The organism is Burkholderia sp. AU4i, from assembly GCF_000466765.1.
GTDB lineage: Bacteria > Pseudomonadota > Gammaproteobacteria > Burkholderiales > Burkholderiaceae > Burkholderia > Burkholderia cepacia.
The window spans coordinates 1-55,689 of sequence record NZ_ASSI01000150.1 but is presented as its reverse complement, the minus strand read 5'-3'; the positions used below and the strand labels follow the sequence as shown (position 1 = coordinate 55,689).

Here is a 55,689-nt window from a genome sequence, read left to right as displayed (position 1 = left end):
CGATGCCGTACAGGAACAGCACGAGCCCCGGCGACAGCAGCGCGAGGCCGACCCAGTCGAGCGTGCGCCGTGGCGCGTCGTTACGGTCGGCGGGCAGGAACCGCGCGGCCAGCGCGAGCGCCAGCACGCCGACGGGCAGGTTCACGAGAAACAGCCAGCGCCACGACGCATGTTGCAGGATCGCGCCGGCCACGACCGGGCCGAGGATCGGCGCGAGCAGCACGGGCACGGCCGCGTAGCCGATCACGCGCGCCATCTGCTGGCCGGCGACACGCGCGATCATCATCTGCGCCATCGGCGCGAGCAGCCCGCCGCTGACCCCTTGCAGCACGCGGAAGGCGATCAGCGACGGCGCGGACCACGCGAGCCCGCACAGGGCCGACGTGAGCGTGAACGCCGAGAAGCACCACAGATACAGCGCCTTCGCGCCGATGCGGTCGACGAGCCAGCCGCTCAGCGGCAACACCAGCGTCAGCGCGAGCAGGTAGCCGCTCGTCACCCACTGGATCGTCGACAGGCTCGCATGCAGGTCGGTCGCGAGGCTCGACAGCGACACGTTGACGATCGTCGCATCGAGCTGAGACAGCAGCGAGCCGAGCGTCGCGACCGTGCTGACTTTCCAGATCGACGGATCGAGCCGGCCGGCCGCGTGGCCCGGCGCCGGCTGGATGCGTGGGTCGCTCACGCGCCGCGCCGATCGAGCAGCGCGACGATGTCCTGCGTCGTGCCCGTTTCGCCGAGGCGCGGGAACAGCCGCTCGACGCTGTTGACGTGAGCGTCCGCCTTGAGGTCGGTCATCGCGTCGATGGCGAGCGTCACGTTGTAGCCGAGCTCGTGCGCCTGTCGCGCGGTCGATTCGACGCCGATGCTCGTCGCGACGCCCGCCAGCACGATCTGCGTGACGCCGGCTGCCTTCAGGTGCGCGTCGAGACCGGTGCCGGTGAAGGCGCCCCAGGTCCGCTTCGTCACGACGTGGTCGCTCGGCTGGCGGTTCAGTTCGGGTACGAGTTCGGTCCAGTCGGCGGGGAGCTGCGCCACGGGCGGCGATTGCTCGGTGCGGCCCGGTGCGCCGCCCGCGACGTTGACCAGCACGACCGGCAGGCCGCGGCTGCGGAAGGCGTCGAGCAGTTCGCGGGCGTGGGCGATCACCGGCTCGACCGGGTGCGCGGTGGGGAGGGCGACGATGCCTTTCTGCAGGTCGATGACGACGAGTGCCGTGTTCGTGTCGAGACGGGTTGCGCTCATGATGGGGGCTCCGTGGAAGGGACGAGGAAAGCCGTGCGCGCGAATGCCGCGGGGCGCGCGGGCCGGGTTCACTGCTCGCCGATGCGGCGGATCAGCGGGATTGCGGCGGCGAGCGTGTCGATGTCTGCGGGGTCGAGCTGCTCGATCGCGGCGCCGAGCCACTTGTGCTTGGCGGCGTTGCGCTTGAGCCGCGCGTCGAGGCCGGCCGCGGTCAGCCGGAACAGGATCTGGCGGCCGTCGGTCGGATGCGGTTCGCGCTCGACGAGACCGTCTTCCTCAAGACTCGCGAGAATCGCCTTCATCGATTGAGGCTTCATCGCTTCGGCGCGCGCGAGATCGGCGGTCGTCATGGGCCCGTGCCGCTGGAGTCGCGCGAGCGCGCTCGTCTGGGACATGCCGAGCCCGTCGGATTCGATCGCGGAGCGGAGCCGGCGGATCAGCTGGCCGACCGCGAGGGTCAGGTCGGCAGCGACGATATCGGCGGAAACGCCGGATTTGCGTGGAGGGTTCATGCGGCGGATCATAGAACACGACAGTTAAACTTGCAAGTTTAACTGTCGAATTGACCGCCGGATCGAGGTACGGCCGGGTGTTCGGTTACGCGCCGCGGAGCGGGACCGGTACGACCTCGTTGTATCTCGGGGTCGCGTTTTCGTGCAGCAGGTCGCCGAGGTATTGCGCGAGTTCGTCGGCGGCGAGCGCGGACGGAATGTGCAGGTTGGCCGCGCGTCGCTTGCCTTCGGTGCCGAGATCGAACACGGCCCAGCGGCCGTCCTTGCGCACGACGGCGAGTAGACGGCCGAAGGCGTTGAAGCGGTATTCGTCCTGCATGGCTGCGCTCCCGTAGGTGAATGCGCCGGCCGCCCGCGCGCTCACTGGATCGAGCAGGACAGCCAGCGATGGATCTTGATGGCATCGCTCGAGACGCCCGCACGCGTCGGTGCGCCGAGCAGCACGACCGTTTCGCGGCGGCCCTTCACACGCATGCGCATCACGACGCCGTGCCCCGACTCGTTGATGAAGCCGGTTTTCTGCAGCCGGATCGGCAGGCGGCGGTAGCGGACGAGCGGGTCGGAATTCACGTACACCAGCTCGCCGTCGCCCGGGCGCACGGTGGTCGACGTATCCGTCGAGAAATAGCGGATCAGCGGGTCCTGCGCCGCCGCGCCGACGAGCTTCGCGAGATCCTCGGCCGTCGACACGTTGTGCGGCGACAGGCCGGTCGGCTCGCGGAAGTGCGTATGGCGCATGCCGAGCCGGCGCGCTTCGCGATTCATCGCGTTGACGAACGCGGCGCGCCCGCCCGGATAGTCGCGGCTCAGCGCAGCGGCCGCGCGGTTTTCCGACGACATCAGCGCGATATGGAACATCTCGCGGCGCGACAGTTCCGAGCCCACCTGCAGGCGCGACCCGGTGAACTTGATCGTGTCGCGGTCGCGCGCGGTGACGCGCAGCACGCCGTTCAGCGGACGGTCGGCGTCACGCGCGACGACGGCCGTCATCAGCTTCGAGATCGACGCGATCGGCCGCACCGTGCGTGCGTTGCGCGCCAGCAGCGGCGTGCCGGAGTCGACGTCGAGCACGTAGGCCGCACGTGAATGCAGGGTATTGACCGCGCGCGGGGAGTAGCCGCAGCTTGCCATCAGGCGCGGTTTCGCAGCGGCCGGGCGCGGGCGGACGGCGTTCGTGCGCTTCGCGCGGCGATGCGGGGCCGGGGCGGCGTGACGCTTGATCGTCTGATGCTTCGCACTCGGGCGACGATGCTTGACCGCCTTGTGCTTGCGGTGGGGTTTCTTCTTGACGGCTTTCTTGTGCGGGTGCGCGTGGGCCTGCGCGGTGCGATGCGGCTGCACGCGCTGCGCGGACACGTTCGCGGCGAACGCGAGCAGCAGGAACGAGAGGGCGAGGATCAGCGTGGTCCGGGCGCGAGGCACGCGCGCGATGAGGCCGGTCAAGCGAAAGTCTCCTTTCCACGCGCGAGGTGGCGGCGCGGAATGCATGGGCGGTCAGCGGGTGCGGGAAATTATAAGGTCGTTCGCGAGATGATGACGATAGCGGTTGGCCGTCCGCGCGCTGTTTTGCCGGCTGCCGCCGCGGTGTGCCGCGTTTTGCGTCGATATGTCGCGCCGGCGTGACAAACGATGGTACGGCCGGCAAGATGGCGAGCTCATCGTCAGGAGAACCCATGTCACGCCAACCGCACGCGCTGCCCGTGCTGCCGCTTGCATCGATCGACAGCCTGTCCGCGACAGGTGAACTCGTTGCCTTCAACGTCGGCGCGGACGATGCGTTGTACATGGCATTTGCACTGGAACCGCTCGATGACCGCACACGCTCCGACGGCGCTTCGTTCGCGATCACGACACCCTCGGATGCGCAGCGCTATCGCTTGATTGTGTGGCGGGACGGCGAAACACTGCTCGATCTCGTCGTCGACAACGAACCGTTCGATATTCACGAGATCCAGCCGGTGGGAGACGATCTGCTGGTGGTCTGCTGTCGATCCTCTTATCGCGGGCCGGACGATTTCGACCTGAACGGCCGCCTCTATCGCCGCGACGGCACGCGTTGCGGAGAAATACTGCTGGGCGACGGCATCCAGTCCGTGCAGGTCACGGGCACGGGAGAGATCTGGACGTCCTATTTCGACGAAGGTGTCTTCGGCAATTTCGGCTGGGAGGCGCCGGTCGGGGCGCCCGGACTGGTCGCCTGGAGCCGGCGCGGCGAGCTGCTGCATGCGTTCTCGCCGCCCGACGGGCTGGGCCCGATCGACGACTGTTATGCGCTCAACGTTCAAGGGGACCACGACGTCTGGCTGTATTACTACAGCGAATTCGCGCTCGTCCACTTGCGCGACCGGCAGCCTGTTGCGTCATGGCGTGTTCCGGTCAAGGGCAGTCACGCGTTCGCGGTGATGGAAGACCAAGCGCAGCACGGTGAATGCGTGGCGCTGTTGTGCGGGGCATACGGCGATCGCGACGTATTGCAGCTCGTGCGTCTGGGCACCGATGGCCAGGTACGGGTGGTACGCGCGTATCGCATGCTGAATGGTGGCTCGGCGCCGGTGGGCGTGGCACGCGCGGTCGGCCGTGGTCGTGCGCTGTACGTTGTCGGCACGGACGGCAATGTGTATCGGATCGACATGACGGGGCTTTGCGCGGCCGATACCGCTTAACGCGGCCAGTTCCGCCGCGACACGACCGCGAAACTGATCGCGATCGACCCCGTTACCACGCGCGGCGGCGCGTCGTCGAGCGCATCGCCGAAGCGAAAACGGCGGCTGCGTCCGTCGCTGCGTTCGGCACGACGTTTCGGCGCACGCGTATCGGCCGCGGCGGTGCGTTCGTTCGCGACGGCCGTATCGCACGGCTGGTCGGCCACGCAGTCGGCGGCATGATCGAGGGGCATGACAGTCGGTTCCGGGAAGGGCATGCCCGTATTGAACGTCATTGCATTCGATCGGTAAAATGAATGTTTCAATCGTTACGATTCCTTTTAAGAATGGAATTGAAACTGCTGCGTACGTTTCTGACCGTCACCGAGCTGTGCCATTTCAGCCGCGCGGCCGATGCGCTGCACATGAGCCAGCCGGCACTGAGCAAGCAGATCGGCGCGCTGGAGGCGAGCCTCGGCGGCAAGCTGTTCGAGCGCGGGCGGCATGGCGCGGAACTGACGCCGTTCGGCGAGCGTTTCCTGCCCGACGCGCAGGCGCTCGTGCGCGATGCCGACGAGATCCTCGCGCGCGCACGGGAGGCGACCAGCGGGCAGCGCGGGCATCTGCGGCTCGGCATTTGCCTGTCGGTGCTGACGATCGTGCCGAAGCGGGTCGCGGAGTTTCGTCGCCGCAATCCGGGCATTGCGGTCACGTTGAGCGACCTGTCGTCGTCCGAGCAGACACGCCGGCTGCGCGCGGGCAAGCTCGATGCCGGGTTTCTGCGCCTGCCGTCCGACGAAGGTTTGTCGTCGTTCAAGGTGATCGACGAGGGGCTCGCGCTGGCGGTGCCGCCGCATCTCGGCTTCAAGCGCGTGCCGGCCGATCTCGACGTGCTCAACGAGATCGGCTTCATCGCGCTGCAGCGTGCGCGGGGCCCGGGGCTCGCCGCGCAGATCGATCGATGGTGCGTCGAGCGCCGCTTCGTGCCGCACGTGACGCAGCAGGCCGAGGACGTGCAGTCGGTGCTGACGTCGGTCGCGGCCGGTGTCGGCGTCGCATTCATCCCGTCGCGCGCGCAGTACCTGCTGCGCGATGCGACAGTGCTGCCGCTCGATGGCCGGGATGCAAAGTGGCGCGTCGGGCTTGCGTGGCGGTCGGATCGCGACGATCCCGTGACCACGCGCTTCGTGTCGTTCATGCGTGCCGCGATCAAGGACGCCTGACGGACGAAGCGATATAGTCTCCGCAATCGGCGCTGAATGCGCGAATGAATACCTGTCTGCTACGGACCGAATCGATGACCTCAGAATCCGACGAATCCCCGCTCGATCCCGCACTCGTCGCGACGCTCGCAACGCTGAACGACGCCGCGAGCGATCCGGCCGGCAAGACCTGGTCGCTGCCGAAGATCGCGAAACGCGCGCAATTGCCGATGAGCACGCTGCGCCGCGTGCTGACGCAGCTCGACGCCGCGGGCCTGAGTGCGACGACGCTGAACGAAGACGGCACCGGCAGCGCCGCGCTGACCGATGAAGGGCGCGCCGTGTGCGCGCAACTGTTCGGTGCGAACGACGCGCAATGAAAAACGGGCCGCTGGAAGCGGCCCGTCGTCTGGCGGTTCGGTATGCGGCTCGATGCCGCACACCTGCGTGTCACCAGCGCGCCGTCACGCCGCCCATCACCGAATGACGATAGGTCTGGTCGTTCAGCCCGCGCCGGTAGCCGATGTCGAGATCGAGCCACGGCTTCGGCGAATAGATCGCGCCCGCGATCGCGAATGCGGGATTCGCGCCGGCGCCGCGCTCCGTGTTGCGCGACGTGCCGATGTCGGCCACGATCTGCAGCTTGTCGGTCGCCTTGTAGATCGCCGCGCCCGACACGGCCCAGATCGACGTCAGGTCGCCCTGGCGATTCGGCTGGTAAGTGAGGCCCGCATTCGCAAGCAGCGAGAAGCGAGCGATGTCGGCCTGCGCGAGCAGCGTCGCGCCGGTGCCGACGCGGCCGGTGCCGAGCCCGCGGCCGTCGTTGCCGGTCGGCATCGTCACCTTCGGTTTCAGCGCGAGCGACAGCGGCCCGCGTTCGACGAAGCGCCATTTCATGCCGATCTCGACATCGCCGATTCCCGCGCCGTTCTCGTCGGTCCGTGTTTGCAGATGCGTATAAGGCGCGTTGACGTAGAGGTCGACGTGTTCGCCGAACCCGCGCGTGAGCGTCGCGTTCCATAGCTGGTGGCGGCCGTTGTCGTCCTGCTTCGAGGTTTCCTCGCCGTTGAACTCGAACTGCCAGTTCGCGTTGCCCTGCGTGCCCGTATCGTCGCTGACGAGCGGGTGAGCCGGATAGGCGTCGAACGGTGCGAGGAGTGCGCTCGCGGCGGCGAGCGGAAGGATTCTTTTCATCACATTACCGATAGAGCGTCGTGAAAGGCCGGCCCGCGCGCGTTGCGCGGGCCGGTACATCGTCATCCGAACGGAATCAGAACCACTGCTTGTAGCGGCGCACGTAGATCGTCTTGACGATCTGCGCGAGCAGGATATAGCCGACCATCGTCGCGGCGAGCCACAGCCAGAAGGTGCCCGGCAGGTGCATGAAGCCGAGCGACTCCGCGAACGGCGAGAACGGCAGCCAGCAGCCGATCGCGATCGCGGTGAACGTCGACAGCAGCACCGGCAGCGCGGCCGTGCTCTGCAGGAACGGGATCTTCTGCGTGCGCAGCAGGTGCACGACGAGCGTCTGCGACACGAGGCTCTCGATGAACCAGCCGGAGTTCATCACGATCTGGCCGCCCGAACCGCCGTTCAGGTGATACATCGCACCCGCGCCGAATACCGTCCACATCAGGATGTACGTCGTGATGTCGAACACCGACGACGTCGGCCCGACCCACAGCATGAAGCGGCTGATGTTGCCGGCTTCCCACTTGCGCGGCTTCTTCAGGAACTCGGGGTCCATCTTGTCCCACGGCAGCAGCATCTGCGACGTGTCGTAGATCAGGTTCAGCACGAGCAGCTGCGTCGCGAGCATCGGCTCCCACGGCAGGAACGCGCTGGCGACGAGCACCGAGAACACGTTGCCGAAGTTCGAGCTCGCGGTCATGTTCAGGTACTTCAGGATGTTGCCGAACGTCTCGCGGCCCTTGATCACGCCTTCCTCGAGCACCATCAGGCTCTTTTCGAGCAGGATGATGTCGGCGGTTTCCTTCGCGATGTCGGCGCCGCTGTCGACCGAGATGCCGACGTCGGCGTCGCGCAGCGCGGGGGCGTCGTTGATGCCGTCGCCGAGGAAGCCGACCGTGTGGCCGTTCGCCTGCAGCGCCTTGACGATGCGAGCCTTCTGCAGCGGCGTCAGTTTCGCGAACACCGTCGTGCGTTCGACGACCTGCGCGAGCGTCGCGTCGTCGAGCGCTTCGATCTCCGTGCCGAGGATCGGCTTGCCGGGTTCGAGGCCGACCTGGCGGCATACCTTCATCGTGACGATCGGGTTGTCGCCCGTCAGCACCTTCACCGCGACACCGTTTTCGCGCAGCGCGGCGAGTGCCGGCGCAGCCGATTCCTTCGGCGGGTCGAGGAAGGTCAGGAAGCCGCGCACGACGAGGTCGTGTTCGTCGGCGGTGCGGTACTGCTCGCGCTCGTCGCCGCGCGGGATCGTGCGCGTCGCGAGCACGAGCACGCGGAAGCCGTCCTCGTTGTATGCGCTGGCCTGTTCGAGCAGCCGCTTGCGCGCGACGAAGTCGAGCGGACGCACGCCGTCTTCATCCTGCACGTGCGTGGAGACGGCCAGCATCTCCTCGACCGCGCCCTTGCAGATCAGCAGGTGCGTGCCGCGCGTATCCTCGACGACGACCGACAGGCGGCGCCGGACGAAGTCGAACGGCAGTTCGTCGATCTTCTTGTAGCCCTGCGGCTTCACGCGCTCGCCGATCTCGTCGGCACGTGCGACGACCGCGATGTCGATCAGGTTCTTCTGGCCGCTCTGGTGGAAGCTGTTCAGCCAGCCGAGCCGCAGGATGTCCTCGTTCTTGTGGCCCGACAGGTCGAGGTGATGCTCGAGGATGATCTTGTCCTGCGTGAGCGTGCCGGTTTTGTCGGTGCACAGCACGTCCATCGCGCCGAAGTTCTGCACCGAGTTCAGGCGTTTCACGACGACCTTGCGGCGCGCCATCGCGACCGCGCCGCGCGCGAGGTTCGCGCTGACGATCATCGGCAGCATCTCGGGCGTGAGGCCCACGGCCACCGCGAGCGCGAACGTGAGCGCGCTCAGCCAGTCGCCCTTGGTCAGCCCGTTGATCATGAACACGATCGGCACCATCACGAACATGAACTTGATCAGCAGCCAGCTCACGCTTGCGACGCCGCGGTCGAAGCTCGTCTCGATGCGCTTGTGGCTCACGACGTTGCGCGCGAGCGAGCCGAAGTACGTATCTTCGCCGGTCGCGACGACGACGGCCGTCGCCGTGCCGCTGACGACGTTGGTGCCCATGAAGCAGACGTTCTCGAGGTCGAGCAGCGATGCCGATGCATCGTTCGCCGCACCGTCCGCGGGCGAGCTCGCGGATTTGCCGGCCACCGCGCCGAGCGTGTCGTATTTCTCGACGGGCAGCGCTTCGCCGGTCAGCACGGCCTGGCTGATGAACAGGTCGCGCGATACGAGCAGGCGCACGTCCGCCGGGATCATGTCGCCGGCCGACAGGTGCACGATGTCGCCGGTCACGACTTCGCGCATCGGCACTTCGCGGCGCGCCGGCTCGGACGTGTCGGTCACGGAACGCTGCACGGTGGCCGTCGTGCGGACCATCGCCTTCAGCTTCTCGGCCGCGCGCAGCGAGCGGAATTCCTGCACGAAGCGCAGCAGCGCGCTGATCGTGACCATCGTCAGCAGGATCGTCATGCCGACGTAGTCGCGATCGTCGGGTGCGGCGAACCAGACGTCGGTGAAGAAGCTGATGGCGGCCAGTACCAGCAGCACGTAGACGAACGGGTTGTGGAAGGAAAGCAGCAGCTGGCGCGTCCAGTGCGGCGGCTTGTAGTGCGCGATTTCGTTCGGGCCGTAGTGCTGCAGTCGGTCGGCGGCCTGGTCGTAGGTGAGGCCGCGCGTGCTGGTATGCAGCGTCTTCAGCGTGTCTTCGAGCGGACGGGCCGCTTCCTGCGCGACGCGCATGATGCGCGGTTCGTTCTGCTGGCCGGCGCCGGTCTTGATGAAGCCGCGCTGTTTCTTCTGCGAGGTGTTGTGTCGTGTCGTCATGAGTCGCTCCTTGCGCACGAGGCGGCGGGCGGGGAGCGACCGTGACGTTATCGACGCACGAGCGCTCCCCGCCGCGTCGCGTCAGGCGCGATCGGCTGTGGATCGGTGATGGATGGAACGCTCGCCGGCGCGTGCGGTGCAGCCGGAGGGGCGATGCGCAGCGTCGCACCGGCGAGCGGTAATCGACTACTGTCGTCTGAGTTCATCTGCACTCCTGTCGGTTGCGGATAGGTGGCACGGGCGATCGGCAGCCGCGCACGCACGAGGGCGCGCGGCCGGACGGCACGCGAACGGAGGGCGCACGCGGCTGGCGCCGCGCGCGACACGAACGCACACGCGCGAGGGCGCGTCGCGTGCATTCGACAACATCGAAAATTCGGCGGGAGATCCGGCCCGTGGTCAGGCTGGAAAGACGCCGCATCCTGCTTCCCGGGATGCGGCAGAAGACGAGGCTCTGCGCGTTTTCCTCAGGCAGCAGTCAAGTTGGTCAAGCACCAACTACAACTCGCATCGGTGTTCACAGAACACTCCATGTAATTTGACGGGAGCGATGGTAATGGCTCGCTGTGCGAAGCGTCAACCCTTTTGTCAGGTGTTATTTCGAGATGCGTAATCGGGGTGACGTGTGCGCGGCGCGGCCCCGGATTGCCGCGAATGAAACGGCCGCGCGCATGCGTGATCGGCATGCGCGCGGCCGCGTGGAAGCAGGGGCGGGTTACTGGCCCGCTGCCGCGATGGCGGCCCCTGCGTCGACAATGCCCGAGCCAGCCGGCATCGCGGTGCACGACGTGCCGGCCGCGAGCTTGGTCGTGCGCGCGCCGCCTTGCAGCTTCTGCTGGATCTGCGCGGGAGTGAGGTTGCCGTTCACCGACAGCATCAGCGCGGCGACGCCCGACACCTGCGGCGTCGCGAGGCTGGTGCCGTTCGCGAGGCCGTAGGTGTCCGAGCCCGGCGTCGTGGTGCCGGTGTTCGACGTCGACAGGATGTTGACGCCCGGCGCGCTCAGCGAGACATCGGCGCCGAAGTTGCTGAACGACGCGCGGCGGCCCGTCGCGTCGGTGGCGCCGACGCTGATCACGCCGCGGCAGTTCGCGGGCTGGTCGAGCCCGGTCGACAGGCCGTCGTTGCCGGCCGCGACGACGACGGTCACGCCCTTCGCGGTCACGTCGTCGATCGCCTGCTGGAACGTCGTGCTGCATGCGCCGACGCCGCCGAGGCTCAGGTTGATGACCTTCGCGGGGCGCGGGTTCGTCGGCACGCCGTTCACCGGGATGCCGGCTGCCCAGCGCATCCCGTCGGCGATGTCGCTCGTCACGCCGCCGCACTTGCCGAGCACGCGCACCGGCAGGATCTGGCCGAGCCACGACACGCCGGCGATGCCGGTGCCGTTGTTGGCGGTCGCGCCGATCACGCCCATCACGCGCGTGCCGTGCCAGCTGCTGTCGCTCGGCTGGCTCGCGCAGTGATAGTACGGGCCGTTTGCGTTGTCGAGTTCCTGTTGCGTGACCCAGTCGCCCGGATCGGTCGCGTCAGGGTTGCGCGTCAGGCCGTTGTTGCTGGTGTTGACGTTGCTGATGAAGCTGTAGCCGGACAGCAGGTTGCCCATGAGGTCGGCATGCGGCCGGTAGCCGGTGTCGAGCACGGCCGTAACGACGGTCGGCGAACCCTTGGTCACGTTCCAGGCGGGCGGCAGGTCGATGCCGGCGGTCAGGTCGGACAGGTACCACTGCTGGTTGTAGAGCGGATCGCTCGGCGTGTCGCGGATCTGCATCGGGTGATCCGGTTCCGCGTAGTCGACGTCCGAATCGGCCGCGAATGCCTGCGCGAGCGCGGCTGCGTCGGTGGCGGCCATGCGCTGGCCGAGCGACAGCACGGCCGCGCCGTTCGAGATCGTCCGTTCGACCTGCACGTTCACCGGGGCTTGCCCGACCGTGCTCGCATAGGCACGTGCACTGCCGGCGACCGGTGCCGTCCAGCGCGTCATCGAGCGCTGGATGACCGCGTCGAGCCGCGTCCCGTTGTCGATGGCCGCCATCGCACGCGTGGCCGTCAGCGTCTTCAGCTTGACGATCAGGTGATCGATCGGCGCTTCTGCCGGTGCGGCCTGCGCCGCCATCTGCACGGCGGCCTGCTGCGTCGCGCATGCATTGCTGCCGGCCGAGGCGGGCGGGGTCGTCGGTGTGCCGGGAGCGGGCGTCGGGGTGGGGGCAGGTGCCGGTGCCGCGTTGGAAGAAGACGGGTTGCTGCCGTCGCCGCCGCCTCCGCCGCCGCAACCGGCGAGGGGCAGGAGGGCGGCGGCAGACAGCATGCCGGCGAGCATGCGCGCATGTGCGGAGCGCGCCAGCGCAAGATTGAAACGCTTGGTTCTCATGTTGAAACTCGATCCTCGTAGATAACCGTCGTGCCGGCGGTGGCGCTGGTCCGGCTGACCCGGACCTTGTCGTTTTTGTCTGGCGGCCGCGGCAAGCTTGCTGCGACGCGCCATGCACTGGGTAACGGCTGGCGCGGCGGCTTCTTGAGTGCGTTTCACGAGAAAAACCGGGGCTGGCGCAAACGATTACGTTGCCGCGTCGCAGCATGAACACGTGTTTGGAACGTGTGGCACAGAAGGCGGGGCGAGCCCGCGTGCGGCCGGTCGGGCGAAATGTGCGGCACGGGCCGGTTTGCGCGGCACGGCAAACGTCTTTCAATGCGCGGCCACGGTGGAAGGTTGCTTACGCTTTCCCTGATGCGACGCGAATTTTGTCGGGCGTAGGATCGCGATTCGATCAACGTTTCGTCAGGAGAAAAGCATGGATCGCCGCTTAGGCTGGCTGGCCGTCGCGCTGTCCTGTGCGCTGGCGGGTACCGCGCACGCGCAGGCCCTCACCGGCACGCTGAAGAAGATCAAGGACACGGGCGTCGTGTCGCTCGGCATTCGCGAATCGTCGGTGCCGTTCTCGTATTCGGACAACCAGCAGAAGAACATCGGCTATTCGCGCGACATCGCATCGCGCATCGTCGACCAGCTGAAGACGGAATTGAACCTGCCGAATCTCTCGGTGAAGGAGATCCCGATCACGTCGCAGAACCGGATTCCGCTGCTGCAGAACGGGACGATCGATTTCGAATGCGGATCGACGACGAACACGCTCGAACGGCAGAAGCAGGCCGCGTTCTCGAACAGCATCTTTCTTTATGGGATTCGCTTCAGCACGCGCAAGGATTCGGGCGTGAAGGATTTCGCGGACCTGGCCGGCAAGACGGTCGCGACGACGGCCGGCACGTCGGACGAGCGCCTGCTGCGCAAGCTCAACGAAGAGAAGGCGATGAACATGACGATCATCAGCGCCAAGGATCACGCCGAAGCGTTCATGAACGTCACGACCGGGCGCGCGGTGGCGTTCGTGATGGACGAGCCGTTGCTGTACGGCGAGATCGCGAAGGACCGCAACCCGGGCGCGTACACGGTGGCGGGCACGCCGCTGGTTCACGAGAATTACGCGTGCATGATGCGCAGGGACGATCCGGCGTTCAAGCGCGTGGTCGACGGCGTGATCGCGAAGATGCAGACGTCGGGCGCGGCCGAGAAGCTCTACGACCAATGGTTCATGCAGCCGATCCCGCCGAAGGGCGTGAGCCTCAACTATCCGCTGTCGGCGGAGATGAAGCAGCTGTTCAGGAATCCGACGGATCAGGCGCAGTATTGATCGCCGCGTCATGGTGGTATCGCACCACAAATGAAAAACCGCCGGCACATGCCGGCGGTTTCGCTTTGCAGCCCGGTCGCTCGTGCGCCGGAAGTGCGCGTCAGGCCTTGATTTCAGGCCCGCGCGCGGCCGGCCGTGCCGGCGCTGCCGGGGCAGGTGCGATCGAACGCGCCGAAGGCTGCGCCGGCACGATCACGACGACCGGTTCCGGCATCGCCCACGCCGGTATCGCGAACCCGACGGGCTGCGGCATCGGCATCGCGAACGCGTTGGCGAGCGCGATGTGCTGTAGCGCCATCATCTGCTGCTGCATCGCGACCATCTGCGCCTGCGCCGCCTGCATCCGGTACTGCGCGGCCTGTATTTGCCGCAACGCCGCCGCGGGCGGCATGCCGCCCGACGACGACGTCTGCATCTCGAAGCTCGCGCCGCCTTGCGGGCTGTGCCAGCTCCACGTGCTGACCTTCATCGGGCCGACCGCGGTCTGGACGACGCGCGTTTCGGCTTTCACGGGCACGGCCTGCCCGTCGACATTGACGAACATCGGTTGGGCAGCGGCCGCCGCGCCGTCCTGCCCGGCCAGGGCGAACAGAGGCACCAGCGCCAGCGCGCCCGCCGCCATATACGAACGGAATCGCATCTTCGTATCTCCATCAAACGAGACTGATCGAGTCAACAATGACGTGCGGCTCACGGAGTGAGCCATCCGAGACAATGCGGCCCTCGGCTTAAATCAATATTAAAACCGCGTCCGGCTGGGCCGGCTAACGCATTTCAGGGCTAGCCGCAATCGGCATTCAACCTCGTCCACGCCAGGGGAATCCGGCGGCACGACGCGACAACGGGCACAATACGGCATTCGCCACGACCGCACGCATGTTCGACTTTCGAACATTGACGGTGCGGCACTGCCGCCCCGATCTCTTTCCCAGTCGTCATGAACGCCACGCCCATTCCCGCGCGCGAGTCGAACTCGCCGCGTTTCCTGTTGTTCCTGATCTGCCTGTTCGCGTCCGCCGGCCAGCTCGCGATCGACATCTACGTGCCCGCGCTGCCCGACATGGCACGTTCGTTCGCGACCACGCCGCAGGCGATCCAGTCGAGCGTGTCCGGCTACATGGCCGCCTATGCGCTCGGCCAGCTCATCTTCGGGCCGGTCGCCGACGCATACGGGCGCAAGCGCGTGCTGGCGTTCGGGCTCGTGATCTACACGATCGGCTGCCTGCTGTCGCTCGGCGCGCAGAACCTGGAGACGTTCGTGCTGGCGCGCTGCCTGCAGGGCTTCGGGATCGCGACCACCAACCTGCTCGCGAAGGCGATCATCACCGATTCGTTCTCCGGCCAGGCGCTGATGCACGCGTTCACGTACATGTCGATCGCGTGGGGGCTCGCGCCGATCATCGCGCCGGTGATCGGCGCGCACCTGCAGGAATGGTTCGGCTGGCGCGCCTGCCTCGTGTTCCTGCTGGTGTACTCGCTGGTGATGTGGGCGCTGCTGTGGCGATACCGCGAAACCTTGCCGAAGCCGGTGCATCTCGAGCCGCGCACGCTGATGACGAACGCGGGCAAGGTGCTGGCGAGCCCGGTGTTCCAGAGCTGCTTCCTCGCCCAGGGGCTGTGCTACAGCATCCTGCTGGTGTTCAACATCGTCGGGCCGTTCATGGTGCAGACCACGCTGCACAAGCCGCCGACCTTCTTCGGTTATCTCGCGCTCGGCATCGGGCTCATGTATTTCCTCGGCGGGCTGTCGAACCGCATTCACGGGCGCGGGCTGCCGAGTGCCGAGCAACGGCTGCGTATCGGCGCGCGCGTGATGGCGGGGGCGTCGGTCGCGATGCTGGTGCTGGCGCTGACCGTCGGGCTGCGCGTATGGACGCTCGCGACGCCGGTGCTCGTGATGGGTTTCTGCGCGGGCGCGATGTACCCGACGCTGATGGCCAAGGGCAATTCGCTGTTTCCGCATATCGCCGGCCTCACGAGCGCGATCCTCGGATGCGCGCTGCTGCTCGTGTCGTCCGCGATGATGGGGCTGGCCGGTTTCGTGTCGATCCATGTCCTGACGCCGCTCGCGGTCTTCTTCGTCGCGCTGTCCTGCATCGTCGTGTGGATGGTCACCAAGCTGCTGCGGTACCTGTCGCAGCAGCAGGCCCAGGCCGCGCCCGTCGCGTGCGGGCGTGGGGAGGCCGCGTAAATGCCGCCTGTCGACTGCCCCATGAACCCGATCCTGCTGAACCGCGTCGCCCGAACCGACGCCGCCGACCTGATCGCCGCCAATCGCGCGAGCCGGAACCATCATCTGCCGTGGGTCGACTCGTTCACCGACCAGGTGGGATTCGACCAGTGGTTCGGGCGCTGCCTGACGGGGCCGAACGTCGGCTTCGTCGCGCGCGAGCGCACGTCCGGGGCGGTGGTCGGCGTGGTGAACCTCAACGAGATCGTCGGCGGCGTGTTCCAGAGCGCGTATCTCGGGTACTACGGGATGGTGGCGTTCAGCCGCAAGGGGCTGATGACCGACGCCATGCGCGCGGCGATCGGTGTCGCGTTCGGCGAACTCGGGCTGCATCGGCTCGAAGCGAACATCCAGCCGGGCAACCATGCGTCGATTGCGCTGGTTCGGCGGCTCGGCTTCACGAAAGAGGGGTTTTCTCCGCGTTATCTGCGCATCGACGGCGCATGGCGCGACCACGAACGGTGGGCGCTGCTGGCCGACGACGCGCCCGAAGCGCGCGCCTGACGCGCGATACCGGGCAGTAACGGGCGACCTTCTTCCCGCCGCCGGCCGCTTGTCAAAGCGGATGCGCCGCGCCGGCCTGCGTGAGCAGCGTAACCGCGGCCGGATCCGGCATCCCGTTCGTATCGATCGCGCCGGCTTTCGCGAGCGCGACGAGATCGCTGTCGACACCCGGTTGCCCGACCGTGAACGACGTGGTCAGGAACGCCGGCGCCGTGAGCGTGACCGAATAGCGCTGCTGCAGGCTCGTCACCACGGCCGATTGCGCGGCCTGTACGGTGTTCGGGCTGTTCATCGCCTGCTGGTAGCGCGGATTGCCCTGGAAATTGCCGATCAATGCGGCGGTGTTCGTGCCGAGCTGGGCGGCGAGATAGACCAGCATCAGCTCGGTCTCGGGCGTCGTATTGAACGTACCGCCCGCGTACGCGAGCGAATGCAGGCTCGTGCCGCCCGACGTCACGGTGACGACGCACGGCAGCGCGGCATTGACCGTCACGCGGTAGTTGCCGCCGCCGTCCGTCAGCGTCGTCGCCGAGCCCGTCACGCAACTGACCGTCACCTGCGCGCTCGCGAGCGCGTCGCCCGTCGCGGCCGTGCCCGACAGCGCGACGGTTTGCGTGTTGTTGTTGTTGAAGCAGACATCGACGCCGAAGCAGGCATCGCCGTTGCACGCCTGAAGCGCTGCGAGGGTGGCGACGCAGAGCGTGCCCAGCGCGGGGCGGATGAAACGCCTGGGGTGCAGGTTCATGGTCGCTGGCCTTGAGGAGAGTGGGGCAACCGGTAGGCGCCGACAGTGCGGCGCCGTTCACATTCTATGTCCCGAAGCGGGGCGCTGCTTGCCCGTTTCGTTCGCCTGGCCGGCCTGCGGCTGGACGTGGCCTGGCGACGAGCGCGTCGTGCAGCGGCACGTTGAAATGACGAGATCCGGAAGTCGGCCGGAAACCTTTCAGTTGCTTTCGCAATTGGTTATGCTGCGGGACGATTAAAAACGACGAGAGAACGTGCCGTTCCCGATGGAGGCGGCGCGCCGTTTCCGACATGAATTCGAAACGACAGACGGGCCGGCCGTGCGCGCCGGGCGGCGAAGGCGATCCGGCATCGCGGGCAGGCACGGCCCGAACCGGCATTCGGCACACACGCCGCACCAAGGGCGTGACCGGCAGGTCCGGCTTCCGGAAGGCCACTGCGTTGCTCGCGGGCGCGATCCTGCTGTTCGGCGGCACGGCCATCGCGGCGCCGGCCGAAGAAGGCGGCGTTGCCGTCGCGGCGTCCATGGCCGCCACGTTTTCCACCCCGGCCCGGTCGGCCTGCACACACGTGGCCGCCGCGGCAGCCTATCCGGTCGCCCCGAAGCCGGAAGCCGCACCGCCGTTGCAAGGCCGCGTGACGGACACGACGGGCGTGCTGAGCGCCGCCTGCGCCTCCGAGCTGACCGACCGCCTCGCCGCGCTCGAACAACGGCTCGGCGTACAGGTCGCGATCCTGCTGGTCGGGTCGACCGGGCAATCGACGATCGAACAGTTTGCGACCACCGTGTTCGACCAATGGAAACTCGGCAAGGCCCAGGTCAACAACGGCCTGCTGCTCGTCGCCGCGCTCAACGACCATACCGTGCGGATCGAAGTCGGCTACGGGCTCGAAGGCACGATTCCGGACATCGTCGCGGGCCGGATCATTCGCGAGCGGATCGTGCCGGCATTCCGCGAGAACCGCATTGAAGCGGGCATCAGCGATGCGCTGGACGCGCTGACGCACGAAATGATGCCGGCCGACGTCGCCGCGCCGGAGCAGCCCGCACCCGCCACGGCGCTCGACGGGCGCGACGAAGCATACGAAACGGCCGCGGCGACCCCTGCGAGCGCGACGAATTCCGCGAACCCGCCGCCCCGCGACGCGCGAGCCGGTGGCGAAAAATACCAGTCGAACGGCCTGCCCGAGCGGAAACGCCCGAACGCGGGCGGCGTGCGGTTCTGGTTCCTGCTCGGGGTTGCCAATGTCGTGCTCGGCGTGGTCGCGCAATGGCGCAAGCTGCGCCGCAGGGTGGCGCTCCTGGCCGCCTGGCTCGTGGCGGCCGTCGTGCCGGTCGTGATGCTGCCGGTCGGCGCGATCTTCAACGGCAATCTCGAAGCCATGCTGGGCGCCGCGGCGTTCGTTCCAGCCGCCGCCGGTGTCGGGCCGTGCCTGCTCGGCATCAACCTGTTCCTGTCGGCGCGCGTGCGCAAAATCACCGCGATCGTGGGCGGGACGCTGTTCATGATCGTCGCGATCGGACGCGAAATGGACTATTCGGTCGGGGAAGTGCTGTCCGGCATCTTCGGTGTGCTGTGCGTACTCGCCGTGATCTGGGCGAAGCTGACGGGCGGCGGCTCGTCTTCGTCGTCATCCCCGTCCGGCTCCCGGTCGCCATCGAGTTCCGATTCGTTCCGCGGCGGCGGCGGATCGAGCGGCGGTGGCGGCGCATCGGGCCGCTGGTAGCGTCCGCGCGCAGCCTGCCTGCGCACCTGATTCCTTTCACCTGCCGCTCCGCCCGGAGCGTTCAACCGGAAACAACCCCATGATGAAATGGTTTCGAATCCTGCTCGTGTGCTGCGTGCTGGCCCCGCTCGCGGGGTGCGGCTACAACGCGATCCAGTCGTCCGACGAGGACATCAATGCCGCATGGTCCGAAGTGCTGAACCAGTATCAGCGCCGCGCGGACCTCGTGCCGAATCTCGCGGCGTCGGTGAAGGGCTACGCGTCGCACGAGGCGCGCGTGCTGACCGAGGTGGCGTCGGCCCGTGCGCGCGTGGGTAGCGTGCAGATGACGCCGGAGATGGCTAAGGACCCGGCCGCGCTCGCGGCGTTCGACCAGCGGCAGGGCGAGTTGTCCGGGGCGCTGAGCCGGCTGATGGTGGTGTCCGAGCGTTATCCGGAGCTGAAGGCGAACGAAGCGTTCCGCGACCTGCAGACTCAGCTCGAAGGCACGGAAAACCGCATCGCGGTCGCGCGCGGCCGTTACATCAAGACGGTGCAGCACTACAACGTGCAGATTCGCCAGTTCCCGGGCGTCGTGATCGCGAAGATCTTCGGCTACCAGCCGCGCCCGAATTTCAGCGTCGCGAACGAAGCGGCGGTTTCGACCGCGCCGACACTCGATTTCTCCGCGCAGCCGCAGCCGGCGAAGGCAAACGCGGCCGGCGAGTAAGGTCTGAGCGTCAGATCGGAGCGTCAGGTCGAAAAGCCCGACCGAAGCGCGCGTTCACGGCTTGCGCGCAGCCGCCTTCGCGAACGCGCCGCGCACCTCGAAGCCGATCGCGTCGGCAACATTGCCGCGCGCATCGACGAGTTCGAGCCGGTGCCGGCCCGGCCACGGCATCCACGCGATGCGGTCGGCATGCCCGATCACCTTGTCGTCGAGCCGCCACGCGAACTTCGCGGCGTGCCCGGCCGAGCGCTCGAACCAGATCCGCTGATTCTTCGGCGGAATGTCCGGGTCGATCGCGAAGATCGTGCCGTCGGTCGGCGTGCCGATCGTCAGCGGCGCGCGCGCGCCGTCCTTGCCCGGCGTGACGGGGGCGGCGAGCCGGATCGTGTCGACCGCCGTGCCCGCGACGAACCACTCGTTGCGTGACGGTTCGATCTCGCGCTCGAAGGTGATGCGGCGCGTCTCGACGCCGGCCGGCGCGCGCGGCGCGCGGCTCGGCACGTCGCGGTGCAGGTACCCGACGACGGCCGACCACACCGGCGACGCGCCCGTGACACCCGACACGTCCCACATCGGCGAGCCGTCCGCGTTGCCGACCCACACGCCGACCGTATAGCGCGACGTGAATCCGACGGTCCAGTTGTCGCGCATGTCCTTGCTCGTGCCGGTCTTGACTGCCGAGAAGAAGCGCGTCGCGAGCGGGTTGTCGAAGCCGAACGTGCGCACGCGCGCGTTGTTGTCGGACAGGATGTCGGTCACGACGAAGCTGGCTGCCTCGCTGAACACGCGCGTGCCGTCGGCCGCGCGGGCGGGCGACGCGGCCGATGCGCCGGATGCGCCGGAGGCCGGTGCCGGCGTTGGCGCTGGCCGGTCGACGACCTGGCGGGCGACGCCACCGTTCGCGAGCGCGCGGTACGCGTTGGTCAGCGACAGCAGCGTAACGTCCGCACTGCCGAGCGCGAGGCTGAAGCCGTAGTAGTCGCCTTCCTGCGCGAGCGGCAGGCCGAGCGCGGTCAGCGTGCGCGCGAAGCGGTGCGGCGTGACGAGCACGAGCGTGCGCACGGCCGGCACGTTCAACGAGCCGCCGAGCGCGCTGCGCACGCTCACCCAGCCCTTGAAATCCTTGTCGTAGTTCTGCGGGATGTACAGGCCGCCGCCGGCGGCGAGGTTGATCGGCGCGTCGTCGAGCAGCGACGCGGCCGTCAGCCGTTTCTCGTCGATCGCCTGCGCGTAGAGGAACGGCTTGAGTGTCGAGCCGGCCTGACGCGGTGCGAGCACGGCGTCGACGTCGCGCGCGCTCGACAGCGCGCCGGACGAGCCGACCCACGCACGAATCTCGCCGGTCGCGTTGTCGATCACGACGACCGCACCGTCCTGCACGTTGCGCCGGTGCGCGGGCGCGTTGAGTTCGGTCAGCGCGCGCATCAGCGTGTCGCGCGCGAAGCGCTGCAGCGGCGCATCGAGCGTCGTGCGCACCTGCGCGCCGGCCGCCGGCCGGACCTCGGCCGCGATGCGTCGCGCGAAGTGCGGGGCGAGGGCGGCGCCGTCGTCGCGCGCGGCGCTGGCCGGCCGCGCGGTGACCAGCTGCACGTAGCCGTCGAGCGAAGCACAGGCCTGCTCCGCATGCATGTCGCGCAGGATCCGGCACGCGCGCTCGGCGACTTTCGCGGGCGTGGCGTTGGGCGCACGCACGAGTGCGGCCGCGATCGCGGCTTCGCGCGCGTCGAGGCCCGACGGCGCCTTGCCGAACAGCACCTGCGACAGCGCGGCGAGGCCGATCGTCTCGCCGCGGAACGGCACGAGGTTCAGGTATGCCTCGAGCACCTGGTCCTTGCGCCAGCCGCGTTCGAGCAGCAGCGCGTTGACGGCCTGCGAGGCCTTCTGCGGCAGCGAGCGCTGGCCCGACCGGCGCGGCGAATCGCTGAGCAGCCCGGCGAGCTGCATCGTGACGGTCGACGCGCCGCGCGTGCGTTCGTTCCACAGGTTGCCCCACGCGGCGCCGGCGATGCCGCGCCAGTCGACGCCGCTGTGTTCGTAGAAGCGTTTGTCCTCGGACACGACGATCGCCTCGCGAAACGCGGGCGACACGTCCGCGAGCGACACCCAGTCGCCGCGCCGTTCGGTGAGGTCGACGCGCGTGCGCTGCAGCGGCGTGCCGTCGCGCGCGAGCAGCACCCAGTCGGAGCTGCGCCAGTTGCGGCGCACTTCGTCGTAGCCCGGCAGCGCATGCGCGACGAGCGGCGCGGCCAGCACGACGGCGACGAATACGCGGCCGGCGAAACGCGCCGGCCGCGGCAATACCTGATCGATCATCGCGTACTCGTTACTTGCCCGCTTCGGCCGGCTTCACGGTCATCGGCGGGTTCGGCCACAGGCCGTACACGGACGGCGCGTACAGCGCCTCGACACGCGTCGGCGGCAGCCCGAACGTGCCGACGTTGTTCAGCCGCACCGTGTACTCGACCGAGAATTTGCCTTTCGGCAGATAGTCGTAGTACGCACGGTAGCCGTCGAAGTCGCGCTCGATGAACGCCGGCCAGGCGCCGTCCGGCGTCTTCTCGCCCTGCGTCGCGGCTTCGGAGTCGCGGCCCAGGCCCGAGCCGAGGATCGTCGAACCGGCCGGAACCGGATCGTTGACGACGACCCACGTCATGTCGCTCTGCGCATCGATGTCGAGATGCACGCGCACGACGTCGCCGCGCGTCAGCACGCCCTTGACGGCGGGCGACACGGGCGTGACGGTCTTCGTGATCCGGTAGCCGGCCGCGAACGGCGAACGCAGCGGCACGGCCGCGAGGCTTTCGATCGTGGCCCACGGGCGGCCGGTGCCGTCTTGCGTGACGGACAGCGTGGCCGGTGCCTGCGACGCGCGCGGCCACGGCAGCATCACGCTGCGGGCCGCGGCGGCGCGGGTGGCCGGGGTGGCGGGGGCGGCCGATGCAGCCGGGTCGGCGGGCGCGGGTGCCGGCGCCTGCGACCACGAGATCGTGCGTTCGTCGCCGCCGAGCGCGACCTTCGTCGCGCCGGCAACCGGCGTGCTCTCGTAGGTGCGCGAGAAGCGCTCGACCGCGAGCAGGCCGAGCGCGTTCGACGTGGTCGTCTGCCATGCGCCCTGGCGCTGCAGGGCGAGCAGGCCGGCCGTCACGCGCGGCATCTCGTCCTTCCACGCCGGATCGCCGGCGAATTCCAGCGCGAGGCGGGCCGCGTTGGTCTCGTTGCTGGTCATCAGCCACCACAGGTCGTCGTCGCGCGCGGTCGAGAACACGAGCTGCGTGCCCTGGTACGTGAGGCGTGCCCGCAGGATCTGCTCGACCTGCGCGCGTTTCTCGTCGCGTTGCGGGATGTCCTTCACGCGCGTGAGGATCGCGTGATAGTCGATCACCGCCGACGTCGGCCACTGGTTCGGCGCGATCTCGATCGAGCCGAGCATGCGTCCTTGCGCGGCACCGTAGCGCGACAACGCCTCGATCGCGGCGAGCTTGCGGAGGTCGCGATCCTGGCGCGGCGCCCACGTGTTGCGCTCGAGGCGGCCGTCGACGAAGCGCGCGAGCCCGGCTTCGAGCCGCGTGCGGAGGTCTTCCGGCAGCGCGAAGCGCGGGTCGAGACGGCTCGCCTCGTCGGACACCACGAGCAGGTACGACGACAGCGTCGCGCTGCCGGCGTGCGAATCGTCGGACGACGGCGGGAAGTAGCTCGCGAGCCCGTCGCTGTCGAGATAGACGGGCATGCGGGCGATCAGCGCCTGCCATTGCGCGGGATCGCGCAGGCCGATCGCGCGCGACGTCTGCTGTTCGAGGCAGCGGTACGGATAGCGCTCGAACCAGCGCTTCACGCCGGGCAGCCCGTCGGCGAGCTTCGACTGCAGCGACACGGCGATGCCGCCGCGCGGCACGCCTTGCGCGTTGTTCGCGGCGCCGGCCGGGGAGGCCACCGGCACCGTCAGCGTGCCGTCGACCTGCGCGAGCGTCGCCTGCTGAACCGTGACCGGCAGTGCGGGCACGACCTTCTGCGCGACCGCCAGCGCGTCGGACGCGCGCTTGCCGCCTTGCTCGGCCGCTTCGACGCGCCAGTTCAGCGCACCGGCCGCGTCGAGCGCCTGCTCGGGCACGGTGATCGTCCAGGCGACTTCGGTTACCGTATTGGCCGCCAGCGATACGGTTTGCGGTGCGACATCGAGGCCCGTCACGCGCGGCGTCACGACGACCTGCATCGCGCGGTCGGTCGTGTTGCGCAGCGTGACTTGCGCGCGGAACGCGTCGCCTTCGCGCACGAGCGGCGGCAGGCCTGAGATCAGCTGCAGATCCTGCGTACTGCGGATCGACGTGCTGCCGGTGCCGAAGCGATCGGGGCCGACCGCCGCGATCGCGACGATCCGGAAGCGCGTGAGCGCGTCGTTCAGCGGCACCTCGACGGTCGCGCTGCCGTTGGCGTCCAGCGTCACGCGCGGATTCCACAGCAGCAGCGTGTCGAACAGCTCGCGCGTCGGCGCGCTGCCGCCGCCGCCGCCGGCCGGCACGGCCTTGCGGCCGAAGTGGCGGCGGCCGACGATTTCCATCTGCGCGGTGGCCGTCTCGACGCCGTACGCGCGTCGCCGCAGCATCGCGTCGAGCAGGTCCCAGCTGTTGTTCGGCATCAGTTCGAGCAGCGCCTCGTCGACGGCCGCGACCGCGATCTGCGTGCCGGCCGGCGCGGGCTGGCCGTTCGGCAGCGTGACCTTCACGTGTGCCTGCGCCTTGCTGCGCACGGTGTAGCGCGTCGCGTCGGTCGTCACGGTCACGCCGAGACGATGCACGCCGGTGCCGACCTTGATCTCGCCGAGGCCGTAGCGGAACGCGGGTTTCGACAGGTCGACGAACGCGGTCGGCGCTTCATAGTGACGGCCCTCGCGCCAGAATGCGCGTGCCCATTCGACCGGTGCCTTCCAGCCCCACGTGAAGAACGAGTACCACGGCACCTCGCGAATCCGGCCGCGCAGCGCGAGCACCGACACATAGACGTTCGGCCCCCACGTGTCGCCGACCTTCAGGTCGACCGTCGGGTTCTTGCCGTTCAGTTCGACGATGTGCGTTTCCATCACGCCGCCGCGCTCGACCGCCACCAGCGCGGTCGCGTAGCGGAACGGCATGCGCACCTGGAAGCGGGCGGTTTCGCCCGGTTCGTACGAGGTTTTCTCGGGGATCACGTCGATCCGGTCGGTGTTGTCGCCGCCGAACCAGAGTTCGTCTTCGCGCGTGACCCATACCGAGGTCGACGCGTTCGACGTGCGGCCGTCGCCGTCCTTCGCCACCGCGATCAGCTGTACGTTGCCGGCCTGTTCGAGCGTCGCGTCGCAGGCCATGCGGCCCTTGTCGTCGGTCTTGCCCGAGCACAGCACGCCGAGGTCGCGGGTGTCGCTCTTGTTGTCGTACGCATAGAAGCCGCCGACCATCCGCTTGCGCGACGACGTCGTGATGCGCGCGACGCCCTTGATCTCGATCGGCACCGACGCGCGCGGCTTGCCTTGCAGGTCGACCGCCAGCGCCTGCACGGGCACGCGCTGGCCGACCGACACCCAGCGGCCCGCCTTGATGCCGGCCACCACCGCGGCCGGCCACAGGATCGTGTCGCCGCGAATCGTCTGCACTTCGCCGTTCGGGTCCGCGAACGTCGCTTCGAGCGCGATGCGCTTCGGTGCGTCGACGTCGGGCAGGCCCTTCAGCGTGACCGAGTCCGCACCGTTGCGGTCGAGCGTCAGCGGCAGCTTGTCGGCGATCAGCTTCGTCGCGTCGGGATCGTTGTTCGACGACGATGCGTTGTCGCCGTCCTGCGCATCGTCGTCGGCATTGCCGTCGCTCGTGTCGGGGCGATACGGCGTGAAGCTGAAATCCTCGAAGCGATCGGCGAACGGCGGCGATGCCCACTTCATCAGCGCCGACACCTGCACGGGCAGGTTCGATGCGCCACCGCCCGACACGTAGTCGATCTGCACCGCGAGCGGCGCTTCCTTAACGGCGACGAGCGGGCTTTTCTGCGCGTCGCGCGCACCGATCGATCCTTTCAGCACCGGCAGGCGGAACGCCTCGACGCGGAAGCTGCCGCTGTAGTAGGTGGACGTGGGCGAGTCTTCCGGGCCGCCTTCGAGCTCGACGCTGTATTCACCGAGCTTCGCGGCGGCCGGCAGCGTGAACTGCGAGTCCGCGCTGTGGTCGGCCGCCCACGTGAGCGGCAGCTTGTAGGTCTGGCCCGTGCCGAGATGGCGGATCGTCACGCGCGTCGGGTATTGCGACGGGAACGCGAGGCTCTGCAGCGTCTCGGACCGGATGAAGTGCTTCATCGACACGGTTTCGCCCGCGCGCAGCAGCGTGCGGTCGAACACCGTATGCGCGCGCACGGTCCGTGCGCTGTCGGTATCGGTCGGCACGTTGAAGCGCCACGATTCGATCCCGCGGTTCCAGCCCGAGCTGACGAACGCCATGTCGGGGCCCGTCTTCGGATCGTTCACGCGGGCCGACACGAAGTAGTCGTCGAAGCGTTGCTCCGAGTCGGACGAACTGCATGCTCGCTTCGATTCGAACGCGCCGTCGATCTTCAGCAGCCCCTGCGCGTCGGTCGTACCGGATGCGATTTCGTCGCCGTTGCAGTCCGACACGCGGATCTGCGCGTTCGGCACGGGCTTGCCCTTGTCGAGCGTCGTGACCCACACGAGGTTGTTTTCGCGGCCCTGTTTCAGGTGCACGCCGAGGTTGGTGACGAGCACCGTGGTGCGCACGTACATGCTCGACGGCTTCGCGAGCAATGAGCGGCCGAGCGCGGGCGACGCGAGTTCGAGCACGTAGAAGCCGGGCTTGTCGATCGGCACGCCGACGACTTCGAACGGGCGCAGCGCCTTCGGGTCCGCCTTCGGCAGCGTCAGCGCCTGCACGCCGGGCTGGCCCTTGAGCAGGGTCAGCGAGCGCACGTCGATGCGGCGATCCTTCGGTGCGGGCGCCTTCTCGCCGGCCTCGCGCGGCACGTAGACGGGGTGCTGGCCCTTGCGTTCGAGCAGCCCGGGAATCTGGCTGTCGATCGAGCCGGCCGTCATCGACCAGTTGTCGAAGCGGTCGACGGTGCGCATCCACTGACGAATCGCGGTGTCGTCGTCGACCTTCAGGTTCGAGAACTGCGCGCCCTGGGTGTTGAGGCCGTCGATATGCAGGTCGGCCTCGACGTTGCGCAGCGTGACGGGTACGAGCGCGGGCGTATCGGGTTCGGCGAAGCGCTCGACGATCCCGAAGGTGCCCGACGAGAACTTCGCGAGCGGCGGCATCGGCGCGGTGCGCGTCGCGAGCGGGAACAGGTCGGCGTTCGACAGCGGTCGGTCGGTCACGTCGCGCAGGCCCGACGGCAATTCGATCGTCAGGCCGGCCTGCTCGGGCAGCGGCGGGTTGAACGTGACGGTGGTGACTTCCTCGCTCTTGTCGTCGGCCGCGAAGGTCGGCGACAGCGAACCGTCAGGGCCGCGCAGCTTGATCGCCTCGGCGTTCTTGCGCGAGATCGGCGCGTTGAACGACAGCGTGAGCGGGCGCAGCGGCGTGCAGGGCGCTTTCGCGTTCTCGCGCTCGCACGAGAAGCTCGCGGCGAACGGTGCGCGCACGGTGAAATCGAAGCGCCGTTCCGTTTCGTTCGGAATCCCGCTCGGGCTCGTGACGCCCTTGCCGTACACGAGCTGCATCTTCGCGCTCGCGGGCAGCGCCTGCGCGCACGACAGCGTCAGCACGCGCGCGGCATCCTTCTTCAGCCCGAAGTGATCGAGCAGCGTGTTGCGCGCATCGTCGTCGGCGGCCGTGACGGGAATGCGGTTGCCGATGCCGGCCGCTTCGCACCAGATGTTCGCGAGCGCTGAACGCGGTTCGGCCGGGCCGTTCAGCTTGAGCACGAATACCTGGTGTTCCTCGATCTCGCGCGAGCCGGGGCGGACGTTCACCGGGAACGGGCCGCCCGTCTGGAACGTGAAGCGGCGCGGGCCGCTGGCCGCATTGCCGGCGACCGAGCGCAACGTGTCGTTGAGCGTGACCGAGCAGCGCACGCCGGGCGGCAGGTCGTTTTCGAAATCGTAAACCCAGGTCTTGTCGTCGAGCCAGTGACCCTGGCCGCGCGCGGCCGCGGAATCGTTGCAGGTGACGCGTGCGGGATTCGGCGCGGACGCCGAGCCGAACGCGACCATCGGTTCGTCGAACTTGACGACGCTCTGCCGGACTTCGGTGACGGTGCCTTGCGGCGAGACGCTCACCGTGCGGGCCGCGCCCGCATGCAGCGACAGTGCCGTGGCGCCGCCGAGCGCCGCGACGGCGCCAAGGCGCCAGAGCAGCCGGGTGGTGTGGTGGATGCGTTCCGTCTTGTTCTGTTTGTCGTGCTGCTTCATCGCTCGATTGCCCTCGGAGGGAAGCTTTCTGTTTGATTGCACGCGATTCTAACCGACCGACATGCGCATGCATCGTCGCGTGCAGTCAGTGTGTCGCCGGTGTACGACATGGGTGCGTCGGCCGCAACTTTGTCGCGCCGACGATACAAAAAAGCATCGAAATGTCGATTGTCTCGGATTGCGGAACATTTAATGGACTATAAAAAGATTGTTCGATCCGATTTGTGCGCGTACATTTCAGGTCCGCGCCAATGTTTGAGAAATATCAAGCGTGGTTTTCCCGAATCCGGTGTTCGAGAGAAAAGGAAACATGCACAACGACAACACTCCCCACTCGCGTCGCACTGGCGACGCAGCCGTAACAGGCATCACTCGGCGTCAATGGCTGCAGGGCGCACTGGCGCTGACGGCGGCGGGCCTCACGGGCTCGCTGGCGTTGCGGGCCCTGGCCGACGATCCCGGCACCGCGCCGCTCGATACGTTCATGACGCTCTCCGAAGCATTGACAGGCAAGAAGGGGCTGAGCCGCGTGCTCGGCCAGCGCTTCCTGCAGGCCTTGCAGAAGGGTTCGTTCAAGACCGCCGACAGCCTGCCGCAACTCGCCGGCGCACTCGCGTCCGGTTCGCTGAATCCCGATCAGGAAACACTCGCGCTGAAGATTCTTGAGGCGTGGTATCTCGGCGTCGTCGACAACGTCGTGATTACCTACGAAGAAGCATTAATGTTCAGCGTCGTGTCCGATACGCTCGTGATCCCGTCGTATTGCCCCAACAAACCCGGCTTCTGGGCCGACAAACCGATCGAGAGGCAAGCCTGATGGCCGATACCGATACGCAAAAGGCCGACGTCGTCGTCGTCGGCTCGGGTGTCGCAGGCGCGATCGTCGCACACCAGCTCGCGATGGCGGGCAAGTCCGTGATCCTGCTGGAAGCCGGCCCGCGCATGCCGCGCTGGGAAATCGTCGAGCGCTTCCGCAACCAGGTCGACAAGACCGATTTCATGGCGCCGTATCCGTCGAGCGCATGGGCGCCGCACCCGGAATACGGCCCGCCGAACGACTACCTGATCCTGAAGGGCGAGCACAAGTTCAACTCGCAGTACATCCGCGCGGTGGGCGGCACGACGTGGCACTGGGCCGCGTCGGCGTGGCGCTTCATCCCGAACGACTTCAAGATGAAGACCGTGTACGGTGTCGGCCGCGACTGGCCGATCCAGTACGACGACATCGAGCATTACTACCAGCGCGCCGAGGAAGAGCTCGGCGTATGGGGCCCGGGCCCCGAGGAAGACCTGTACTCGCCGCGCAAGGAGCCGTACCCGATGCCGCCGCTGCCGTTGTCGTTCAACGAGCAGACGATCAAGAGCGCGCTCAACGGCTACGACCCGAAGTTCCACGTGGTGACCGAGCCGGTCGCGCGCAACAGCCGCCCGTACGACGGCCGGCCCACTTGTTGCGGGAACAACAACTGCATGCCGATCTGCCCGATCGGCGCGATGTACAACGGCATCGTGCACGTCGAGAAGGCCGAGCAGGCCGGCGCGAAGCTGATCGACAGCGCGGTCGTCTACAAGCTCGAGACCGGGCCGGACAAGCGCATCACCGCCGCGGTCTACAAGGACAAGACGGGTGCCGACCATCGCGTCGAAGGCAAGTACTTCGTGATTGCCGCGAACGGTATCGAGACGCCGAAGATCCTGCTGATGTCCGCGAACCGCGATTTCCCGAACGGTGTCGCGAACAGCTCGGACATGGTCGGCCGCAACCTGATGGACCACCCGGGCACCGGCGTGTCGTTCTACGCGAACGAGAAGCTGTGGCCGGGCCGCGGCCCGCAGGAGATGACGTCGCTGATCGGCTTCCGCGACGGCCCGTTCCGCGCGACCGAAGCCGCGAAGAAGATCCACCTGTCGAACATGTCGCGCATCAACCAGGAGACGCAGAAGATCTTCAAGGCCGGCAAGCTGATGAAGCCCGAGGAGCTCGACGCGCAGATCCGCGATCGTTCCGCGCGCTACGTGCAGTTCGACTGTTTCCACGAAATCCTGCCGCAGCCCGAGAACCGCATCGTGCCGAGCAAGACGGCCACCGACGCGATCGGCATCCCGCGCCCAGAGATCACCTATGCGATCGACGACTACGTGAAGCGCGGCGCCGTCCACACGCGCGAGGTCTACGCGACGGCCGCGAAGGTGCTGGGCGGTACCGAAGTCGTCTTCAACGACGAGTTCGCGCCGAACAACCACATCACGGGCGCGACGATCATGGGCGCGGATGCACGCGACTCGGTCGTCGACAAGGACTGCCGCACGTTCGACCATCCGAACCTGTTCATCTCGAGCAGCTCGACGATGCCGACCGTCGGTACGGTGAACGTGACGCTGACGATCGCGGCGCTCGCGCTGCGGATGTCGGACACGCTGAAGAAGGAAGTCTGACCGTGCGGAAATCTACTCTCACCTTCCTCCTCGCCGGCTGCCTCGCGCTGCCGGGCCTCGCACGCGCGGCCGATGCGGCCGATCCGGCGCTGGTCAAGCGCGGCGAATACCTCGCGGTCGCGGGCGACTGCATGGCCTGCCACACCGCGAAGGGCGGCAAGCCGTTCGCGGGCGGTCTCGGCATGCCGATCCCGATGCTCGGCAAGATCTATACGAGCAACATCACGCCCGATCCCGAGACGGGCATCGGCAACTGGTCGGCCGAGGACTTCGAGCGCGCGGTGCGCCACGGGGTGTCGAAGAACGGCGACAACCTGTATCCGGCGATGCCGTACGTGTCGTACGCGAAGATCAACGACGACGACGTGCAGGCGCTGTACGCGTACTTCATGCACGGCGTCGAGCCGGTCAAGCAGGCGCCGCCGAAGAACGAGATTCCCGCGCTGCTGAGCATGCGCTGGCCGCTGAAGATCTGGAACTGGCTGTTCCTGAAGGACGGCGTCTACCAGCCGAAGCCGGCGCAGAGCGCCGAGTGGAACCGCGGCGCGTATCTCGTGCAGGGCCTCGCGCACTGCAGCACGTGCCACACGCCGCGCGGCATCGCGATGCAGGAGAAGTCGCTCGACGAAACCGGCGGCAGCTTCCTGTCGGGCTCGGTGCTGGCGGGCTGGGACGGCTACAACATCACGTCCGACCCGAACGCCGGGATCGGCGGCTGGACGCAGCAGCAGCTCGTCCAGTACCTGCGCACCGGCACCGTGCCGGGCCTCGCGCAGGCGGCCGGGCCGATGGCCGAGGCGATCGAGCACAGCTTCTCGAAGATGACCGAAGCCGACATCGGCGCGATCTCGACGTACATTCGCACGGTGCCGGCAGTTGCCAGCGGCGACGCGAAGCAGTCGCGCTCGTCGTGGGGCAAGCCGGCCGAGGACGGCCTGACGCTGCGCGGTGCCGCGCTCGCGTCGTCGGGCATCGATCCGGCGCGGCTGTATCTCGGCAACTGCGCGACCTGCCACCAGATGCAGGGCAAGGGCACGCCGGACGGTTATTACCCGCCGCTGTTCCACAACTCGACGGTGGGCGCACCGAATCCGACCAACCTCGTGCAGGTGATCCTGAACGGCGTGCAGCGCAAGGCCGGTAGCGAGGACGTCGGGATGCCGGCGTTCCGCCACGAGCTGTCGGATGCGCAGATCGCCGCGCTGACGAACTACCTGACCGGGCAGTTCGGCAATCCGGCCGCGAAGGTGACCGAGCAGGACGTCGCGAAGCTGCGCTGATGCGGCGCGCGACGAAGCAGGGCGATAACTGACAAGAGGAGGAGCACAGCACATCGGGTTGTTGCCCGATGCCGGTTGTTGCAGAGCGGGACGGGCGGCGCAGGCGGCCGCCCGTCCCGGTTCATTCGCAATCCGGTGCGCCGCGCGTATTTGCGCCATGCGCATCGCTTTCGTTGATCGACACCATGACACCGAATCAACCGTTTCTCGCGTCCCAGCGCGATGTGCTGCTGCTGCTTGCCCGGATCCTGCTCGTGATCCTGTTCGTGATGTTCGGCTGGAAGAAGATCGTCGACTTCCCCGGTACCATCGCGTTCATGGGTTCGGAAGGCGCGCCCGCGCCGATCATTTCCGCCGCGATCTCGGTCGTGATGGAACTGTTCGTCGGGGTCGCGATCCTGGTTGGCTTCCAGACGCGCGCGCTCGCGCTGCTGCTGGCGCTCTATACGATCGGCACCGGCATCATCGGCCACCATTACTGGACGATGACGGGCGGCGAGCAGATCAACAACATGATTCATTTCTACAAGAACATCGCGATCTCCGGCGGCCTGCTCGCGCTTTGCGCGGCGGGCCCCGGGCGTTTCTCGATCGATCGCGGATAAGCAGACCCGGGGCGCGCGCATGGGGCGCGCGCGGGAAGGTCGAGACTCCGAGGGGGCATCATTTTGCGACTCAAACATTTCGCATGGCTGATCGCGGCCGCCACACCGGCGGCTGCCTTTGCACAGACGAGCGTGACGCTGTACGGCCGGATCGACGGCGGCATCGAATACCTGAACCACATCGCGCAGCCGAACGGCGGCAGCGCGACCCGCTGGAGTGCCGAAGGCGGCGACTGGGGCACCAGCATGTTCGGCTTGAAGGGCTTCGAGGATCTCGGCGGCGGGCTGTCGACGGTCTTCAACCTGGAGACCGCGTTCCAGGTGATGAACGGCACGACGGGCGGCGGGCGTATGTGGTCGCGGCGCGCGTATGTCGGGCTCAAGAGCGACACGTGGGGCCAGCTGCAGGCCGGCCGAAACCTGTTCATCGACAGCGACGGGGTGTGGGAATTCGACCCGTTCGTTCAGCAGGCGTTTTCGTCGGCATCGCTCGTGCGCGGCCGCAACTGGCAGCAGACCAGCAACAACATCGAATATCACAGCCCCGTGATCGGCGGCTTCGACGTGCAGGCGCAATATGCGTTCGGCAACCAGTCGCGCGGCTTCAACTACGGCGCGGCCGACGATTTTGGCCGCTCGGACGGGATCATGATCTCGTACCACTCACCGTTGCTCGACGTACGCGGCATCTATGATGAGCTGCGCGACAACAACGGCAAGTTCAGCAACATCTTCACCGCGTCGCGCGAGTATTTCGTCGGTGCGAACGTCAAGGTGTCGAAGTTCAAGATCCAGGGCGCGTATACGCACTACCAGGCGCCGGACAGCCCGGCCGGGGTGGCCGATCGCGCCGATCACTACTGGCTCGGTGCGACCTACACCGCGACGCCGCAATGGGCCGTGACGGGCGGCGGTTACTACGTGAAGGTGGGTGATGGCGGTGGAGACGCGTCGCACGATCCGTCGGGGCACGCGATGATGTACGTGCTCGGCACCACGTACAACCTGTCGAAGCGCACGTTCCTGTACGGCACGGTCGCGTACGTGCGCAACGGCGGGAATTCGAACTTCTCGCTGCTCGCGACGCCGCGTGATGCGACGTCGGGGACGAGCCCGATGACGGGCGAGTCGCAGACGGGGGCGTATGTGGGGATGATGCATACGTTCTGAGCGGCGAAGGTATACCCTTGCACGCAACGACGCACGAACGGTTGCCGCCCGTGCGTTGTTGCTTCGACGGCGCGTGCCCGTTGCCGGTCAGAACACGCATGCGTCGGTCGTGGTGAGCGTCGCGAACGGCCCCCCAAGCGTCGCATTGTGATGCGCGACGATCCGCTCGGCCGGCAGTTCGGGCGTATCCATGCAGGTATGCGCGTCGGTCACGAGCACCGCACGAAAACCATGATCTGCGGCCGCACGACACGCCGTGTCGACGCAGTACTGCGTCTTCATCCCCGCAATCACGATCTCGCCGATGCCGGCCGCCTGCAGCCATGCGGCGAGCGGCGTGCCGGTGAAGCAGCTCGACTGCGTTTTGGCGAACACGGTATCGCGTGCGGCATCGATTGCGAGTTCGGGCAACAGTGCGGTCAGCGGCGAGTCGGGCGCGATCGGCGAACCGGCGGGGCCGGTGTGCCGCACCGCGAACACCGGTGCACCGGCGTCACGCGCGCGGCCGATCAACCGGTTGATGTTCGCGAGCACGCGTTCGCCGTCGTACGGCCGCCCGGGGCCGTGATACAGGCCGACCTGCATGTCGACGACGAGCAGAGCGCGTTTCGGGGAAGAGACTTCGGGCATGGCGTTTCTCCTGAGTGACCGATACGGACGGAGAAACGACAAGACCCCGTCCGGAACCGGCGGGGCCTGTGAGGAATCGTGGCGCTACGACCTTGCGCGCACTCGCCGCACGAGCCCGCCGAAGGCGGTCGTGCGTGTCGTGTTCGCGGAGGTGGTCGTGGTGTGGCGCATGGAGCGATCATGCCCGATGCGCACGTACTGCGTCAATCTCGCATCCGGCATCGCCCACCGGTCAGTCGAGTGCCTTCCCGGCTTTTTCGTCCATGCAGCGAATCGCGAGCAGCGTGAACGCGCCGCAACCAATCGCGTACCACGCCGGAGCATTCGGGTTGCCGGTTGCCGCGATCAGCCACGTGACGAAGAACTGCGCGAAGCCGCCGAAGATCGCAACGCCCACGCTGTACACGAGTGCGCCGCCCGTCGCGCGCACCGCACGCGGGAACAGCTCGCCGAGCATCGCACCCGTCGCACCGACGTTGATCGCATGCACGATCGACAGCGCGGCGATGATCGACAGCAGCGACACCGCGCCCGGCCAGCGGTTCAGCGCGATGAATGCCGGATAGATCGCGACCATCAGCACGATGCGCGTCCACCAGACGATCCGGTTGCGTCCGTAGACGTCCGACAGGTGGCCGCCGATCGGCGTCACGAGCATCAGGATCGCGCCCGCGACGCAGCCGGCCGTCATCGACAGCCAGGTCGGCAGATGCAACACCTGCACACCGTAGATCGCCATGTAGAACACGATGATGTAGTGGATCGACGTGCCGCCGATCGTCACGCCGAGGCCCGCGAACACGGCCTTGCCGTGATGGCGCAGCACGTCCGCGAGCGGCAGCGATGCGACCGGCTCGTCGTGCGTGGCGGCGGGCGCGGCGGCCGGCACTTCCTCGACGGTGCGGCGCAGCCAGTAGCCGAGCGGCACGAACAGCGTGCCGATGATGAACGGGACGCGCCAGCCCCAGCTTTCGAGCTGCGCGGCATTGAGCGTCGACGTCAGCGCGACGCCGGTCAGCGCACCGGCGAGCGCGGCGAGTCCCTGGCTCGAGAACTGGAACGATGCGTAGAAGCCGCGACGATGCTGCGGCGCCTGCTCGAGCAGCAGCGTGGTCGACGCGCCGACTTCGCCGCCCGACGCGAACCCTTGCAGCAGGCGTGCGAGCACGAGCAGCAGCGGGGCGGCGAGGCCGATCTGCGCGTAGGTCGGCGCGACGGCGATCGTCGCGGTGCCGAGCGCCATCAGCAGCAGCGTGAGGATCATCGCCTTCTTGCGGCCGGCGCGGTCGGCATACATGCCGATCACGAGCCCGCCGAGCGGGCGCGTGACGAAGCCGACACCGAAGCTCGCGACCGCGAGCATCAATTGCCCGAACGACGAATGCACGGGAAAGAACAGCTTGCCGATCAGGATCGCGAAGAAGCTGTAGACCGTGAAGTCGTAGAACTCGAGCGCGTTGCCGACGGCGGCGGCCGCGATCAGCCGGCGTTTCTTCGCGGCGGCGCGAGCATCGACCGGCGTGCTGGCGAGCGAAAGGGCGGACGTTTCCATGTGGTGTTCCCCGGTTGGCGCGAAACGATGGGATGAAGGGCCGTCAGGCCGCGAGCCAGGCTTCGGCGATGCGAACCCAGTAGCTCGCGCCGATCGCGAGGATGTCGTCGTTGAAGTCGTAGCCGGGGTTGTGCACCATGCAGCCGCCCTTGCTGCCGATCCCGTTGCCGATGAATGCGTAGCAGCCGGGGCGCGCTTCGAGCATGAACGCGAAATCCTCGCTGCCCATCAGCGGCGCGGCGTCGGTTTCGACACGCTCGGCGCCGAGCATCCGGCGCGCGATGTCGGCCGCGAATGCAGTCGGCTCCGCGTGATTGACGAGCACCGGGTAGCCGTAGTCGTAGTCGACTTCCGCCGTGACGCCGAAGCTTTCCGCCTGGCCTTTCGCGAGCGCTTCGATGCGGCGCGCGAGCAGCGCGCGCACGTCGGCGTTCAGCGCGCGCACCGACAGCTTCATCACGACGGTTTCGGGAATGATGTTGAAGGTCTCGCCGGCCTGCACGCTGCCGACCGTGATCACGGCCGCATGCTGCGCATCGACCTCGCGCGCGACGATCGTCTGCAGCGCGACCATGATGCTGCCCGCGGCCGACATCGGATCGCGCGCGAAATGCGGCATCGCGCCGTGCCCGCCGACACCGCGCAGCGTGATCGTCACGCGGTCGGCCGATGCCATCGCGGCGCCGGTGCGGAAGGCCATGTCGCCGGCCGCGCGGCCCGGCATGTTGTGGATCGCGAAGATCGCGTCGCACGGGAAACGGTCGAACAGGCCATCGTCCATCATCGCCTTCGCGCCGCCGAAGTTTTCCTCGGCCGGCTGGAAGATCAGGTTCAGCGTGCCGGAGAACTGGCGCGTTGCCGCGAGGTGGCGCGCCGCGCACAGCAGCATCGCGGTGTGGCCGTCGTGGCCGCACGCATGCATCTTGTTCGCATGGCGGCTCGCGTACGGCAGGCCGGTGGCTTCCGCGAGCGGCAGTGCATCCATGTCGGCACGCAGCCCGACCGTGCGTGTGCCTTGCCCTTCGCGCAGCACGCCGACCACGCCCGTCTTGCCGATGCCGCGATGCACGTCGTAACCCCAGCCGGCGAGCAGCTCGGCGACGAGGTCGCTCGTGAGCGTTTCCTCGAATGCGAGTTCGGGGTGAGCGTGGATGCGGTGGCGCACCTCGACCAGCTCGGGCGCGATCGCGGCGATACCGGGGATGACGGGGTTCACGGCTTGCAGCATGGTCTCTCCTGTGGGGCGGCTGGGGCGTTTGACGCACATATGACGAGCAAGCATATAAATTTCTTTTGCGTACCAGAAGCTGATAAATTGCTTTGGTGCTCACCACCGGTTGCCGCTCGGGAATACCCTGAGCCGGTGTGTGCCGTGCAGCACAGGGTTTCCACGGATCACGCGTCGCCGCCATGAAATACCATCAGCTGAAAGCGTTCGTCACCGTCGCGGAAGAGGGGAGCATTCGCGCGGCCGCGCGGCGCCTGAACGTGTCGCCGGCGGCATTGACGAAGGCGGTCAAGGAACTGGAGATCGCGCTCGGCGTGTCGCTCGTCGTGCGCACCGCGCGCGGCGTCCAGCTCACCGCGTTCGGCCAGCAGTTGCAGGTGCGTGCGCGGCTGATCGTAGCCGAAATGCAGCGCGCCCGCGACGACATCGAGCAGGCGCAGGGGGCGATGACGGGCTCCGTCGCGGCGGCGGTCACGCCGGCCGCCGCGGTGACGATCCTGCCCGATGCGTTTCGCGCGTTCCGGCGGCGTTTTCCGGTGGCGCGCGTCAGTATCGTCGAAGGGTTTCCGGGCGTCGCGCTGCCGCGGCTGCACGACGGCTCGCTGGATTTCGCGGTGGCCGTCGTCGTGCCCGAACTGCTGGCCGCCGAGTTCGATCACGCCGAACTGTATTCGAGCCGTTCGCTGATCGTTGCGCGCAAGGGGCATCCGCTCGCATCGGCCACGTCGCTCGCCGATCTCGTCGAAGCCGACTGGCTGATGAATCCGTCGCCCGAAAGCTCGACGCAGGTGCTGTTCAATTCGTTCGTCGCCTACGGGTTGCCGGTGCCGGCGCGCGTCGTCGAATGCCCGAGCTTCGGGCTCGCGCGCAGCCTGATGATGGGCTGCGACCTGATTGCCTCGATGCCCGAGCAGCTGCTGCAGGGCGAGTGGGCGCGCGACCAGTTCGCGGTCCTGCCGATCCGCGAGCGGTTGCCGGCCGTATCGGTGCAGGTCATCACGCGTCGCGACAGCCCGCTGACGCCGGCAGCGGCCATGCTGCTCGATTGCCTGCGCGATTCCGCGAGGCGCAAGGGGCTGCTGTGAACCTGCACCGGCAGCCAGCGACCGTCATGTGTCGTTATCCTGACGATCTGGCGTGCGGCGTTGCGGTCGCCCGGCAGGCACGTGGCTTGCGCGGCGCGCACGTCATCGCGGCGCCCGCCGCGCGAGCCGGTATCATAGCGGCCGGCCCGCCGCTCCGGCCGGCCTCCAACAACATCGCCATCCGGCATCCAGCAAGCAGAGGCATTTCATGACCAGTGCAACCCAATTCGACAACGTATCGATCGTCAAGCGCGCGAACGTCTATTTCGACGGCAAGTGCGTGTCGCATACCGTGCTCTTCCCGGACGGCACGCGCAAGACGCTCGGCGTGATCCTGCCGTGCGCGCTCAACTTCGGCACCGATGCGCCCGAATTGATGGAAGTGCAGGCCGGCAAGTGCCGCGTGAAGCTCGACGGCAGCAGCGAATGGCAGACCTACGGCGCCGGCGAATCGTTCTCGGTGCCGGGCAAGAGCCGCTTCGACATCGAAGTGCTCGAGACGCTCGATTACGTCTGCAGCTACCTGTAAGACGCGCGCAGCAAAAGAAAAGCCCCGCCGAAGCGGGGCTCGTCACAAGCGGATGGCGCAAGGCCATCCGGAGCGCCTGTTCTCTTACAGGCAGGCGTTGATGTCGCCGGCCGACGATGCGTCGCCGCCGCGGAAACCGACCCACGTCTTTGCATTCGCGGCGTTGGCCGGGCGCACGACGGCCGCGGCGCCGTTCGGCGGCTGCTGGCCCGGCGCATACACGGCCATGGCGAGGCCGTTCGCGAGTTCATACTGCGACGTCACTTGTTGCTGCGACTTGTCGGCCCAGGTCTTGGCGATGCATTGCGCGACCTGGTCGGCGGGCTTCTGGCTTTGTCCCACGTTTTGGAGGGCAGAATCGGCTGCATGAGCAGAAAATGCCACGGTCAATGCGATGAGCGGTAAGTATTTCGCGTTCACGTTATCTCCCTCGAGTCGTGATTGATTGAGTGGGATGCGCAGCAGGACTGCGTGCAAGTGAGATCGCATCGAACAAGCACGGTTCCGGCTATTCCGAAACAAGTTGTTAACGCGCTTGCCAAATGGCGACTCCGATGCTGTGCACTTTGCTGCGGCACGGCATGCATCGTGTGCGGCTCGACGTCATGCGCGGCGTGGTCGGCGCGCTGCCCGGTCGTGTGGTGAAGGGATGGCCGCGGCGAGCGGCATGCGTGTGCATGCCGTGCCGCAACTCTTTATTTGATTGTGCGCAGTGGAATGGCTGATGGTTGGCCCCGTCGCATGAGCACCATGATGACAAACTTTCGGCCGTCGAATTGTTAACCAACTTTAAACAGGGGAAGCGACGGAATGCGAGGCGGCACGCGACGGGCGTGCCGCGTCGTGCGCAGAGGTGACGCGAGCGGCGCGTGCGCGGCGAGGGTGCCGCGCAGTGCAGTGGGTCAGCCGGCCTTGCGCGTACCGATGTCGCGCAGGTTGGCCGGGACGATCGGGCGGAAGCGCTCGCGCTTCTGTTCGTCGTCGAAGTGCTGCAACGCGGGCTTGATGAGGTCGCTGCGCGACACGATGCCCGTGATGCGCATCGATTGCTCGTCGGCGACGACGGGCAGGCGCTCGAGCCCGAGCATCGCGAGTCGCGACGCGACGACGCGGCACGTTTCGTGCGCTTGGGCAATCGCAGGCGCACGATCGGCGAACGCGCGCGAGATCGGCGTGTCGGCTGCGGCCTGCGCGCGCTGCGCATCGAGCGTCGCACGATCGACGAGACCGAGCAGGCGCCCGTTCTGCACGACCGGGTACGCACGGTGCGTCTGCTTCGCGCCGAAGTACCGCGACTCGACGGCATCGAGCGTCGCCGCACCGTCGATCGTGACGAGCAGGTCGGCGGACGTCATCACTTCGCCGATGTCGTGCCGTTCGAGCGGATCGACGCCGTATTCGCGATAGATGTGATAGCCGCGGCGTGCGATCTTTTCCGTCATGATCGAGCGTTTCATCACGATGGTCGCGAAGCCGTGCGCGACGAGCGTCGCCGCGAGCAGCGGCAGCAGCGCGTTCGCGTCATGCGTGAGGCCGAACGCGAACACGATCGCGGTGAGCGGGGCGCCGAGCGTCGCGCCGAGGGTCGCGGCCATGCACACGAGCGGCCACAGTGTCGGGTCGCCGCCCGGCAGCATCGGCGACAGCACGGTGCCGAGGCCGGCGCCGAGCATCAGCAGCGGAGCGAGCACGCCGCCCGACGTGCCCGAGCCGAGCGCGATCACCCACATCACGGCTTTCACGATCAGCAGCGCGAGCGCGATCTTCAAGGCGATGTGCTGGTGCAGCAGGTCGCCGATCACGTCGTAGCCGACGCCGAGCGCGCGCGGCTCGAGCCAGCCGCCGATGCCGATCACGATCGCGCCGAGCGCGGGCCACCACATCCAGTGCACCGGCAGCTTCGCGAAGGTGTCCTCGACGCGGTACAGCGCGGCCGACAGCCCGCATGCGAGCAGGCCCGACAGCAGGCCCGCGACGATGCACGACAGCAGCGCGACGGGTGTCGGCGCGGCCGTCGTCAGCGGAAACAGCGGATCGACGCCGAAGAACACGGCGCGGGCGAAACCCGCCACCGCGCATGCCAGGGCGACCGGCAGGAAACTGCGCGGACGCCATTCGAACAGCAGCAGTTCGACCGCGAGCAGCACGGCGGCGACCGGCGTGCCGAACACGGCCGTCATGCCGGCGGCCGCGCCGGCGACGAGCAGCGTCTTGCGCTCGGCGGCGGTCACGTGCACGCACTGCGCGATCAGCGAGCCGAGTGCGCCGCCCGTCATGATGATCGGGCCTTCGGCGCCGAACGGGCCGCCGCTGCCGATCACGACGCCGGACGACAGCGGCTTGAGGATCGCGACCTTCGGCGACATGCGGCTCTTGCCGAACAGGATCGCCTCGATCGCTTCCGGAATGCCGTGGCCGCGGATCTTTTCCGAACCGAAGCGCGCCATCAACCCCACGATCAGCCCGCCGATCACCGGCACCACGATCACCCACGCGCCCAGCGTGTTGTTCGCGGGCGAGCGGTCGACGAACGAGAACTGCTGGAAGAAGAACAGGTTCGTGAACAGATGGATCAGGCTCAACAGCACGAACGCGGCAAGCGTGCTGAGCAGGCCGATCCCGGCGGCGAGCAACGCGATCCTGGGCAGGCGTTCGTTGGTCGAGAAATCGCGTTTGTGTGGGGCGTTCATCGGCGTGGAAAAGGAAAGGGTCAGAAATCGATCTGCGGAACCTGGAACGCGCCCTTGAGCGACTTCAGCTCGGCGCGATGCATGGCCGCGAGGCGGGCGAGCAGCGTCTCGCCGGCCGGCTCGAGGTGAACCTCGACCTGCCGGCGATCCGCTTCGCTGGTCTTGCGCTTCACGAGGCCGAGCGCTTCGCAGCGCGTGACCAGCGCGACGACTCCGTGATGCTGCGCCTGCAGGCGTTCCGCGAGTTCGCCGATGGTCGCCCATTCGCGATGCGGGTAGCCCTTGATGTGCAGCAACAGCAGGTATTGCAGCGGCGTCACGCCCTCGCTTTGCGCGGCGCGCTCGGAGAAGCGCTCGAAGCGGCGCATCTGGTAGCGGAACTCGGACAGTTGCTGGAAATCGCTTTTCGTCAGCGCGCGTCGGGTATCGTTCATCGAGGTCGGTCGGGCAGTCGGTTACGGTGACGTTGAATATATCACAACATGATATAAATGGCCGAATTCGTGCGGACAGGATGCGCTCCGCGTTGCACCGGCCGCTACATGGCGTTACGTGCGCGGCATACGTCAGGCGGCATCGAGCATTTGCGTCTGCCGATAGAGGCCCGTGACGAGATCCGTCTGGGTAATGATCCCGACGAGCCGGTGCGATTCATCGACGACCGGAATGTGGTGGTGGCCCGAATGCGTCAACAGCGGGACGAGCGCGGTGATCGGCATCGTTTGCGGCACGCACGCGACGTCTCGGGTCATCACGGAGGCGACGCTCGCCGGCTGGCCGCCGAACGATTGCGGCAGCCACGCGGACAGGCGTTGCCACAGCGGGGTCGGGCGGCGCGGCTGGCGCGTCAGGTCGGCGCGCGTGACGATGCCGGTCAGGCGGCCTTCGCCGTCGACGACGGGCAGCGCCTTCACGCGATGGCGGTCGAGCAGCGTGAGCGCGGCCATTACCGATGTCGACGGCGCGACTTCGATCGCGTTCTTCGTCATCAGGTCGGCGCACGAGAGCTGGCCGAACGTGCGTGAGTAGGCCTGCATCTCGGTTTCGCGCAGCAGTGCTTCCAGGTCGTCCGGATCGACGTCGAGCCATTCGCCGCGGCGCTTGAGCACCGCGTCGAGGTCGCCGCGTGTGAAGCGGCCGCGCGCCGGAGTGGCGCCGCCCGCCTGCGGTTTCGCTTCGGGGCGCATGCCGCCGTGCGGGTAGCGGTGCCCGGTCAGCGTGTGATAGGCGAGTGCGGCGGACAGCAGGATGGCCGATTGCAGCGCGATCGGCTCCAGCACGAAGCGGAACCCGAGCGAATGGATCGCAGGGCCGCCGACCACGGCCGTGAGCGCGACGGCGCCCGACGGCGGGTGCACGCAGCGCAGCGCGAACATGCCGCCGATCGCGCACGCGATCGCGACCGCGGCGGCCGTGATCGGATCGGCGATCCATTGCGCGCAGGCGACACCGACCGTCGCCGCGACGAGATTGCCGCCGATGATCGACCACGGCTGCGCGAGCGGACTCGCCGGCACCGCGAACAGCAGCACGGCCGACGCGCCCATCGGCGCGACGAGCAGCGGCACGAGGCCCGGTACGCCAGGCAGCACGCGCATGGTCACGCCGACTGTCGCGATGCCGACGAGCGCGCCCATGCACGAACGCAGGCGCTCGCGCCAGCCCAGCGACATCGGATGGGGAATGAAGCTGTGCAGCCATTGCCGCAACGTGCGGCGCGACGGAGGTGAGCCTGACGACATGGACGGTAAGCGGTAAAGATGACAGCGCGGGCGCGCGCAGCGACGAGCCGCGAATTATATCTCGTTGTGATATAAATTGTCGCGCCGCATCAAGACGTTGCATGTGCGTGACATGCGTGTCTTGCAAAAACCTTTCATCCGATGAAAGGTTGTGGTCCTGGCAATAGCGCAAATTTGTCTGTAGCGGCGTACAATTCGGGCCACTGAATCCCCCCTTCATGCCAGAACCACGTACGCGATGCCCGCTCTCCCGCCTTTCTCCCGGCACGGTGATCGATTCGACGTGGTTCGCGGCTGCGTTCCGTTCCTCACCTGACGCGAGCGCAGCCGACGCCTCCCCACTGACTCTCCCCAAGCCAATTCAATGGACATGCTCGAAAACATGCGCCTGTTCGTGCGCGTTGTCGAAGCCGGCAGTTTTACTGCGGTCGCGAAGGAAATCGACGCGACCACCGCGCAGGTGTCGCGCGCGGTTTCGAACCTCGAAGCGCACGTACAGACGCGCCTGCTGCATCGCACGACGCGCCACCTCGGCCTTACCGAAAGCGGCGAACGCTATTTCGAGCGCGCGAAATCGATCCTCGCGGAAATCGACTACGCGAATGCCGAGGCGCGCAACGCGCTGCTGCGGCCGAGCGGCAAGATGCGCATCCACGCGATGACGGGGCTCGGGCAGAGTCATGTCGTGTCGTCGATCGTCCGCTACCAGGAGGACAACCCCGATGTGTCGGTCGAGCTGACGCTCGCGCAGCGGATGCCGAATCTCGTCGAGGAGGGTTATGACGTCTCGATCGTGACGGCGTCGCAACTGCCCGATTCGGGCTACGTCGCGCAGACCTGCGGCACGAGCTGCAGCGTGCTCGTCGCGTCGCGCGAATACCTGGCGCGCCACGGCACGCCGCAGTCGCCCGACGAATTGCCGAACCACGTGTGCCTGCGCCTCGACACGCCCGCATCGCCGGCCGGCGAATGGCGGCTCGAGCGCAACGATGGCGAGGAGGCCGTCTACGAGCTGCAGCCCGCGCCATTCCAGGTCAACGTGCCGGACGCGCTGTGTGTCGCGGTGCGCGCCGGGCGCGGGATCGCGTGCGTCGCGCTGTATACGGTGCTCGACGACATCCGCGAAGGGCGGCTGATCCGCGTGTTGCCCGATTATCGGCTGCAGACGGTGAGCGTGTATGCCGTCTACGCGACGCGCCGTTATCTCGACGCGAAGATCCGCACGTTCCTCGACCACCTGCGCACGACGCTCACGCCCGCGCTGGAGGACGACCTGCGCGAACTCGACCGGCTGACCACCGAACAGTCGCCGGGCGGCCGCAAGCGCGCCTGACGTCCTGCGCGGCCCCGGCCGTGCATCGGGTGCAATCGAGTATGGAAATCGTATCGATATCGGTCTAACGTCCAGAGACGATCGATCGATTCAAGAATTGCATGATTGAACTGCACCAGCTTCGCTGCTTCGTCGCGGTCGCCGAGGAGCTGCATTTCGGTCGCGCGGCCCGGCGGCTCTTCATGACCCAGCCGCCGCTCAGCCGGCAGATCCAGCTGCTCGAGCATGCGCTCGGCATCGCGCTGCTCGAACGCAGCAGCCGGCAGGTCAGCCTGACCGCGGCCGGCGAGCGGTTCCTGCGCGACGCGCGGCACATTCTCGAATTCTCCGCACGGGCCGAGCAGGCCGCGCAGCGCGTCGCGCATGGCGGCGCCGGCCGCATCACGCTCGGCTTCACGGCGGTCAGCGCGTACCGGATGATCCCGATGCTGCTGGCGCATGCCGCGCACGCGCTGCCGGACGTCGACGTCGAATTGCGCGAGATGGTGTCGACCGTACAGATCGATGCGCTGGCGTCGCGGATGCTCGACGCGGGCTTCGTGCGCCAGCGGGCTGCCCGCCAGCCGCTCGAATACCGGCTCGTGCAGCGCGAACCGATGCTGGTCGCGGTCGCGGAGGGGGCGCCGCTCGCCGCGTGCGAGCGCATCGGCCCCGACGATCTCGACCGGCAGCCGTTCATCGCGTATTCGCCGAACGAGGGGAAATACTTCCACGACCTGATCTCGGGCCTGTTCGCGAACGCGGGGCGGCTGCCGAACTACCTGCATTACGTCGGGCAGACACATACGATCCTGGGCCTCGTGCGCGCGGGCCTGGGCGCCGCACTCGTACCGGCGTCGGCGCGCGAACTGCATGTCGACGGCGTGGTGTTCCGGCCGCTGGCGGGCACCGACGTGGCGGCCGAGCTGTATCTCGCATGGCGCACGGACAACGACAATCCTGCGTTGCCGGTGTTCAATGCGATGGTCGAGCGGTTTCTCGCGCAGGAGCGGGGCGGCGCGGCGACGTGATGCGCCGGGGCATCCGCCCGGCGATGTGACAAGCTTTCAGTCCGGAAGGGGGGCGCATGCGATGACAAGCAATCCTGACCGAGCACGACGGGTCGCAGTCCTGCGAATCCTTACCGTACTGAAAGCCGTTTCGCTGCCGGTGTTCCAGCGGAGGAACGCAGCGCTTCGCTGCACTGCGACAACTGCTTGACGCTGCATGCCGGTCGGCGCAGGATACGCTCGTGCATGTGGAGCGGGACGCGCCGGCCGCGCGGTTCCTGCACCCGCGATACGCAGAAGAACAACGATGAGCCTTTACGCACTCGTACCGGAATACCGGCCCCGCGTCTGTCGGCCCGCCGGAACCACGCTTCTCCCGACGCCCGTCGCGTCACGTATCCGTCATCCCGTTTCGTACCGTGCCTCGGTAGGCTTTCCCGTTCGCGCGCGAGCCGCGACGACGAACGGCGCCCGTCCGGCGCGCCGCATCGCGGCACCGTCCGCCATCCTTCATGACCGCATCCTGAACGGCGCCTACACCGGCGTCTCGTGACGCCCGTCGCGCCCGTCCTTGTATTGCGCCGCCGGTTTTGCCTGGCTGCCCGGCGGCACCGAAGTCCGAAGCATTTCGATTGAGCTTGAAAGAGCACACGCAAGCAGTTCGGTTCGAGGTTCAAGGAGAAAAACTCATGTCGCAGCTTTCGAATGAAGAAGCAAACGGCAGTTCGGGGAGTAGCAAGGTCAAGCTGGTCAAGTGGGCGATCATCATCGCCGGCGTCGCGATCGCGGCACCGGCCGCGCTGTTCATCCTGAAGGGGGTGATCGCGCTGGTCACGGCGGGCGTGATCGGTCTCGGCGCGATCTACTTGGCGCCGGTCGTCGCGATGAAGTTCGCGAACCAGAAGGTGAAGATGATCGTCGAGGAGGCGCAGGCGAACCCGATCGAGACGCTGATCAACCAGCTCGCGGAAAAGCGCCAGGCGGCACAGAAATTCGCGGACAGCATCACCGCGTTCCGTACCGAGGTGAAGAACTTCGAGAACAAGACGGAACTGTTCGAGAAGCAGTATCCGGACGACGCGCCGCGCTTCAGGCAGCAGCTCGACACGATGAAGCAACTGCTCTCGTTCCGCGAGGGGCGCTACAAGCAGGTTCAGGCCGAGCTGAAGAACTTCGCGTCGGCGATCGACCGCGCGAAGGCGATGTGGGACATGTCGCAGGCCGCGCAGCAGATGAACAAGCTCGCGGGCCGGCAGGCGTCCGACACGTTCGAGCAGATCAAGACCGATGTGGCCGTCGATTCGGTGATGCGCTCGGTCAACAAGGCGTTCTCCGAAATGGAGACGTCGCTGATGGATAACCCCGAGGTCAAGCAGGCGCAGCAGCAGGCGGTGGCGAACGCACCGCACGCGCCCGGGCTCGACGCGGCGAACCCCGCGCAGCTGCCGTCGAAACAACAATAACTTCCTGCAGGCACGCAATCATGAAAAAACTGCTTGGCGCCATCGCGTTTCTGGTAGTGCTCGTCGGCGTATGGATCGTTCATCAGGGCGGCCTGTCGACGCTGATTCCCGCGCATGATGCGGCCCCGGCCTCGACATCCGCGCAAAACGGCGACAGCGGCCAGTCGGCGCAGACGCCGCCGTCGGCCAGCGTGCTGCCGGCCGCCTTCACGCCGCAGGCCAGCACGCTGAAATCGATCGCCGAAAACGGCATCGTGCGGATCTCGGTGCAGAACCCGAGCGAACCGTTCTTCGGCGAGGACAAGGGCTCGCCGCACGGCTTCAACGTCGAGTTCGCGCGGCTGCTGTTCGCGGACCCGTCGTTCTCGCACGGCGGCAAGCCGGTCGTCGTCGATACGCGTCACGAGGTCGACACGTACCCCGGCGTGCCGAAGCAACTGCTCGATACCGACGCGAAGGGGAACCACGTGGTCGACGTGGCGATGGACGGGCTGACGTTCCCGGATAACACGCCGGCAGGCGTCGTCTATTCGGTGCCGTACGTCGACGATTTCGGCTATTCGCTGATCGTGCGGCAAGGCTCCGCGATCCGCTCGACCGACGATCTCACGGGCAAGACGGTCGGCATCCTGAAGGGCGACCCGGACGTGCGTGCGTTCGTCACGCGCCAGTACCCGAACGTGAAGTTCGTCGAAGTCGACGATTCCGATCCGGCGTTCATCGCGAAGAGCATCGACGGCCATGCGGTCGATGCGTTCATCTACGACTATCCGTTCGCGGTCAGCTCGATCAAGGGCACCGACCTGAAGTTCGCGGTGACCAAGCTCGACGGCTCGAACATCGCGTACAAGATCGGCGTGCGCGCGGATGACCAGGATCTGCTGATCTACCTGAACGCCGCGATCGCGAAGCTCAAGCAGTCGCCGCAGTATCTCGAGCTGCTGCGCAAGTACTTCGTCAGCGACCAGGCGGTGACGACCGCGGCCGCGTCAGGCGAACACACGTACGTGGTGAAGGCGGGCGACACGCTGAACATGATCGCGGCGACCAAGCTTGGCAGCGGCCAGCGCTATCGCGAGATTCAACGCCGCAACAACCTCGCGAATCCGAACCTGATCCTGGCGGGCCAGCATCTGGTGATTCCGGTGCGCTGACGGCGGCGTGAAGTGAGCGAAAGGATGGGACGTGAAGGACGGCGCGCGGCCCGGCGGAGGTGATTCGCCGGGCCGCGCGCAGGCGGGCGTCAGTGGGTGATCGACAGGAACAGGTACGCGGCGAACAGCGACAGGTGCACGACGCCGTGCAGCACCGTCGTGCGGCCCTGGCTGAGCGTCAGCGTGCTGACGAGCAGCGTCAGTGCCAGCAGCACGGTTTCCATCGGGCCGATGCCGAGCGTGAGCGGCTGGCCGACCCAGATGAACACGGCCGCGACGGTCGGGATCGTGAGCCCGATACTCGCGAGCGCAGACCCGAGCGCAAGGTTCATGCTGGTCTGCAGGCGATTCGCGCGTGCGGCGGTGACGGCCGCGAGCCCTTCCGGCAGCAGCACGAGCGCGGCGATCACGATACCGACGGCGGCTTCGGGCGCACCGAGCCGCAATACGGCATGCTCGACGGCCGGCGACAGCAGCTTCGCGAGCAGCACGACCGCGACGAGGCTCGCGAACAGCAGCAGCAGGCTGATCAGCGCGGTGCGGCTGCTCGGCGGCGCCGCGTGCACCGATTCGTTCGCGCTGTCGTGCGCGGTGAGGAAGTAGTCGCGGTGACGCACGGTCTGCACGAACACGAATGCGCCGTACAGCACGAGCGACGACACGCCGGCGAACGCGAGCTGCGATTTCGAAAAGAACGGGCCCGGTGCGGCGTTCAGGTAGTTCGGCATCACGAGCGACAGCACGGACAGGGAAGCCAGCACCGCGAGCGCCTTGCTCGCGCCGCGTCCCTGGAAGTCCTGCTCGCCGTGCTTCCACGCGCCGACCAGCAGGCAGATGCCGACGATACCGTTGCAGATGATCATCACGGCGGCGAACACGGTGTCGCGTGCGAGGCCCGATTTCTCGGGGCCGGCGCCGAGCATCACCGACACGATCAGCGCGACTTCGATGACGGTCACGGCGACCGCGAGCACGAGCGTGCCGAACGGTTCGCCGACCCGATGGGCGACGACTTCGGCATGGTGGACGGCGGCGAACACGGCGCCGGCGAGTGCGGCGGCGAACACCGCGATGACGAGGCCTTCGGCCGGCACGACGCGCGACAGCGCGAGGACCAGCCATGCGGCAAGCGGGGCCACGAGGGTCCAGCGCGGGAGCTGGTTGGACGAGAGCGGCATGGAGGGTTTCCTTATGCGAGTGGCGACGCGCGACGCGCCGTCACGGGTTGACGAAGCCCGGCCGTACTATCCGCCGAACGAGGGTGATGAAACCGAAGGGCGGCAGCACGCAACGGTGCTGCCCTGGGTTCGCTGCCGCGCGGCAGCGAGGGGCGCGGGCGGGCCGGAGCCCGTCGCGGGATGAAACGATTCGAAGCGCCCGTCGCAAACCGCGAGGCGGGCGCGTGAGACGACGCGCGTGCCGGAGGCTCGGTTCCGACCCCGGAAGGGCGGCCGGCGATGGACGGCGGTGGCGGCGTGACACGCGGTTTCCCCCTGAAATCCGGCGGTTTGCCGAATTTTATCAGGCGTTCGGGGGTCACTATCTCATATTCGAGTGCTTTCATTGACCTTTCGGTTTACAAAAAGTGCCCCGATCGTTCGAATTTTTTGTCTTTGCAGTTTCCGTAACGGTCTCTTGCACGACAAATTCGGGCACGCCCTGACATAAATCTACCGACCGGTCGGTTTATAATCGCTCGCACTTCCACTTCATGACGGATCGCAAGCGATGGCTGTTTCTTCTGCACATTCGGTGAACTCGGGCGCGCTGGCGCCGTCGGCCGTCGTCGGCGTGATCGGTGCCGGCGCGATGGGCGCGGGCATTGCGCAGGTCGCGGCGGCGGCCGGCCATACGGTGCTGCTGTACGACCTGAACGAAGCCGCTTGCGACAAGGCACTGGCCGGCATCCGCGCGCAGTTCGCGCGGCTCGCGGAGAAGGGGCGGCTCGAACCGGCCCAGGCCGATGCGGCCGGCAGCCGGCTCCGCGCGGTGCGTGCGCTGGCCGATTTCGCAGGGGCCGCGCTGATCGTCGAAGCGGCCGCCGAGCGGCTCGACGTGAAGCGCGAGATCTTCGCGACGCTCGAGCGCCATGTCGACGACGCGTGCCTGCTGGCGACCAACACGTCGTCGATCTCGATCACGTCGATCGCGGCCGGGCTGCGCGCGCCGCAGCGCGTCGCCGGCCTGCATTTCTTCAACCCGGCGCCGTTGATGGCGCTCGTCGAGGTGGTCAGCGGGCTCGCGACCGCGCCCGAAGTCGCACAGGTGCTGGTTGCGACCGCCGCCGCGTGGGGCAAGCAGCCCGTGATGGCCAAATCGACGCCGGGCTTCATCGTGAACCGCGTCGCACGGCCGTATTACGCGGAGGCGCTGCGCGTGCTGAACGAACAGGGTGGTGCGCCGGCGTCGATCGACGCGGTGATGCGCGAGGCCGGCGGCTTCCGGATGGGGCCGTTCGAGCTGATGGACCTGATCGGCCACGACGTGAACTTCGCGGTGACCGAATCGGTGTTCCGCGCGTACTTCAACGACCCGCGCTACACGCCGTCGCTGATCCAGCAGGAACTCGTGAACGCGGGTTTCCTCGGGCGCAAGTCGGGGCGCGGTTTCTACTCGTATGCGGACGGCGCGACGCCGCCCGCGCCCGATCTCGAAGCCCCGCGCGACGCGCCGGCCGACGTCGCGCTGTATGCGCAGGACGGCCCGGCCGCCGCGCTGCATACGCGCTTCACCGCACGCATCGCGGGCGCCCGGCAGGCCGGCACGCATGCCGACGACCTGCTCGCGACGGCCGGCCGTGCATCGATCGCGCTGACCGACGGCCGCACCGCGACCGCGCGCGCCGCGCAGACGGGTGTGGCCGATCTCGTGCTGGTCGACCTCGCGCGCGATTACACGCAGGCCGGGCTCGTCGCGCTGACGCGTGCGCTCCAGTGCAGCGACGCGGCCTATGCGGATGCGGTCGGCCTGTTCCAGCAGGCGGGTTTTCGCGTCGTCGGCGTCGCGGACGTGCCGGGCATGGTCGCGATGCGCACCGTCGCGATGCTCGCGAACGAGGCGGCCGACGCGGTGAACCAGGGCGTGTGCTCGGCCGCCGATCTCGATCTCGCGATGGAGAAGGGCGTGAACTACCCGTGCGGCCCGCTCGCGTGGGCCGATGCGATCGGCATCGGCCGCGTGTTTCGCGTGCTGTCGAACCTCGCGGCGAGCTACGGCGAGGACCGCTATCGCGTGTCGCCGCGCATCGCCGCACTGCATGCGGCCGGCCGCACGTTCCGGTCGTAACGCCGGCTTCGTCACCTCGAACACGATAACGACATCACTCCATTGGAGGAGCACCCCGATGACCCACCCGACGCATCCCGCCGCCGTCCTCGAGCCGATCGAGACCGCCAGCCGCGACGAACTGCAGGCACTGCAGCTCGAGCGCATGAAGTGGTCGTTGCGCCACGCGTACGACAACGTCCCGCACTATCGCCGCACGTTCAATGCGGCGGGCGTGCATCCGGACGACCTGAAGTCGCTCGCCGATCTCGCGAAGTTCCCGTTCTCGACCAAGAACGATTTGCGCGACAACTATCCGTTCGGGCTGTTCGCGGTGCCGCGCGAGCAGGTCGTGCGGGTGCACGCGTCCAGCGGCACGACGGGCAAGCCGACGGTGGTCGGCTACACCGCGCGCGACATCGATACCTGGGCGAACGTGACCGCGCGCTCGATCCGCGCGGCCGGCGGCCGCCCGGGCGACACGCTGCACAACGCGTTCGGCTACGGCCTCTTCACGGGCGGCCTCGGGATTCACTACGGCGCGGAGCGGCTCGGCTGCATGGTCGTGCCGATGTCGGGCGGGCAGACCGAGAAGCAGGTGCAACTGATCCGCGATTTCGAGCCGAAGATCATCCTCGTCACGCCGTCGTACATGCTGAACCTGATCGACGAGATGGTGCGGCAGGGGATGGACCCGGCCGAGTCGTCGCTGAAGATCGGCATCTTCGGTGCCGAGCCGTGGACGCAGGCGCTGCGCGAGGAAGTGGAGACGCGCGTGGGCATCGACGCGCTGGACATCTACGGGCTGTCGGAAGTGATGGGGCCGGGCGTCGCGTGCGAATGCGTCGAGACGAAGGACGGCCCGGTGATCTGGGAAGACCATTTCTATCCGGAGATCATCGATCCCGTCACGGGCGAAGTGCTGCCCGACGGCAGCCAGGGCGAGCTCGTGTTCACGTCGCTGACGAAGGAAGCGATGCCGGTGATCCGCTACCGCACGCGCGACCTCACCGCGCTGCTGCCGCCCACCGCGCGCGCGATGCGCCGGCTCGCGAAGATCACCGGCCGCTCCGACGACATGCTGATCGTGCGCGGCGTGAACGTGTTCCCGAGCCAGATCGAGGAGATCGTCGTCGCGCTGCCGCAGCTGTCGGGCCAGTTCCAGATCACGCTGTCGCGCGACGGTCACATGGACCGGCTCGACCTCGCGGTCGAACTGCGCTCCGAAGCGGCCGCGTCCGTCACCGAAAGCGATCGCGCGGCGCTCGCGCGCGAGCTGCAGCACCGGATCAAGACGATGGTCGGCGTGTCGACCGGCGTGACGGTGCTGGCGGCGGGCGGCATTCCCGCGACCGCGACCGGCAAGGCCCGGCGCGTGATCGACCGCCGCCAGGCCGCGTAATTCCGATGTTTGCCGTTCTACCCGAGGAAACCTGTTCGATGGATGGATTGAAGACCCTGGCCGTCACGGTCGATGCGCGCGGCATCGCAACCGTCGAGTTGCAGCGCGGCGACGTGCTCAACGCGTTCGACGAGACGATGATCGCCGAACTGACCGCCGCGTTCACCACGCTCGGCTCGAGCGACGACGTGCGCGCGATCGTGCTGCGTTCGGACGGCCGCGCGTTCTGCGCGGGCGCCGACCTGCAGTGGATGCAGCGCGCGAGCGCGAACGACGCGGCCGCGAACCTGCGCGATGCGGAGCGGTTCGCCGCGATGATGCGCGCGATCCGGCAATGCCCGAAGCCGACGGTGGCGCGCGTGCAAGGTCACGCGTTCGGCGGCGGCGTCGGCCTGTGCGCGGCGTGCGACATCGTGATTGCGAGCGATCACGCGCGTTTCTCGGTCAGCGAGGCACGCTTCGGGATCCTGCCGGCCGTGATCGGGCCGTATCTGGTCGAGGCGGTCGGCCAGCGCCAGGCGCGGCGGCTCGCGCTCACCGCGACGCAGCTCGCCGCCGGCGAGGCGGTCGCGATCGGCCTGATCCACCAGGCCGTGCCGCTCGAGTCGCTCGACGAAGCACTCGACCGGACGCTCGCCGAACTCGGCCGGAACGGCCCGAACGCGCTGATGGAGATCAAGCGCTTCTTCGACACGATCGGCGAGTATCCGTCGTCCGACGAGCGCGCGGCGTTCACCGCGCAGACGATCTCCCGCGTGCGGGCGACGCCGGAAGCGAAGGAAGGCTTCGCCGCGTTTTTCGCGAAGCGGCCGCCGGCATGGGAGGCGGGCGCCGAATAAGCGCAAGCGGAGACGATCGGCGGCGCAACGGGCGAGCCCGCATTTTGCGCCGCGGGCGCTTGCTCTACAATGCGTGACCCCCGGCGCCCCGCCGGCCCAGCCCCGACCGATTCTTCATCCGATGATCGTCAACCGCCTTATCTCCGAGATCCTGTTCGGCTTCACCGGCCTGATCGGCATCATCAACCCGATCGGCATCGCGTTCCTGTTTCTCGAACGGACCGAGGCGCTCACCGAACACGAGCGGGACCTGCTCGCCCGGAAGGTCGCGTTCAACTCGTTCATCGTGCTGCTGGTCGCGTTTTTCGCCGGCACGCCGGTGCTGCATTTCTTCGGGATTTCGATGGAAGCGCTGCGGATCGGCGGCGGCTTCGCGGTCGCCGTGGCCGGCTGGCAGATGCTGAACGAACCCGACGGGCCGGGCGGCGGCGACACGCCGGTCAAGCCGATCGACGCGAACGCGATCATGACGCGCGCGTTCTTCCCGCTGACCGTGCCGCTGACGGTCGGCCCCGGCTCGATCGCGACCGCGATCGCGCTGAACGCGAACCGAACGCACAAGCTGTCGGAGTTCATGCTGTCGAGCATCGTGTCGATCGCCGTGTCCGTACTCGTCGCGGTCGTGATCTGGCAGGTCTACAGCCGCTCCGCGCTGCTGTCGCGCTACCTCGGCAGCGAAGGCACCAAGGTCGCGAAGCGCGTGTCGGCGTTCCTGCTGCTGTGCATCGGCGTGCAGATCATGCTGACCGGCTTTTCCGCGTTCCTGCAGCCGATCGCCGACCAGGCCAAGTAAGCGGCCCGCGCCGCAGCGCACGTCGCGCGAAGCCGGCGCCTCGCACGACCTCGCACGGCCTCGCACGACCTCACGCCGGCGAACGCCCCTTCGTCCGACGCGGCGACGCCGCACGTCTTTTTGCCGCCCGGGATACCATGCGACGGTCCGGCGGATGCGCGGCGCGCATCCGGCCGTCAGCTCAACTTCAATCGCGAGGCGTGCAATGGAATACGTGAAATTCGGATCGACAGGGCTGGAAGTGTCCAGACTGGTGCTGGGTTGCATGACGTTCGGCGAACCGTCACGCGGCTCGCACCCGTGGACGCTCCCGGAAGCGGAGAGCCGCCCGATCATCCAGCGGGCGGTCGAAGCCGGCATCAACTTCTTCGATACCGCGAACATCTATTCGGACGGCACGTCGGAGGAGATCGTCGGCCGCGCGCTGCGCGATTTCGCGAAACGCGACGAGATCGTGATCGCGACCAAGGTGTTCTACCGGATGCGGCCGGGGCCGAACGGCGCGGGGTTGTCGCGCAAGGCGATCATGACCGACATCGACCAGAGCCTGAAGCGGCTCGGCACCGATTACGTCGATCTCTACCAGATTCACCGCTGGGATTACGGCACGCCGATCGAGGAGACGCTCGAGGCGCTGCACGACGTCGTGAAGGCCGGCAAGGCGCGTTATATCGGCGCATCGTCGATGTTCGCGTGGCAGTTCGCGAAGGCGCTGCATACGTCGAAGCAGCACGGCTGGACCCGCTTCGTCAGCATGCAGAACCACCTGAACCTGCTGTATCGGGAAGAAGAGCGCGAAATGCTGCCGCTGTGCGCAGACGAGGGGATCGCGGTGATTCCATGGAGCCCGCTCGCGCGTGGCCGCCTGACGCGTAACTGGGACGAGTCGACCGAGCGGCAGCAGAGCGACGAGGTCGGCCAGCGGCTTTACGACGCGACGGCGGAGTCGGACAGGGCGGTCGTCGACGCCGTTGCGACGATCGCGGCCGCACGGAACGTGCCGCGTGCGCAGGTGGCACTCGCGTGGGTCGCGCAGAAGGCCGGGGTCACCGCGCCGATCGTCGGTATTTCGAAGCCGCGGCAACTGGACGACGCACTGGCCGCGCTCGAACTGAAACTGACCGACGACGAGATCGCCACGTTCGAACGCCCGTACGTGCCGCACGCGATCGCCGGGTTCAACTGAGCGGCGGTGCCGCGCGGCCGTCAGCGCGCTGCGGCGAGCATCGGGTAGGTGAACAGTCCGAAGTGGATGACGTTGAGCCCCGCATGCGCGAGCGCGGACGCGAGCAGTCCGCCGCGCCGCCATGCGAGGCCGTAGCCGACGCCGGCCACCGTGCCGAGCACGATCCATGACCAGCCGCCGGCCGCATGCGCGGCGCCGAACAGCACCGCGCCGATCGCCAGCGCGGCCCAGGGCCCCCACGCGAACGCACCGAACGCGCGCGTCAACCCGCCCTGCACGTAGCCGCGGAACAGCGCTTCCTCGGCGAGCGTCACGAGCAGCAGGTTATTGACGAACCACAGCCAGCCCGACGCCGGCCACTTGGGCGCCCAGCCGACCATGCCGAACGCGAGCGCGCCGGCCAGGCACGCGGCCGCCGTGGCGACGGCCGCCACCGCGCCGGTGCGCAGCGCGCGCGACAGCGGGACGTCGGGGGCGACCCACGGCAGCACCCACACCAGCCACAGGCCGACGAGCGGCTTGTCGAGGTTCAGGTACATCGTGAACGGGACGGCATCCGGCGTGAAGCGCGTCGGGGCGATCACGAGGGGATTGTGGAAGCCGGGAAGCAGGTGCAGGCTGAGCGCGATCGCGAGTGCGGCGAAGACGGCGTGCGCGGCGATGCGCACCGCGCGCGGGCGCCCGGGCATCACGCCCCA

46 protein-coding genes are annotated in these 55,689 nt (G+C 67.6%); 24 read left to right on the top strand and 22 right to left on the bottom strand.

Translation table 11 applies throughout. The annotated features are described in order from the left end of the window. The 5 genes from L810_RS30355 to L810_RS30335 form a co-directional block, all read right to left on the bottom strand. A partial coding sequence (locus L810_RS30355; RefSeq protein ID WP_042976751.1) for an MFS transporter occupies positions 1-685 on the bottom strand: 685 nt, incomplete at its 3' end. Next, positions 682-1,245: an isochorismatase family protein gene (locus tag L810_RS30350; protein ID WP_021162056.1), complete on the bottom strand. Its 564-nt coding sequence runs from the start codon at positions 1,243-1,245 to the stop codon at positions 682-684. The genes L810_RS30350 and L810_RS30355, both read right to left, overlap by 4 nt. Positions 1,246-1,313: 68 nt before the next feature. Beyond that, a complete protein-coding gene (locus L810_RS30345) occupies positions 1,314-1,769 on the bottom strand; it encodes a MarR family winged helix-turn-helix transcriptional regulator (protein WP_021162055.1) in 456 nt (151 codons plus the stop codon). Between the two features lie 73 nt (positions 1,770-1,842). After that, positions 1,843-2,076, bottom strand: a complete 234-nt coding sequence (locus L810_RS30340) for a DUF7661 family protein (protein WP_021162054.1) — start codon at positions 2,074-2,076, stop codon at positions 1,843-1,845. Between the two features lie 41 nt (positions 2,077-2,117). After that, positions 2,118-3,200, bottom strand: a complete 1,083-nt coding sequence (locus L810_RS30335) for a serine hydrolase (RefSeq protein ID WP_021162053.1) — start codon at positions 3,198-3,200, stop codon at positions 2,118-2,120. Between the two features lie 230 nt (positions 3,201-3,430). Here L810_RS30335 and L810_RS44170 point away from each other — a divergent pair, with 230 nt between their 5' ends. After that, positions 3,431-4,420 carry a hypothetical protein gene (locus L810_RS44170; RefSeq protein ID WP_021162052.1) on the top strand — a complete coding sequence of 330 codons (990 nt, stop codon included), beginning with the start codon at positions 3,431-3,433 and terminating at the stop codon, positions 4,418-4,420. On the opposite strand, the gene L810_RS30325 is transcribed toward L810_RS44170, so the two are convergent. Further along, on the bottom strand, positions 4,417-4,695 hold the full coding sequence (locus tag L810_RS30325) for a hypothetical protein (RefSeq protein WP_042976750.1): 279 nt from the start codon (positions 4,693-4,695) through the stop codon (positions 4,417-4,419). The two genes, L810_RS44170 and L810_RS30325, sit on opposite strands and share 4 nt — an antisense overlap. 51 nt (positions 4,696-4,746) lie before the next feature. On the opposite strand from L810_RS30325, the gene L810_RS30320 reads away from it, so the two are divergent. Together L810_RS30320 and L810_RS30315 are read left to right on the top strand one after the other, a co-directional pair. Further along, complete coding sequence (locus L810_RS30320; protein ID WP_021162050.1) at positions 4,747-5,622, top strand: LysR family transcriptional regulator; 876 nt, start codon at positions 4,747-4,749, stop codon at positions 5,620-5,622. Between the two features lie 74 nt (positions 5,623-5,696). Next, positions 5,697-5,981, top strand: coding sequence for a hypothetical protein (locus tag L810_RS30315; protein WP_021162049.1), 285 nt, complete (start codon positions 5,697-5,699; stop codon positions 5,979-5,981). Between the two features lie 70 nt (positions 5,982-6,051). On the opposite strand, the gene L810_RS30310 is transcribed toward L810_RS30315, so the two are convergent. From L810_RS30310 to L810_RS30300, 3 genes are all read right to left on the bottom strand, one after another. After that, the gene (locus L810_RS30310; protein WP_042976749.1) at positions 6,052-6,795 is read right to left on the bottom strand and encodes a transporter; all 744 of its coding nucleotides are present in this window, start codon (positions 6,793-6,795) and stop codon (positions 6,052-6,054) included. Between the two features lie 76 nt (positions 6,796-6,871). Beyond that, a complete protein-coding gene (gene mgtA, locus L810_RS30305) occupies positions 6,872-9,637 on the bottom strand; it encodes a magnesium-translocating P-type ATPase (protein WP_021162047.1) in 2,766 nt (921 codons plus the stop codon). A 715-nt stretch (positions 9,638-10,352) separates the two neighbouring features. Continuing rightward, complete coding sequence (locus L810_RS30300) at positions 10,353-12,008, bottom strand: S8 family peptidase (protein ID WP_042976748.1); 1,656 nt, start codon at positions 12,006-12,008, stop codon at positions 10,353-10,355. Between the two features lie 421 nt (positions 12,009-12,429). On the opposite strand from L810_RS30300, the gene L810_RS30295 reads away from it, so the two are divergent. Further along, entirely contained in the window at positions 12,430-13,326 is an 897-nt protein-coding gene (locus L810_RS30295) for a glutamate/aspartate ABC transporter substrate-binding protein (protein WP_021162045.1), read from the top strand. Positions 13,327-13,426: 100 nt separating this feature from the next. Here L810_RS30295 and L810_RS30290 read toward each other — a convergent pair whose 3' ends face one another. Further along, complete coding sequence (locus tag L810_RS30290; RefSeq protein ID WP_021162044.1) at positions 13,427-13,966, bottom strand: hypothetical protein; 540 nt, start codon at positions 13,964-13,966, stop codon at positions 13,427-13,429. A 297-nt stretch (positions 13,967-14,263) separates the two neighbouring features. Here L810_RS30290 and L810_RS30285 point away from each other — a divergent pair, with 297 nt between their 5' ends. Together L810_RS30285 and L810_RS30280 are read left to right on the top strand one after the other, a co-directional pair. Further along, positions 14,264-15,517, top strand: coding sequence for a multidrug effflux MFS transporter (locus L810_RS30285; RefSeq protein ID WP_021162042.1), 1,254 nt, complete (start codon positions 14,264-14,266; stop codon positions 15,515-15,517). A gap of 21 nt (positions 15,518-15,538) precedes the next feature. Further along, positions 15,539-16,060, top strand: coding sequence for a GNAT family N-acetyltransferase (locus L810_RS30280; protein WP_021162041.1), 522 nt, complete (start codon positions 15,539-15,541; stop codon positions 16,058-16,060). 52 nt (positions 16,061-16,112) lie between these two features. Here the strand turns inward: L810_RS30280 and L810_RS30275 are convergent, their stop codons facing one another. Continuing rightward, positions 16,113-16,805: a hypothetical protein gene (locus tag L810_RS30275; RefSeq protein ID WP_021162040.1), complete on the bottom strand. Its 693-nt coding sequence runs from the start codon at positions 16,803-16,805 to the stop codon at positions 16,113-16,115. A 290-nt stretch (positions 16,806-17,095) separates the two neighbouring features. Between L810_RS30275 and L810_RS44165 the strand changes: the two genes are divergently transcribed. Together L810_RS44165 and L810_RS30265 are read left to right on the top strand one after the other, a co-directional pair. Continuing rightward, the gene (locus tag L810_RS44165; RefSeq protein ID WP_051392338.1) at positions 17,096-18,532 is read left to right on the top strand and encodes a TPM domain-containing protein; all 1,437 of its coding nucleotides are present in this window, start codon (positions 17,096-17,098) and stop codon (positions 18,530-18,532) included. A gap of 82 nt (positions 18,533-18,614) precedes the next feature. Beyond that, complete coding sequence (locus L810_RS30265) at positions 18,615-19,241, top strand: LemA family protein (protein ID WP_122982903.1); 627 nt, start codon at positions 18,615-18,617, stop codon at positions 19,239-19,241. A gap of 54 nt (positions 19,242-19,295) precedes the next feature. Here L810_RS30265 and pbpC read toward each other — a convergent pair whose 3' ends face one another. Together pbpC and L810_RS30255 are read right to left on the bottom strand one after the other, a co-directional pair. Beyond that, positions 19,296-21,554 (bottom strand): penicillin-binding protein 1C, encoded by a 2,259-nt coding sequence (gene pbpC / locus L810_RS30260; RefSeq protein ID WP_021162036.1) that lies wholly within the window; start codon positions 21,552-21,554, stop codon positions 19,296-19,298. A 10-nt stretch (positions 21,555-21,564) separates the two neighbouring features. Further along, a complete protein-coding gene (locus L810_RS30255) occupies positions 21,565-27,621 on the bottom strand; it encodes an MG2 domain-containing protein (RefSeq protein WP_021162035.1) in 6,057 nt (2,018 codons plus the stop codon). Positions 27,622-27,931: 310 nt separating this feature from the next. On the opposite strand from L810_RS30255, the gene L810_RS30250 reads away from it, so the two are divergent. The 5 genes from L810_RS30250 to L810_RS30230 all read left to right on the top strand — a co-directional run bounded on the left by L810_RS30250 (position 27,932) and on the right by L810_RS30230 (position 33,112). Further along, positions 27,932-28,438: a sugar dehydrogenase complex small subunit gene (locus tag L810_RS30250; RefSeq protein ID WP_042976747.1), complete on the top strand. Its 507-nt coding sequence runs from the start codon at positions 27,932-27,934 to the stop codon at positions 28,436-28,438. Further along, a complete protein-coding gene (locus L810_RS30245; protein ID WP_021162033.1) occupies positions 28,438-30,057 on the top strand; it encodes a GMC family oxidoreductase in 1,620 nt (539 codons plus the stop codon). Before L810_RS30250 ends, L810_RS30245 begins: the two co-directional genes overlap by 1 nt. Before the next feature lie 2 nt (positions 30,058-30,059). Further along, positions 30,060-31,337, top strand: a complete 1,278-nt coding sequence (locus L810_RS30240) for a cytochrome c (RefSeq protein WP_021162032.1) — start codon at positions 30,060-30,062, stop codon at positions 31,335-31,337. A gap of 185 nt (positions 31,338-31,522) precedes the next feature. Then, entirely contained in the window at positions 31,523-31,942 is a 420-nt protein-coding gene (locus L810_RS30235) for a DoxX family protein (protein ID WP_027791849.1), read from the top strand. 63 nt (positions 31,943-32,005) lie between these two features. Continuing rightward, positions 32,006-33,112: a porin gene (locus L810_RS30230; RefSeq protein WP_021162030.1), complete on the top strand. Its 1,107-nt coding sequence runs from the start codon at positions 32,006-32,008 to the stop codon at positions 33,110-33,112. Between the two features lie 87 nt (positions 33,113-33,199). Here L810_RS30230 and L810_RS30225 read toward each other — a convergent pair whose 3' ends face one another. The 3 genes from L810_RS30225 to L810_RS30215 form a co-directional block, all read right to left on the bottom strand. Continuing rightward, entirely contained in the window at positions 33,200-33,742 is a 543-nt protein-coding gene (locus L810_RS30225; protein ID WP_021162029.1) for a cysteine hydrolase family protein, read from the bottom strand. A gap of 232 nt (positions 33,743-33,974) precedes the next feature. Next, entirely contained in the window at positions 33,975-35,294 is a 1,320-nt protein-coding gene (locus L810_RS30220) for an MFS transporter (RefSeq protein WP_021162028.1), read from the bottom strand. Between the two features lie 43 nt (positions 35,295-35,337). After that, positions 35,338-36,522 carry a M20 aminoacylase family protein gene (locus tag L810_RS30215; RefSeq protein WP_042976746.1) on the bottom strand — a complete coding sequence of 395 codons (1,185 nt, stop codon included), beginning with the start codon at positions 36,520-36,522 and terminating at the stop codon, positions 35,338-35,340. Between the two features lie 182 nt (positions 36,523-36,704). On the opposite strand from L810_RS30215, the gene L810_RS30210 reads away from it, so the two are divergent. Together L810_RS30210 and ppnP are read left to right on the top strand one after the other, a co-directional pair. Next, the gene (locus tag L810_RS30210) at positions 36,705-37,607 is read left to right on the top strand and encodes a LysR substrate-binding domain-containing protein (RefSeq protein ID WP_027791844.1); all 903 of its coding nucleotides are present in this window, start codon (positions 36,705-36,707) and stop codon (positions 37,605-37,607) included. Positions 37,608-37,815: 208 nt separating this feature from the next. Beyond that, positions 37,816-38,136, top strand: coding sequence for a pyrimidine/purine nucleoside phosphorylase (ppnP, locus tag L810_RS30205; protein WP_021162026.1), 321 nt, complete (start codon positions 37,816-37,818; stop codon positions 38,134-38,136). An 84-nt stretch (positions 38,137-38,220) separates the two neighbouring features. Here the strand turns inward: ppnP and L810_RS30200 are convergent, their stop codons facing one another. The 4 genes from L810_RS30200 to L810_RS30185 all read right to left on the bottom strand — a co-directional run bounded on the left by L810_RS30200 (position 38,221) and on the right by L810_RS30185 (position 42,568). After that, complete coding sequence (locus L810_RS30200) at positions 38,221-38,556, bottom strand: hypothetical protein (protein WP_021162025.1); 336 nt, start codon at positions 38,554-38,556, stop codon at positions 38,221-38,223. Positions 38,557-39,038: 482 nt separating this feature from the next. Then, positions 39,039-40,826: a chloride channel protein gene (locus L810_RS30195; RefSeq protein WP_021162023.1), complete on the bottom strand. Its 1,788-nt coding sequence runs from the start codon at positions 40,824-40,826 to the stop codon at positions 39,039-39,041. Positions 40,827-40,846: 20 nt separating this feature from the next. Beyond that, positions 40,847-41,260, bottom strand: a complete 414-nt coding sequence (locus L810_RS30190; protein WP_021162022.1) for a MarR family winged helix-turn-helix transcriptional regulator — start codon at positions 41,258-41,260, stop codon at positions 40,847-40,849. A gap of 132 nt (positions 41,261-41,392) precedes the next feature. Then, positions 41,393-42,568 carry an HPP family protein gene (locus L810_RS30185; protein ID WP_021162021.1) on the bottom strand — a complete coding sequence of 392 codons (1,176 nt, stop codon included), beginning with the start codon at positions 42,566-42,568 and terminating at the stop codon, positions 41,393-41,395. 364 nt (positions 42,569-42,932) lie between these two features. Here L810_RS30185 and L810_RS30180 point away from each other — a divergent pair, with 364 nt between their 5' ends. The 4 genes from L810_RS30180 (at position 42,933) to L810_RS30165 (ending at position 47,507) form a co-directional block, all read left to right on the top strand. Next, positions 42,933-43,901 (top strand): LysR family transcriptional regulator, encoded by a 969-nt coding sequence (locus tag L810_RS30180; protein WP_021162020.1) that lies wholly within the window; start codon positions 42,933-42,935, stop codon positions 43,899-43,901. A 101-nt stretch (positions 43,902-44,002) separates the two neighbouring features. Continuing rightward, positions 44,003-44,911 carry a LysR substrate-binding domain-containing protein gene (locus tag L810_RS30175; RefSeq protein WP_021162019.1) on the top strand — a complete coding sequence of 303 codons (909 nt, stop codon included), beginning with the start codon at positions 44,003-44,005 and terminating at the stop codon, positions 44,909-44,911. 668 nt (positions 44,912-45,579) lie between these two features. Then, a complete protein-coding gene (locus L810_RS30170) occupies positions 45,580-46,353 on the top strand; it encodes a hypothetical protein (RefSeq protein ID WP_021162017.1) in 774 nt (257 codons plus the stop codon). A gap of 20 nt (positions 46,354-46,373) precedes the next feature. Further along, positions 46,374-47,507, top strand: a complete 1,134-nt coding sequence (locus L810_RS30165) for a transporter substrate-binding and LysM peptidoglycan-binding domain-containing protein (RefSeq protein WP_021162016.1) — start codon at positions 46,374-46,376, stop codon at positions 47,505-47,507. 89 nt (positions 47,508-47,596) lie between these two features. Here L810_RS30165 and L810_RS30160 read toward each other — a convergent pair whose 3' ends face one another. Then, entirely contained in the window at positions 47,597-48,685 is a 1,089-nt protein-coding gene (locus L810_RS30160; RefSeq protein ID WP_021162015.1) for a calcium:proton antiporter, read from the bottom strand. Between the two features lie 550 nt (positions 48,686-49,235). On the opposite strand from L810_RS30160, the gene L810_RS30155 reads away from it, so the two are divergent. The 5 genes from L810_RS30155 (at position 49,236) to L810_RS30135 (ending at position 54,991) form a co-directional block, all read left to right on the top strand. Further along, positions 49,236-50,792, top strand: coding sequence for a 3-hydroxyacyl-CoA dehydrogenase (locus L810_RS30155; protein ID WP_021162014.1), 1,557 nt, complete (start codon positions 49,236-49,238; stop codon positions 50,790-50,792). Positions 50,793-50,850: 58 nt separating this feature from the next. Next, the gene (paaK, locus tag L810_RS30150; RefSeq protein ID WP_021162013.1) at positions 50,851-52,173 is read left to right on the top strand and encodes a phenylacetate--CoA ligase PaaK; all 1,323 of its coding nucleotides are present in this window, start codon (positions 50,851-50,853) and stop codon (positions 52,171-52,173) included. Positions 52,174-52,211: 38 nt separating this feature from the next. After that, positions 52,212-53,012, top strand: coding sequence for an enoyl-CoA hydratase-related protein (locus L810_RS30145; RefSeq protein WP_021162012.1), 801 nt, complete (start codon positions 52,212-52,214; stop codon positions 53,010-53,012). Positions 53,013-53,133: 121 nt separating this feature from the next. Then, entirely contained in the window at positions 53,134-53,805 is a 672-nt protein-coding gene (locus L810_RS30140) for a MarC family protein (RefSeq protein ID WP_021162011.1), read from the top strand. Positions 53,806-54,010: 205 nt separating this feature from the next. Then, positions 54,011-54,991 (top strand): aldo/keto reductase, encoded by a 981-nt coding sequence (locus L810_RS30135; RefSeq protein ID WP_021162010.1) that lies wholly within the window; start codon positions 54,011-54,013, stop codon positions 54,989-54,991. 20 nt (positions 54,992-55,011) lie between these two features. Here L810_RS30135 and L810_RS30130 read toward each other — a convergent pair. Beyond that, positions 55,012-55,689: CPBP family intramembrane glutamic endopeptidase (locus L810_RS30130; RefSeq protein ID WP_051392337.1), on the bottom strand; the 678-nt coding region annotated here is incomplete at its 5' end.

Coding starts and splice junctions, on each gene's coding strand:
- L810_RS30350 (WP_021162056.1), bottom strand. CDS start 1,245: ATGAGCGCAACCCGTCTCGACACGAACACGGCACTCGTCGTCATCGAC.
- L810_RS30345 (WP_021162055.1), bottom strand. CDS start 1,769: ATGATCCGCCGCATGAACCCTCCACGCAAATCCGGCGTTTCCGCCGAT.
- L810_RS30340 (WP_021162054.1), bottom strand. CDS start 2,076: ATGCAGGACGAATACCGCTTCAACGCCTTCGGCCGTCTACTCGCCGTC.
- L810_RS44170 (WP_021162052.1), top strand. CDS start 3,431: ATGTCACGCCAACCGCACGCGCTGCCCGTGCTGCCGCTTGCATCGATC.
- L810_RS30325 (WP_042976750.1), bottom strand. CDS start 4,695: ATGACGTTCAATACGGGCATGCCCTTCCCGGAACCGACTGTCATGCCC.
- L810_RS30320 (WP_021162050.1), top strand. CDS start 4,747: ATGGAATTGAAACTGCTGCGTACGTTTCTGACCGTCACCGAGCTGTGC.
- L810_RS30315 (WP_021162049.1), top strand. CDS start 5,697: ATGACCTCAGAATCCGACGAATCCCCGCTCGATCCCGCACTCGTCGCG.
- L810_RS30310 (WP_042976749.1), bottom strand. CDS start 6,795: ATGAAAAGAATCCTTCCGCTCGCCGCCGCGAGCGCACTCCTCGCACCG.
- mgtA (WP_021162047.1), bottom strand. CDS start 9,637: ATGACGACACGACACAACACCTCGCAGAAGAAACAGCGCGGCTTCATC.
- L810_RS30300 (WP_042976748.1), bottom strand. CDS start 12,008: ATGAGAACCAAGCGTTTCAATCTTGCGCTGGCGCGCTCCGCACATGCG.
- L810_RS30295 (WP_021162045.1), top strand. CDS start 12,430: ATGGATCGCCGCTTAGGCTGGCTGGCCGTCGCGCTGTCCTGTGCGCTG.
- L810_RS30290 (WP_021162044.1), bottom strand. CDS start 13,966: ATGCGATTCCGTTCGTATATGGCGGCGGGCGCGCTGGCGCTGGTGCCT.
- L810_RS30285 (WP_021162042.1), top strand. CDS start 14,264: ATGAACGCCACGCCCATTCCCGCGCGCGAGTCGAACTCGCCGCGTTTC.
- L810_RS30280 (WP_021162041.1), top strand. CDS start 15,539: ATGAACCCGATCCTGCTGAACCGCGTCGCCCGAACCGACGCCGCCGAC.
- L810_RS30275 (WP_021162040.1), bottom strand. CDS start 16,805: ATGAACCTGCACCCCAGGCGTTTCATCCGCCCCGCGCTGGGCACGCTC.
- L810_RS44165 (WP_051392338.1), top strand. CDS start 17,096: ATGAATTCGAAACGACAGACGGGCCGGCCGTGCGCGCCGGGCGGCGAA.
- L810_RS30265 (WP_122982903.1), top strand. CDS start 18,615: ATGAAATGGTTTCGAATCCTGCTCGTGTGCTGCGTGCTGGCCCCGCTC.
- pbpC (WP_021162036.1), bottom strand. CDS start 21,554: ATGATCGATCAGGTATTGCCGCGGCCGGCGCGTTTCGCCGGCCGCGTA.
- L810_RS30255 (WP_021162035.1), bottom strand. CDS start 27,621: ATGAAGCAGCACGACAAACAGAACAAGACGGAACGCATCCACCACACC.
- L810_RS30250 (WP_042976747.1), top strand. CDS start 27,932: ATGCACAACGACAACACTCCCCACTCGCGTCGCACTGGCGACGCAGCC.
- L810_RS30245 (WP_021162033.1), top strand. CDS start 28,438: ATGGCCGATACCGATACGCAAAAGGCCGACGTCGTCGTCGTCGGCTCG.
- L810_RS30235 (WP_027791849.1), top strand. CDS start 31,523: ATGACACCGAATCAACCGTTTCTCGCGTCCCAGCGCGATGTGCTGCTG.
- L810_RS30225 (WP_021162029.1), bottom strand. CDS start 33,742: ATGCCCGAAGTCTCTTCCCCGAAACGCGCTCTGCTCGTCGTCGACATG.
- L810_RS30220 (WP_021162028.1), bottom strand. CDS start 35,294: ATGGAAACGTCCGCCCTTTCGCTCGCCAGCACGCCGGTCGATGCTCGC.
- L810_RS30215 (WP_042976746.1), bottom strand. CDS start 36,522: ATGCTGCAAGCCGTGAACCCCGTCATCCCCGGTATCGCCGCGATCGCG.
- L810_RS30210 (WP_027791844.1), top strand. CDS start 36,705: ATGAAATACCATCAGCTGAAAGCGTTCGTCACCGTCGCGGAAGAGGGG.
- ppnP (WP_021162026.1), top strand. CDS start 37,816: ATGACCAGTGCAACCCAATTCGACAACGTATCGATCGTCAAGCGCGCG.
- L810_RS30195 (WP_021162023.1), bottom strand. CDS start 40,826: ATGAACGCCCCACACAAACGCGATTTCTCGACCAACGAACGCCTGCCC.
- L810_RS30190 (WP_021162022.1), bottom strand. CDS start 41,260: ATGAACGATACCCGACGCGCGCTGACGAAAAGCGATTTCCAGCAACTG.
- L810_RS30185 (WP_021162021.1), bottom strand. CDS start 42,568: ATGTCGTCAGGCTCACCTCCGTCGCGCCGCACGTTGCGGCAATGGCTG.
- L810_RS30180 (WP_021162020.1), top strand. CDS start 42,933: ATGGACATGCTCGAAAACATGCGCCTGTTCGTGCGCGTTGTCGAAGCC.
- L810_RS30175 (WP_021162019.1), top strand. CDS start 44,003: ATGATTGAACTGCACCAGCTTCGCTGCTTCGTCGCGGTCGCCGAGGAG.
- L810_RS30170 (WP_021162017.1), top strand. CDS start 45,580: ATGTCGCAGCTTTCGAATGAAGAAGCAAACGGCAGTTCGGGGAGTAGC.
- L810_RS30165 (WP_021162016.1), top strand. CDS start 46,374: ATGAAAAAACTGCTTGGCGCCATCGCGTTTCTGGTAGTGCTCGTCGGC.
- L810_RS30160 (WP_021162015.1), bottom strand. CDS start 48,685: ATGCCGCTCTCGTCCAACCAGCTCCCGCGCTGGACCCTCGTGGCCCCG.
- L810_RS30155 (WP_021162014.1), top strand. CDS start 49,236: ATGGCTGTTTCTTCTGCACATTCGGTGAACTCGGGCGCGCTGGCGCCG.
- paaK (WP_021162013.1), top strand. CDS start 50,851: ATGACCCACCCGACGCATCCCGCCGCCGTCCTCGAGCCGATCGAGACC.
- L810_RS30145 (WP_021162012.1), top strand. CDS start 52,212: ATGGATGGATTGAAGACCCTGGCCGTCACGGTCGATGCGCGCGGCATC.
- L810_RS30140 (WP_021162011.1), top strand. CDS start 53,134: ATGATCGTCAACCGCCTTATCTCCGAGATCCTGTTCGGCTTCACCGGC.
- L810_RS30135 (WP_021162010.1), top strand. CDS start 54,011: ATGGAATACGTGAAATTCGGATCGACAGGGCTGGAAGTGTCCAGACTG.